Annotated in this window: 51 protein-coding genes and 1 tRNA gene (2 of these 52 running past the window's edge); 41 read left to right on the top strand and 11 right to left on the bottom strand. The window is 41.6% G+C overall.

The annotated features are described in order from the left end of the window. The 3 genes in view from G613_RS0109855 to G613_RS0109845 are tightly spaced (at most 40 nt apart) and all read left to right on the top strand, a layout consistent with a single transcriptional unit that may run on beyond the window. Positions 1-340, top strand: the 3' end of a protein-coding gene (locus G613_RS0109855; RefSeq protein ID WP_029232508.1) for an AAA family ATPase. The gene continues 611 nt to the left of window position 1, outside the view; only the last 340 of its 951 coding nucleotides appear in the window; the start codon falls outside the window, past its left edge; the stop codon is at positions 338-340. Positions 341-355: 15 nt separating this feature from the next. After that, complete coding sequence (locus G613_RS0109850) at positions 356-1486, top strand: DUF58 domain-containing protein (RefSeq protein WP_029232507.1); 1131 nt, start codon at positions 356-358, stop codon at positions 1484-1486. A 40-nt stretch (positions 1487-1526) separates the two neighbouring features. Beyond that, positions 1527-2810, top strand: coding sequence for a hypothetical protein (locus tag G613_RS0109845; RefSeq protein WP_029232506.1), 1284 nt, complete (start codon positions 1527-1529; stop codon positions 2808-2810). Positions 2811-2838: 28 nt separating this feature from the next. Here the strand turns inward: G613_RS0109845 and G613_RS0109840 are convergent, their stop codons facing one another. Beyond that, positions 2839-3903, bottom strand: coding sequence for a hypothetical protein (locus tag G613_RS0109840; RefSeq protein ID WP_029232505.1), 1065 nt, complete (start codon positions 3901-3903; stop codon positions 2839-2841). Positions 3904-4034: 131 nt separating this feature from the next. On the opposite strand from G613_RS0109840, the gene rfbG reads away from it, so the two are divergent. The 8 genes from rfbG (at position 4035) to glf (ending at position 13133) form a co-directional block, all read left to right on the top strand. Beyond that, the gene (rfbG, locus tag G613_RS0109835; RefSeq protein WP_029232504.1) at positions 4035-5099 is read left to right on the top strand and encodes a CDP-glucose 4,6-dehydratase; all 1065 of its coding nucleotides are present in this window, start codon (positions 4035-4037) and stop codon (positions 5097-5099) included. A gap of 119 nt (positions 5100-5218) precedes the next feature. Continuing rightward, positions 5219-6265: a glycosyltransferase gene (locus G613_RS0109830; protein WP_029232503.1), complete on the top strand. Its 1047-nt coding sequence runs from the start codon at positions 5219-5221 to the stop codon at positions 6263-6265. Between the two features lie 6 nt (positions 6266-6271). Further along, positions 6272-7639, top strand: a complete 1368-nt coding sequence (rfbH, locus tag G613_RS0109825; RefSeq protein WP_029232502.1) for a lipopolysaccharide biosynthesis protein RfbH — start codon at positions 6272-6274, stop codon at positions 7637-7639. A gap of 43 nt (positions 7640-7682) precedes the next feature. After that, positions 7683-8576 (top strand): NAD-dependent epimerase/dehydratase family protein, encoded by an 894-nt coding sequence (locus G613_RS0109820; protein ID WP_029232501.1) that lies wholly within the window; start codon positions 7683-7685, stop codon positions 8574-8576. A 73-nt stretch (positions 8577-8649) separates the two neighbouring features. Beyond that, positions 8650-10233: a glycosyltransferase gene (locus G613_RS0109815; protein ID WP_029232500.1), complete on the top strand. Its 1584-nt coding sequence runs from the start codon at positions 8650-8652 to the stop codon at positions 10231-10233. Positions 10234-10390: 157 nt separating this feature from the next. After that, positions 10391-11122: a zinc ribbon domain-containing protein gene (locus G613_RS0109810; protein ID WP_029232499.1), complete on the top strand. Its 732-nt coding sequence runs from the start codon at positions 10391-10393 to the stop codon at positions 11120-11122. 324 nt (positions 11123-11446) lie between these two features. Continuing rightward, entirely contained in the window at positions 11447-11782 is a 336-nt protein-coding gene (locus G613_RS0109805) for a hypothetical protein (RefSeq protein ID WP_013281692.1), read from the top strand. Positions 11783-11927: 145 nt separating this feature from the next. Then, positions 11928-13133: a UDP-galactopyranose mutase gene (gene glf, locus G613_RS0109800; protein ID WP_029232498.1), complete on the top strand. Its 1206-nt coding sequence runs from the start codon at positions 11928-11930 to the stop codon at positions 13131-13133. A gap of 142 nt (positions 13134-13275) precedes the next feature. On the opposite strand, the gene fliD is transcribed toward glf, so the two are convergent. Beyond that, the gene (gene fliD / locus G613_RS0109795) at positions 13276-14580 is read right to left on the bottom strand and encodes a flagellar filament capping protein FliD (protein ID WP_029232497.1); all 1305 of its coding nucleotides are present in this window, start codon (positions 14578-14580) and stop codon (positions 13276-13278) included. A 316-nt stretch (positions 14581-14896) separates the two neighbouring features. Here fliD and rpmG point away from each other — a divergent pair, with 316 nt between their 5' ends. From rpmG to G613_RS0109760, 6 genes are all read left to right on the top strand, one after another. Continuing rightward, positions 14897-15046, top strand: a complete 150-nt coding sequence (gene rpmG, locus G613_RS0109790) for a 50S ribosomal protein L33 (RefSeq protein ID WP_013281689.1) — start codon at positions 14897-14899, stop codon at positions 15044-15046. A gap of 36 nt (positions 15047-15082) precedes the next feature. Beyond that, on the top strand, positions 15083-15346 hold the full coding sequence (gene secE, locus G613_RS0109785; RefSeq protein WP_029232496.1) for a preprotein translocase subunit SecE: 264 nt from the start codon (positions 15083-15085) through the stop codon (positions 15344-15346). Positions 15347-15383: 37 nt separating this feature from the next. Further along, complete coding sequence (nusG, locus tag G613_RS0109780; RefSeq protein ID WP_029232495.1) at positions 15384-16025, top strand: transcription termination/antitermination protein NusG; 642 nt, start codon at positions 15384-15386, stop codon at positions 16023-16025. Positions 16026-16133: 108 nt separating this feature from the next. After that, a complete protein-coding gene (gene rplK, locus G613_RS0109775) occupies positions 16134-16559 on the top strand; it encodes a 50S ribosomal protein L11 (protein ID WP_029232494.1) in 426 nt (141 codons plus the stop codon). Between the two features lie 13 nt (positions 16560-16572). After that, positions 16573-17262: a 50S ribosomal protein L1 gene (gene rplA / locus G613_RS0109770; RefSeq protein WP_029232493.1), complete on the top strand. Its 690-nt coding sequence runs from the start codon at positions 16573-16575 to the stop codon at positions 17260-17262. A gap of 298 nt (positions 17263-17560) precedes the next feature. Continuing rightward, entirely contained in the window at positions 17561-18904 is a 1344-nt protein-coding gene (locus G613_RS0109760; RefSeq protein WP_196805053.1) for a CapA family protein, read from the top strand. Positions 18905-18938: 34 nt separating this feature from the next. Here G613_RS0109760 and bilS read toward each other — a convergent pair whose 3' ends face one another. Continuing rightward, positions 18939-19475, bottom strand: coding sequence for a flavodoxin family protein BilS (bilS, locus tag G613_RS0109755; RefSeq protein ID WP_029232491.1), 537 nt, complete (start codon positions 19473-19475; stop codon positions 18939-18941). 260 nt (positions 19476-19735) lie between these two features. Between bilS and trkA the strand changes: the two genes are divergently transcribed. The 3 genes from trkA (at position 19736) to G613_RS0109740 (ending at position 23245) form a co-directional block, all read left to right on the top strand. Further along, the gene (trkA, locus tag G613_RS0109750) at positions 19736-21097 is read left to right on the top strand and encodes a Trk system potassium transporter TrkA (RefSeq protein WP_029232490.1); all 1362 of its coding nucleotides are present in this window, start codon (positions 19736-19738) and stop codon (positions 21095-21097) included. A 3-nt stretch (positions 21098-21100) separates the two neighbouring features. Beyond that, positions 21101-22546 carry a TrkH family potassium uptake protein gene (locus tag G613_RS0109745; protein WP_029232489.1) on the top strand — a complete coding sequence of 482 codons (1446 nt, stop codon included), beginning with the start codon at positions 21101-21103 and terminating at the stop codon, positions 22544-22546. Between the two features lie 111 nt (positions 22547-22657). Beyond that, positions 22658-23245 (top strand): hypothetical protein, encoded by a 588-nt coding sequence (locus G613_RS0109740; RefSeq protein WP_029232488.1) that lies wholly within the window; start codon positions 22658-22660, stop codon positions 23243-23245. A gap of 70 nt (positions 23246-23315) precedes the next feature. Here the strand turns inward: G613_RS0109740 and G613_RS0109735 are convergent, their stop codons facing one another. Then, positions 23316-24137 (bottom strand): TraX family protein, encoded by an 822-nt coding sequence (locus G613_RS0109735; RefSeq protein WP_029232487.1) that lies wholly within the window; start codon positions 24135-24137, stop codon positions 23316-23318. A gap of 47 nt (positions 24138-24184) precedes the next feature. Next, positions 24185-25330 (bottom strand): DUF3048 domain-containing protein, encoded by a 1146-nt coding sequence (locus G613_RS0109730; RefSeq protein WP_029232486.1) that lies wholly within the window; start codon positions 25328-25330, stop codon positions 24185-24187. Between the two features lie 234 nt (positions 25331-25564). Here G613_RS0109730 and feoB point away from each other — a divergent pair, with 234 nt between their 5' ends. The 13 genes from feoB (at position 25565) to G613_RS0109665 (ending at position 41715) form a co-directional block, all read left to right on the top strand. Further along, positions 25565-27931 (top strand): ferrous iron transport protein B, encoded by a 2367-nt coding sequence (feoB, locus tag G613_RS0109725; RefSeq protein ID WP_029232485.1) that lies wholly within the window; start codon positions 25565-25567, stop codon positions 27929-27931. A gap of 98 nt (positions 27932-28029) precedes the next feature. Then, positions 28030-29634, top strand: coding sequence for an MBL fold metallo-hydrolase RNA specificity domain-containing protein (locus tag G613_RS0109720; RefSeq protein WP_029232484.1), 1605 nt, complete (start codon positions 28030-28032; stop codon positions 29632-29634). A gap of 22 nt (positions 29635-29656) precedes the next feature. Beyond that, the gene (gene thyA / locus G613_RS0109715; protein WP_029232483.1) at positions 29657-30508 is read left to right on the top strand and encodes a thymidylate synthase; all 852 of its coding nucleotides are present in this window, start codon (positions 29657-29659) and stop codon (positions 30506-30508) included. A 21-nt stretch (positions 30509-30529) separates the two neighbouring features. After that, a complete protein-coding gene (locus G613_RS0109710; protein ID WP_029232482.1) occupies positions 30530-31018 on the top strand; it encodes a dihydrofolate reductase in 489 nt (162 codons plus the stop codon). Beyond that, positions 31015-31914: a diacylglycerol/lipid kinase family protein gene (locus G613_RS0109705; protein WP_029232481.1), complete on the top strand. Its 900-nt coding sequence runs from the start codon at positions 31015-31017 to the stop codon at positions 31912-31914. Before G613_RS0109710 ends, G613_RS0109705 begins: the two co-directional genes overlap by 4 nt. Positions 31915-32013: 99 nt before the next feature. Then, complete coding sequence (locus G613_RS0109700; protein ID WP_029232480.1) at positions 32014-33264, top strand: DUF362 domain-containing protein; 1251 nt, start codon at positions 32014-32016, stop codon at positions 33262-33264. Beyond that, entirely contained in the window at positions 33257-34249 is a 993-nt protein-coding gene (locus tag G613_RS0109695) for a leucine-rich repeat protein (RefSeq protein WP_029232479.1), read from the top strand. Before G613_RS0109700 ends, G613_RS0109695 begins: the two co-directional genes overlap by 8 nt. A gap of 2 nt (positions 34250-34251) precedes the next feature. Beyond that, positions 34252-35160 (top strand): TIGR01212 family radical SAM protein, encoded by a 909-nt coding sequence (locus G613_RS0109690; protein ID WP_029232478.1) that lies wholly within the window; start codon positions 34252-34254, stop codon positions 35158-35160. Positions 35161-35214: 54 nt separating this feature from the next. Further along, positions 35215-36654: an MATE family efflux transporter gene (locus G613_RS0109685; protein ID WP_029232477.1), complete on the top strand. Its 1440-nt coding sequence runs from the start codon at positions 35215-35217 to the stop codon at positions 36652-36654. A gap of 43 nt (positions 36655-36697) precedes the next feature. Further along, positions 36698-38020, top strand: a complete 1323-nt coding sequence (locus G613_RS0109680) for a replication-associated recombination protein A (RefSeq protein ID WP_029232476.1) — start codon at positions 36698-36700, stop codon at positions 38018-38020. Positions 38021-38062: 42 nt separating this feature from the next. Next, positions 38063-39952 (top strand): DUF5722 domain-containing protein, encoded by a 1890-nt coding sequence (locus G613_RS0109675; protein ID WP_029232475.1) that lies wholly within the window; start codon positions 38063-38065, stop codon positions 39950-39952. A gap of 28 nt (positions 39953-39980) precedes the next feature. Next, positions 39981-41144, top strand: coding sequence for an NAD(P)-dependent malic enzyme (locus G613_RS0109670; protein ID WP_029232474.1), 1164 nt, complete (start codon positions 39981-39983; stop codon positions 41142-41144). Positions 41145-41196: 52 nt separating this feature from the next. Continuing rightward, on the top strand, positions 41197-41715 hold the full coding sequence (locus G613_RS0109665) for a DUF4364 family protein (protein WP_029232473.1): 519 nt from the start codon (positions 41197-41199) through the stop codon (positions 41713-41715). A gap of 105 nt (positions 41716-41820) precedes the next feature. Here G613_RS0109665 and G613_RS0109660 read toward each other — a convergent pair whose 3' ends face one another. From G613_RS0109660 to G613_RS0109650, 3 genes are all read right to left on the bottom strand, one after another. Further along, entirely contained in the window at positions 41821-42651 is an 831-nt protein-coding gene (locus tag G613_RS0109660; RefSeq protein ID WP_029232472.1) for a hypothetical protein, read from the bottom strand. Between the two features lie 30 nt (positions 42652-42681). Further along, positions 42682-45234, bottom strand: coding sequence for a zinc-ribbon domain-containing protein (locus G613_RS0109655; protein ID WP_029232471.1), 2553 nt, complete (start codon positions 45232-45234; stop codon positions 42682-42684). A 226-nt stretch (positions 45235-45460) separates the two neighbouring features. Continuing rightward, positions 45461-45533: transfer RNA gene (locus G613_RS0109650), tRNA-Thr, on the bottom strand. A gap of 154 nt (positions 45534-45687) precedes the next feature. Between G613_RS0109650 and G613_RS0109645 the strand changes: the two genes are divergently transcribed. The 8 genes from G613_RS0109645 to G613_RS0109610 all read left to right on the top strand — a co-directional run bounded on the left by G613_RS0109645 (position 45688) and on the right by G613_RS0109610 (position 55072). Next, positions 45688-46488: a transporter substrate-binding domain-containing protein gene (locus G613_RS0109645; RefSeq protein WP_029232470.1), complete on the top strand. Its 801-nt coding sequence runs from the start codon at positions 45688-45690 to the stop codon at positions 46486-46488. A 17-nt stretch (positions 46489-46505) separates the two neighbouring features. Beyond that, the gene (locus G613_RS0109640) at positions 46506-47162 is read left to right on the top strand and encodes an amino acid ABC transporter permease (RefSeq protein ID WP_029232469.1); all 657 of its coding nucleotides are present in this window, start codon (positions 46506-46508) and stop codon (positions 47160-47162) included. A gap of 10 nt (positions 47163-47172) precedes the next feature. Beyond that, the gene (locus G613_RS0109635; RefSeq protein WP_029674779.1) at positions 47173-47919 is read left to right on the top strand and encodes an amino acid ABC transporter ATP-binding protein; all 747 of its coding nucleotides are present in this window, start codon (positions 47173-47175) and stop codon (positions 47917-47919) included. Between the two features lie 142 nt (positions 47920-48061). Further along, on the top strand, positions 48062-49846 hold the full coding sequence (locus tag G613_RS0109630) for an ABC transporter ATP-binding protein (protein ID WP_029232468.1): 1785 nt from the start codon (positions 48062-48064) through the stop codon (positions 49844-49846). A gap of 60 nt (positions 49847-49906) precedes the next feature. Then, a complete protein-coding gene (locus G613_RS0109625) occupies positions 49907-51694 on the top strand; it encodes an ABC transporter ATP-binding protein (RefSeq protein WP_029232467.1) in 1788 nt (595 codons plus the stop codon). A 144-nt stretch (positions 51695-51838) separates the two neighbouring features. Beyond that, positions 51839-52501, top strand: coding sequence for a PilZ domain-containing protein (locus G613_RS0109620; RefSeq protein ID WP_029232466.1), 663 nt, complete (start codon positions 51839-51841; stop codon positions 52499-52501). Between the two features lie 205 nt (positions 52502-52706). Continuing rightward, on the top strand, positions 52707-53687 hold the full coding sequence (locus G613_RS0109615; protein WP_196805052.1) for an SH3 domain-containing protein: 981 nt from the start codon (positions 52707-52709) through the stop codon (positions 53685-53687). Between the two features lie 74 nt (positions 53688-53761). Continuing rightward, the gene (locus G613_RS0109610; RefSeq protein WP_029232464.1) at positions 53762-55072 is read left to right on the top strand and encodes a sugar phosphate nucleotidyltransferase; all 1311 of its coding nucleotides are present in this window, start codon (positions 53762-53764) and stop codon (positions 55070-55072) included. 49 nt (positions 55073-55121) lie between these two features. Here G613_RS0109610 and G613_RS0109605 read toward each other — a convergent pair whose 3' ends face one another. The 3 genes from G613_RS0109605 to G613_RS0109595 all read right to left on the bottom strand — a co-directional run. Next, positions 55122-55991 carry a carbohydrate ABC transporter permease gene (locus G613_RS0109605; protein WP_029232463.1) on the bottom strand — a complete coding sequence of 290 codons (870 nt, stop codon included), beginning with the start codon at positions 55989-55991 and terminating at the stop codon, positions 55122-55124. Further along, on the bottom strand, positions 55991-57040 hold the full coding sequence (locus G613_RS0109600) for a carbohydrate ABC transporter permease (RefSeq protein WP_029232462.1): 1050 nt from the start codon (positions 57038-57040) through the stop codon (positions 55991-55993). Before G613_RS0109600 ends, G613_RS0109605 begins: the two co-directional genes overlap by 1 nt. Before the next feature lie 83 nt (positions 57041-57123). Beyond that, positions 57124-57671, bottom strand: the final stretch of a protein-coding gene (locus G613_RS0109595; RefSeq protein WP_029232461.1) for an ABC transporter substrate-binding protein. The gene runs 781 nt beyond the window's last position; 548 of the gene's 1329 nt are visible here — the last part of the coding sequence; its start codon lies off the right edge, out of view; the stop codon is at positions 57124-57126.

Raw genomic sequence — 57671 nt, 5'->3', positions numbered from 1 at the left:
ACTTACCATGCGAAGTGAAGCCATGAAGGTTGAAGTACATCCTGATCTTATGGCATATATCACAGACATTGTGGATGCCACCAGAAACAGAACCGATGTGAACTCTGGGGTTAGTCCAAGAGGAAGCCTTGCGCTTTTATATTGTGCCAAGGTTCTGGCCTACGCTAATGACAGGGCCTATGTAACTCCGGAGGATATTAAACTGCTGGCCGTTCCTGTTCTGGCTCATAGACTTATTCTTTCCGGCGGATATGGTGCATCAAAAAATGCCAAGGCAGTAATCGAAGAGATATTAACAGAGGTTACAGTCCCAACGGAAACCGGATTTGCGAATAAATAATAAAAAGGTACAAGCATGCCCATAATTCTAATTCCGATTGTGCTTATCCTTCTGTACATGGCTGAGCGCCGCATCTTTAACAGATACTGGCAAAAGGGCCTTTCCGCAGAACTTAAGTTTGGCTCTGAGGCTGTTACAGAGGGAGATGAGGCAGCTCTTACGGAAGTAATAACCAATAGAAATTTCATACCCCTTCACATTTTGCAGGTGAACTTTCAAACTGACATCGGGCTCTTTTTTAAGGACACTACCAATGCTTCGGTTACGGACAGAGTTAATGTTATCGACGTTTTCAGCCTTCGCTTTTATGAAAAGATAACCAGAAACCTTGTCATGGATTGCAAAAAGAGAGGCTTTTACAGTATCCTGCAGACTTCCCTTGTGGCGTCGGATCTTTTTAGCTCTGATATCCACTATGCTGATCGCAAGCAAAGAACCAGTATGTATGTGTACCCAAGGCTTATGGAGATGGAAAAGATAGAAATTCCGTTCCAGCAGCTTATGGGGGAGGTGCAGTCCCAGAGGTTTATCTATGAGGATAATTTCACCTTCAGAGGAATTCGTGACTACGCGCCAACAGATCAGATGTCTGATATCAACTGGAAAGCCAGTGCCAGAACCGGAGCCATGAAGGTCAATCTCCATGACTATACTTCAAGTCCGGAGGTTGTGCTTGTCTTAAATGTGGAAGAGCCGGGAATTTTGTTCGAGACAGAGCTTATTGAGGACTGTATCAGAATTGCCAGGTCTCTTTCAGCAAAATTCATAGAGTCTAATACGCCGGTATCTCTTTTGACTAATGGCAAAGACAAGGTGACAGGCGAAGTTATAAGGCTTGAATCCGGAGCGTCAATGGATCATGCCTTAAATTTCTGCAGAGCCCTTGCAAGAATCGATTTGACTAAAGGGGTAGCAGATATAGAAACTTTGATAAAAGAGGAACTTAAAGGCGCAGGCAGCAGGCAACTTGTGTACTGTGTGATTTCCACCAGCAGACGAGATGGAATTGTCCATGCGGCCAGCGACATCTGTGACGAAAAGGGGAAACTAATGTGGCTTTGTCCTCTTACAAAGAGTATGGATCAGAGAGCTCCCCTTGAGGGCAGAATCGAATTTGTGCGGATAATTCACGATTCGTATTTATGACAAAAGAAATAAGCAGAGAAATACACTACAGGAATTATTGATGCATAAAAGAATAGAAATATTGCGAATTCTTAATAACATATTGATTGCGGTAACTGTAATGATCGTTGCTCTTAGGATCATGAATCTTAGTTCTCCCGGGGCAATAGTCATAACATGCGTAAGCCTGTCTGTGTTTGTGCTAATGTCTGAAGCTATCCAGGCTTTTATTACCAATCTGATAGCCTTTCTTGGGGCCCACGTAGCGGCCATAGCATTGTGCAGTTATAGCACTTTTAACAGCAACCAGAAGATACTCGGCGGAGTTCTTTTTGCCGGCGTGTCTATAACCAGTGTAATTCAGGCTATTCACATTCTTTTTATGATCATAATCACCGTGATAGCAATCTATGCAAGACTGGATGGTGTGGGCAGGGTTTATCCCACAATCTATGAGGGTCTTTTGTTTGTGGGATTGTATTTCCTGTGCCTTATAACCAGGCAGCAGGCTACTGTGCCAATAGTGCTTCTTGCTGAAATGGTCTGGGGCTTCATGTGCATTATCTTTTACAATGCAAGGCAGACAATCGGCGCTCTTGTAACCTTCAAGGATAGAGACTATATTCCCTACGAATCCATAAAAAAGACCAATGGATTTATGCTCAGGATTACGCTTGTTATAGCCTTTGTCTTCATGATCATTTGCGGCCTTATCGACTATGGTAAAGAAGTCATGACCCTTTTAAAGACCGGACTTAGCGCTATTTTAAGGTTTATCTTTTCGTTTTTTAATTTTGAAGCAGAGGAAGAAATAGAGGCGCCTCCTGTAACGGCAGGAGGGGGCGGATCAGGAATGCTTCTTCCCGAGCAGCAACCGGACGATTCCATATGGCACACTATGTGGCAGATTCTTTTCTGGCTTGTGGCTATTGTGGTGTCGATCGGCGTCATTATTATGATCGTTATGGTGGCAAAAGAGTTTTATAAGCTTTTTAATTCATCGAGAAAGGGAATCAAGGACAGACTGGCGGGAGACAAGATTGAATATTTAAATCCTTTGTCCGGATCTTCCGGAGATTTTTCATCCGGAAAAGGAAGCAGGATGAAACTAAGAGAGAGGTTGTCACCTGCAGGAAGAATTCGCCAGCTTTTTTTCCGTTATATAGATGGAAGTCGCAGCTTTTGTGATATCAGTAGAGCGGATACGCCACTTGAGATGGAAAGCAAGGTCAGATATGAAAAAGAGGCATCTGCCTACAGACTGTATGAAAAAGCCAGATACAGTACTAAGGAGATAACCTCTGAAGATGTGAAAAAAATGAAGGAATTATGTAGTAATCGATAGCAGTATTTACGTGGGTGTGCATGGTCTATTAGTAGACGGTCTGCACATCCACTATTTCATTATTCTTGACCTTAAAGCTCCAGATCTGATGGTCTGTGAGTCTATGCTCTGTAAGATAATAGGTGTCACCTACATTAGAGATATAGTAAGGTGTTCCGCCGCCAACAAAGTATTTGCTGTAGATGTCCTCATATTCGCCTTGAGCAAGATCTTCAAGGGAATGGGTTCTGACGATTGTGGCAGCGTCCTGATTACCTGAAAGATCGGTGGAAATTGACAGGTAGTAATAATCGTCAATCTTGGTGATCTGGACCATTCCGGCAAGTGAATCCGGAACATCATAGCTTTCTTCTATTTCCAGGGTTTCCAAATCGCAGTGGTAAATCTTGGCAGGAATGCCCTCATCGGATACGCTTGAAACAAAGTAAATATCCCCATCAATTATGGAGAAGGATCTTACATATATTCCGTCAAGGATATCCATTTTTCTGATGTCTGTTATGTAACATCTGGTGGAATCGGCGCCCTGCCTAATGCAGTATAACTCACCGGTTGTGGAACTCCATACATAAAAAGTATCGGTGGCTTTGTCGTAAACCGTGTAGTGAGGACGATTACCAATGTTGTAGATTGTCTGGGTGTTTACGAATTTGCCATCTATCTTTTCAAAAAGGACAACTCTGTTGTTCTCAGTATCATCCACCATATAGATAGTTCCGTTGCTGGCCATGGTGTGTGGCTGCGTTACATCAGAGGTCATGATATACCAGTCTGTGAGAGGAGCCTCCAGACTGTCGGAATATATAACCCTGTTGTGGTAGCAGTCAACGATAAACCAGGTGTCACCAACCTGAGTGATATAAGTTGGTACGCTGAGCTTGGTATCAAAGTTCTTGATAGGCTCGTAGCTTTGCAGAAACTCTTCTGTATTCTCACCTTCTGCAGTCATGGATGAGATAACCAGATAATCCTTGCCGTCAAAGGGCGGAACCTGTGACTGCTGCTGGGCACCTGAGCTATTACATCCGTTTAGTACAAATATGTTAAGCGTCATCAGCGCTATTATTAATCCGATCTTGGAACGATTTTTCATTTTTTACCTACCTTTAAAATTCAAACAAAGTTATTATACATCAAAAATGTGACCGTAATATGATTTGGTGAGATTTGTAGTATAATGTGTTAGCATTATAGGAGAAAATAGTGATTCTATAGAGGTATTCTATGAAACTTGATGAATTTTACAAAGGAAAAAGAGTTTTTGTTACAGGCCATACAGGGTTTAAGGGAAGCTGGCTATGCGTTATGCTCTCGGAACTTGGAGCAGAGGTTTATGGCTATTCGCTTCAGCCCGGTACAGATCCGGCTCTTTTTGACATATTGGGACTTGAGAAAAAAGTTCACAGCACCATAGGAGATATCAGAGATATTGACTGTCTTGAGAAGGCGTATGTAGCCGCAAATCCTGATGTGGTGCTTCATCTGGCTGCGCAGCCCATAGTCAGAGACTCTTACAAAAATCCAAGATATACCTATGAGACCAATGTCATGGGAACCGTTAATATTTTGGAGTGTCTTAGAAAGCATCCCGGAGCAGTGAGTTTTCTGAACGTCACAACTGACAAGGTATATGAAAATAATGATATCTTTGATCATGCCTTCAAAGAGGATGAGAAACTGGATGGTTATGATCCCTATTCCAACTCAAAGAGCTGTTCGGAGCTTGTGACTCATTCCTACAGGAAATCATTTTTTGCAGAGGACTCTGCGACTGCAATTTCTACAGCAAGAGCCGGAAACGTTATTGGAGGCGGAGATTTTGCCAACGACCGTATTATTCCTGATTGCGTCAGGGCTACTGTAGCCGGAAAGAGTATTGGCGTTAGAAACCCTTACTCCACAAGGCCCTATCAGCATGTTCTTGAGCCTCTTTTTGTTTATCTGACAATAGCAATGAAACAAACTCTGGATAAAAAATATGCTGACTACTATAACATCGGACCAAGAGATGAGGACTGCATAACCACCGGAGATTTGGCGGATGCCTTTGTTAAATACTGGGGACCGGAAGCAAAATGGGTTAACGAAGCGGAGGCAAATGCGCCTCACGAAGCAAGCTTTTTAAAACTTGACTGTTCCAAGGCAAGAGAAACCTTTGGCTGGAAGCCTGTGTGGCATGCAGATGAGGCCATTAGGGAAACCGTGGAGTGGTACAAAGCATGGAATCAGGGCCGCGACATGTACGAATACACCAGACAGCAGGTAAATACTCATCTGAGTTCTTATTAAAATAGTTGATTACTGCTAGCGTATTTATAATTATTTAATTGAAAAACTATCATTAAAACGATAACATTAATATGTATCCATATGTTTTTTTACACGTAAAACGCCCGGGAGGTGGAATTGTGGTTACAATCAGCGTATGTATGATAGTTAAAAACGAAGAGGCTTGTCTTGGAAGATGTCTGGATTCTCTTAAGGGAATAGCAGATGAGCTTATTGTGGTGGATACCGGATCCACCGATAATACCATTGCGATAGCCAAAGAAAAAGGCGCTACAGTTTACAATTTCAAGTGGACCGGGGACTTTAGCGATGCAAGAAACTATGCATTTTCGCTGGCAACCTGTGACTATATTTATTCAGCAGATGCTGATGAAGAACTGGATGAAGAAAACAGACAGCGATTCCTGAAACTTAAGGAGGACATAGACAAGCTGGGTGTGGACATCGTTCAGATGTATTACAGTAATCAGCTTGCTTACAGGACTGTATATAACTATGACAGGGAGCTTCGTCCAAAGCTCTTTAAACGAATCCGCAAGTTTGTGTGGGTTGATCCTATTCATGAGCAGGTTATGCTTGAACCTGTCATTTCGGACAGCGACATAGAGATTATCCATAGGCCCAGAGAAAATCATGCAAGCAGGGATTTGGAATCCTTCAGAAAAGCGGTGAAAGACGGTAGGAAGTTTTCAAGACGACTTCTTGGAATGTATGCAAGAGAGCTTTTTATGGCGGGATCTGATGAGGACTTTATTGCCGCTAAAGATTTCTTCATCCAGGCAACCCTTGATAACAACCGAACAATTGATGAGATAAAAGAAGCCAGTTGTGTGCTGGCACACATTGCCGTGCTTGAAAAAGATGCGGAGGCAATGCTAAAATACACCCTTAAGGATGCCACCACTGAAATGTCCAGTGAGATGTGCTATGAGCTGGGAGATTATTACTACAACAAGAAGGACCTTGATGAGGCTATAGTGTGGTATTATAATGCAGCATATGAGTGCGAGAGCATCCTTGATATCAGGAAGAGTATGGAACTTCCGAGGCTTGCCATTGCAAAGTGCTACAGAGATCTTGGCAATGAAGAGCAGGCAGCTGATTACGAGCGTGAAGCGAACGACGTGATCAATATGGAAAAAGAATTAAATGATTTGGAGAAGTAGTTTTTAATGAATAATGATTTATCAGCCCAGAATGCAGCGAGACAGGAGATATTAGATAAGGTTAAGGAGTATTACGAGAACTTTTTAAAGGCAGATACAAATTCTTTTGAAGAAGGAGATCGAATCTCCTACGCAGGAAGAGTATTTGATGAGAAAGAAGTAGTTAACCTTGTTGATTCTTCTTTGGATTTCTGGCTTACAGCAGGAAGATATACAGAGGAATTTGAAAAGAGATTCGCAGAGCTTTTGAATGTTAAATATGCAAATCTTGTAAACAGTGGTTCTTCTGCAAATCTTATTGCATTTATGGCTCTTACAGCTCCTGAGCTTAAAGAGAGACAGATTAAAAGAGGGGACGAAGTAATTACAGTAGCTTGCGGATTCCCAACCACAGTTGCACCTATTATGCAGTATGGTGCAATTCCAGTATTCGTTGATGTGACAGTACCTGAATACAACATAGATGTGGCTGACCTTGAGGCAGCTCTTTCTGAGAAGACCAAGGCAGTAATGATCGCCCATACTCTGGGTAATCCTTTTGATCTTCGAGAGGTAAAGGCTTTCTGCGAAAAGCACAATTTGTGGCTTGTAGAAGATAACTGTGACAGCCTTGGCTCTGAGTACACAATTGATGGAAAAACAAAATATACCGGAACCTGGGGCGATATCGGAACATCAAGCTTCTATCCTCCACATCATATCACTATGGGTGAGGGCGGCTGCGTTTATACTGACAATGCTCTTCTTAATAAGCTTATAAAGAGCTTTAGAGACTGGGGAAGAGACTGTGTATGTCCTCCCGGAAAAGATAACTTCTGCGGCAGAAGATTTGACGGACAGTTCGGTCAGCTCCCTGTGGGTTACGATCACAAATATGTGTACAGCCATTTGGGATACAACCTCAAGGCTACTGATATGCAGGCAGCAGTGGGCTGCGCTCAGCTTGATAAGCTTGTGGGCTTTGCAGATAGGAGACGCGCTAACTGGGACAGACTTTACAAGGACCTGGAAGATCTTTCTGATGTACTTATTCTTCCTAAGGCTTCTGAGGGAAGCAGACCTTCCTGGTTTGGATTTATTATGAGTGTTAAGGAAGACGCAGTTGATTCCAAGGGCGAAGCTATCACCAGAAACAAGATAACAAGAGCTCTTGAAGAGCATAATATTCAGACAAGACTTCTCTTTAGCGGAAATATCATAAGACATCCTGCTTTTGATGAGTATAGGGATACAGATGCTTACAGGGTAGTAGGAGATCTTAAGACTACAGACTTTATCATGAACAATAGCTTCTGGATTGGCGTTTATCCGGGACTTAATGATGCCAAGATTGACTTTATGGCCAAGGTTATCAGAGACGCCATAAGAGGATAAACAGACGTTTATATTATTTAGATGTGAATGATCGGATGACATTATGAAAATAGCGATTGTTACAGGTGCTTTCGGGTTTGCAGGTGCAAACCTCGTAGAGCACCTTTTAAGTAAGAACATAAAGGTTTATGCAGTAGGAAGAAAAAACTCTTCTCACAATGACAGGTTTAAAGGTGTACCAGAGAATAAACTGGTAAACGTATTCCTTGAAATGGAAGAGTATGACAGGCTCCCTGAATTTGTTTCCGAAAAGGCAGATTTCTTTTTCCATCTTGCCTGGGGCGGAGGAAGAGAAGACTTTGACGCGCAGCTTAAAAATGTGGATGGGTCCCTGAAAGCTCTTGAAGCAGCAGCTAAGATAAATCCGAAAATTCACTTTGTTGGAATCGGATCTCAGGCTGAGTATGGAATTAAATCCGATTGCGACCTTATAGCGGAGGATATGACCCTTGATCCGTTAACTGCCTATGGGTCCTGTAAGACAGCTGCTTATTATCTTTTGAGAAACAGAGCGGGAGCTCTTGGGATAGATTTTATCTGGGCAAGAATTTTCAGCCTTATCGGTAAGTATGAGGAGCAGGGACGAATGATTCCTGATCTTGTAGATAAGATTACGAAGGGACAGAAAATACAATTATCTTCCTGCGAGCAGTACTGGGATTACCTTGACGCTGAGGATGCTGCGGGAGCAATACTGTCCTTGGCTGAAAAAGGCATGGCTGGAGAAGTTTACAATATTGCCAACGGGAATTTCAGGCAGCTCAAGGATTTTGTACTTGAAGCGGTGGAGGTTATCGGCGGTGATACTAACCTTGCTGAATTTGGGAGCAAGGCAGAACCTTTTATTTCTCTGAGACCATCAATTCTTAAAATCCAGAGAGATACAGGCTGGGAACCACATATTTCTTTTGCGGAGACAATAAAGAAGTATCTGTAATCGATATTACGTTAGGTTTCGTGATATAATTGTTCTGTAGAATAGCAAAATAGTTGATGTCGAGGAACTTTACGTGTTTGATAAGCTGTCTGAACTGATTTCCCATGGTGAACTTCAGGATGCCTTATATGAGTTTCAGGATGAGTATTTTCACATAGATGAGAGAACTCCTTCTGAGGCTGCCAAGTTGTGCGTGCTTGAAGCGTCTATTTGGGAAGGTTTAAATGACGGTACAGCAGAACTAAGCGCTCTGTACAAGGGCCTTGGATATGACTTTAGCAACTATGAAATTTATTATATGCTTGGCCTGTATTACAGGAATATCAATGTAAATCAGGCTTATTTATGTATGGAAATGGCTCTTAATTACTGCACGTCTGATGAGGACAGGCAGGTAATTGAGAGCTCTTTTGATGTAATAAAGGCTTCGCCCGGACTCAGAGTAAGAAATACCAGTATCATGATCCTTTCCTACAACGACCTGGATATCTTGAAAATGTGTATCCAGTCGGTAAAAAAATATGCGCCATCAGGAAGCTACGAGATTGTGGTGGTGGATAATGCCTCGCCCCAGGAGGGTGTTGCCGAATATTTGAAAGAATTGGAAAATCCAGAAAGCGAAGATGAAAGCTGTTATAAACTGATTCTTAGCGAGGAGAATCTGGGCTTTCCTGCCGGCTGTAATCTTGGTGCCGCTAATTGCAATCCGGAGAATGATATCTTTTTCCTGAATAATGATGCTGTACTTATGCCTCTTTCTCTTTTTTGGCTAAAAATGGGGTTGTACGACAATCGTAGTGTCGGAGCGACCGGAGCTTTTTCCAACAGCGCATCTCTTCAGGAATTAAGCGGAGATATATTTGCTGAGTTTATTCCTGATGGAGTTATCACAGACGGAGACTATAACCTTTGGCACAAGAAGATGGAGCCTTCAGATGCTGTCAAAGTATTTGAAGACTATGCGGGCGCAGTTGTACCAACATACGTAAATCCTTATATTAAGACCTTCAGGCTTACGGGATTTGCAGTACTTGTATCCCGAGAGGCGATATGTGCCATACAGGAATCAGGCAGTGATGAGCCCGGTAGCAGACTCCGCATTTTCGATGAGATTTTCTCCCCTGGATATTTTGAAGATGATGATCTTGGAATCAGGCTTGCCTGTGCCGGCTATGAGCAGTACATCTGTAAGAACAGCCTTATCTATCACAATGGAGGCGGTGGATTCGAGGGCCATGCTGATGCCATGGAAAGAGGCCGTGAGAGATTTGAGGACAAGTGGGGCTTTGATATCTGGAGTTACAGCCTCCCTTGGGACTCAGCCTGTGATGAGGTTGTAAGACTATCCAAAGAGAAAAAAGGCATCCTTAAAGTTCTGGATTTTAGCTGCGGACTTGGAGCCAATGCTTCTTATATAAAAAGTAAGACTTCAAATGCTCGTATTTACGGAGTTTGCGCAAACTCTTTTGCTGCGGGGATTGCATCGAACATTGCAGATGAAGTTGCATTTGGGGATGCAAATACCTCAAGGCTTCCTTGGGAGGATCACTCCTTTGATGTTGTGATAGCCGAGAAGTCTTTTGTCAGCAAAGGACAGATAGGGCGCTATCTAAAGCCCGGTGGCGTTAGTATCTGCGAAGATGCGTTTCCATTTTAGAACGAATTACCGTTAGTATTTCATTTTTTCTTTATAAAAGTATCTTGGAAAATATGTTATCATTATTTGTAGGAATTGATGTAATTATTTAAGCTATTTTCAGTTGACAGCCAGTGCTTGGTGGGTAAAGAATGCCCTGACATCGAGGAGAAAACGCATGATTTGTCCGAATTGTAAGAATGTACTTCCGGATAAAATGAGTGATAAAGTGAACTTTTGCCCTATTTGCGGAGGAAAGCTCTACGTTGACGGTGAAGAGTATCTTATTGAGATTTTCTGCATGGGTCAAAGAAACTTAGACGGCGGATCAATAATGATATTTCTTGATGAGACTGTTCTTTATCAGGTTAATCCCGGAGAAAAGATATATATTAAAGTAAAATCCGGATTCCATTCCTTGAAATTCAGATACAAGATCAGAAATAAGGTAATTCAGGTTCTTATAGCCAATAATTATTCTATCCGAGTAAGCTATAACTCCTTAAGTGGGCTTATTGAGACCAGTATAAATGAAGTCGATGAAACCCAGTATGATGCGATTTTTTCTAACATCCAAATAAGCAAGCCGGATATGGTTTCTGAGAATGGTAAAAGAGGATTCGATATTATGCTTGGGGAGGACGATCCCGAGTATGAAATAGCTGCATCATCAGGTTTTAGGCAGGGTATTTTGAGGCTGTATGCTGAAAGACTTGAGTTTAGCAGTGAAAAAGACTTTAAAAATGAAATTGTTCAATATAAAGATGTTGTTGCGATAAAGAAGAAAATGGGTTCATTAGATATTGAATGCGTAGGAAATGTCCATAAAGTGTACAGTATTCCGAAAGATATCTACAACGAAGCGTTGGCATTTTTGAACAATAGAATCAGCGTTTTAAATGATGGATAAACAGTGATAGAGCAAACAGTGCGTATGTGCTGTTTGCTTTTTCGTTTATCAATATATAAATTGTACCGAAAATTAATGAGCGCAAAAACGTCATTAACGGTAAAAAGTCTTTAATTGTAACAATGAATTGTGAAAAAAGTGTGAACACTTTCGCAAATTCTTGTTATCGAGTCGATTTTCGTTAAAATGCCAAAAAACAGTCGGCAATCTTGATATATTTTTATTGGAAAATTCCCTAAAAAAGTGAATGACGAAAAACCGTCTATGTGATAGACTAGTGTAGCAAAAGGAAAGAAATAAAAGAAACATTTAGGAGGTAATGGCATGACTAAGGCAGAGATTTTAAAGAAGGAAATCTTACAGCAGTATAAGAGTGTCAGACAGTTTGCAATTGATATGTCTATTCCATACAGCACATTGGTAACAGCACTTGACAGAGGAATCGAGGGAATGGCTTACGGCACAGTAATCAAGATGTGTGATCGTCTTAACCTTAACCCAGTTGACTTCTCAACTCTTGAGCAGGGATCAGATCTTGGTAAGAAGATTGTTGAGAACCGCGTTATGCAGCAGTACGTTAAGCTTAACAAGGCTGGACGTAAGAAGATCCTTGACATGATGGGTGACTTCTCACAGCTTGACAAGTATCAGGCAGACTAATCTGTAGTATACAGATAATAAGTAAGATTACTGATAAGGGATGCGATTTATTCGCATCCCTTATTTCGTAGGAAGATAATTTCATATTATGATATAATGTTTAGGCTGAACTTAGAAACAGCAATTTATATCAAGGAGCATAAGTATGAAGTACGATTATTTGGTTGTTGGTGCAGGCCTTTTTGGTGCAGTCTTTGCCCATGAGATGGCTGTTAAAGGTAAAAAGGTTCTGGTAATCGATAAAAGAGATAATGTTGCCGGAAATATTTATACAGAGAATAAGATGGGCATAAATGTTCATCAGTATGGTGCCCATATCTTCCATACTTCCGATAAAGAAGTCTGGGATTATATAAATGAGTTTGCGGATTTTAATAATTACATAAACTCTCCGGTTGCTGTTTACAAGGATGAACTATATAACCTTCCTTTTAATATGAACACCTTCAGCAAGATGTGGAACATTAAAACTCCCGACGAAGCTAAGGCTATTATTCAGAAACAGGCAGATGAAGAGATAGATCGAATCAAAAGAGAAAAGGGAACCGATGAGTTTGAGGCATCCAACCTTGAAGAGCAGGCTCTTTCCCTTGCTGGTCGCGACATTTATGAAAAGCTTGTAAAGGGATACACTGAGAAACAGTGGGGAAGGGATTGTAAGGAACTTCCTGCATTTATCATTAAGCGTCTCCCAATGAGATTTATTTATGATAATAACTATTTCAACGACAGATATCAGGGAATTCCTATTGGTGGATATACTGCAGTAATTGAGAAACTTCTATTAATAGAGAGAAATGATTCTCTTCCTTTCGTATCAGGAAGCATTACTGTTAAGACCGGCGTAGATTACTATGACTTCATCAAGATGGAAGGAAACGTTCCTGCTCAGCCTTTTGAATCTGTAAATGGTGATAGCTTTGAGAAGATTCTTTTCACAGGTATGATTGATGAGTTCTTTGGATATAAGATTGGAACTCTTGAGTATAGATCACTAAGATTTGAGACAGAGGAACTTCCTGATGTGGATAACTACCAGGGCAATGCTGTTGTAAACTATACGGAAAGAGAAGTGCCTTATACCAGAATTATAGAGCACAAACATTTTGAGTACGGACAGGGCAAGGGCACTATTATTACCAGAGAGTACCCTGCAAACTGGAAGCATGGCGATGAACCTTATTATCCGATGAATGATCAGAAGAATAATGATCTTTATTCTAAATATGTAGAGCTTGCTAAAGAGTATCCTGATATTCTTTTTGGCGGAAGACTTGGTCAGTACAAGTATTACAACATGGATCAGGTTATAAGAGCAGCTCTTGATATGGTAAAAGAGATTTCTGAATAAAAAATAGCGGTGGGATTACGGGCCCACCGCTATTTTGTTGCCTACACTTCAGGCAACTTTATTATTTCAAATCGTACTTCTGCAGTAAGTACGACCGAAGCCATGAGGCACATTGTGTTAGTAATGTGAGCCAGGCTTTATATTAACAGTAATTATTGAACATCATTCCGGAATACTCACTTGTAATATATGGAGAAGAAGTATCCTTGTTATCCGGATTCTTATAATTAACTACCGGTCTGTCTACATATTTCATAGGATCGACAGATATATCTTTGGCTTTATCTATAAGAGCACTTGCAAATTGCTTGACCGGAGATAAGGAAATTATACTCTCGGCTCCGGATATTGCCTGGGTCAGAAGCTCGTCGTCAATCGAAAGAGTTCCATCGCCTTCTAATTTAATTCCGGTGTCCTCCATGGTAGCCATGTGCTTTTGAGCTATACCGACTACTTCGGATTTGAGTTTGTCACTCTTAAACTTAGAATCCTTATCACCGGAGGCATCTTTTATAAAATCATTATAGTTATCTATCAGTGAACTTATATGTTTCTTGAGGGCTTCATTATCTTTTTTGACACCGACACTTACTGGCTGACCGGGCACTGTCACATCCTTTAGCTGAAGTTCAAACTTTCCACCGACAGTGAATCTGTTGGAAATGGAAGCTTTCTCTTCACCATTAAGAGCAAAGTGTGCGTTGGAAGCGGGTGCCGATACCTGGTCGAGACCAAGATAGGAAACTGCTCCTGTCGCCAGTCCACTGGAAGATTCATATACTTCGAACTGACTGGTCTCTCCGGATTTAAGTCCGGTCTTGGTCGATGCAATCTGAAGTGAAGATCTTCCCTGAGAGTCTTCTATTATATTAGAAGTAAGACCTATATTTGCCTTATTGATCAGTTTGGAAATTTTATCCTGTATATCAATATTCCTATCAGTCTGATATATGCTGAACTGGAACTCGAATTCCTGGGATCCGACTCTTACATCAAAAGCGTAATCTTTGGCTGTAAGACCAAAAGAATCTTTTTGTAAAAATCTTCCTGTATTAACCTGAGCAGTAGCAAGTGAGGATACTTCAATACTAAAACCGGTATTTCCGATATCTTCTTCAGGAGTCTTTCCTATATAAGAAGCAACTACTTTATTTTCATCGGTAGTAAACCCGGAAGTGTGATCAAGTGATAACTTGTCCTCCTGGTTATTAAGACCTATAATATTACCCTGAAGTTCTCTTGCCTTTTCTTTTATCTCTATTGCGTCATTGCGCGATTTATCGTCATCGGTTAAAAGATAAAGAGGGGAATTCTTGTTGATTCTTGCAATCGACTTATACACATCCCGAAGCTCATCTTTACGGTGAGTATCAGCATGTGCAACATCTTTGGATACATAATCTTGTATGAAATGGTTGTAAGCGCCATTTAAAGAAATGCCTGCCATAATGCCCCTCCTTTCTTCCTTGATAACATGCGAATTGGTGATTCTGCCATTCCATTGGCATCTGTCGCACTTAGGGCATATCTAGCCACGTTTAGTTACTTACATAATACTAAATATATAGCAAATGTCAATGAAATAATCATAAAAATTGAACGATTTAATAAAAAGATTATAATTATGATTGGAAAACCGTTGACGGATGTAAAAGGTTATGATATATTAGACAAGCGACATAAGATTTACGTCTTTTTTTTATGCAAAAAAATATGTTTTGTGGCGCGAAGTATAGTAGATTAAAACGCCCGGAGGTGAGATAATGCGTACAAGAATTACACTGGCATGCACAGATTGCAAGAATCGTAACTATGACACAACTAAGGATAAGAAGACACATCCTGATCGTGTTGAAATGAAGAAGTATTGCCCATTCTGCAAGAAGCATACATTACATAAGGAAACAAAATAATCGTTTCTCTTTATTTATTAGGAGGTTGCTACGGGTATGGAAGAGACCAAGGTAGTATCAAGCAGTTCCAAGACTTCTGCCAAGAAGAAAGCTAAATCTAAGGACGGAGTATTCGCCAAGATCGCTAACTTCTTCACTGGGGTTAAGGCAGAGTTTGGGAAAATTATATGGCCTACAAAAGACGATATTATTAAGCAGACAACCGCAGTAGTTGTTGTTTCTGCTATTTGTTGCGCGTTGATCGCAGTATTGGACATTGTGTTTGAATATGGAGTGAACTTTATTACTTCTATATTTTAATTAAGTAGGACACATAAGTTATTAAAAAGGAGATAATATGTCAGAAGAAATGGAAAAGAATCTTGAACAAGATTCTGCCGACACAGTATCTGAAGAGGTATTATCAGATGCTTCTGAAAACCAGGAAGCAGAGACAGTAGCTGGAGACACATCAGCTAATGAGAATGCTCATTGGTATGTTGTTCACACATATTCAGGCTATGAGAACAAGGTTAAAGCTAACCTTGAGAAGACCATTGAGAACAGACATCTTGAGAATCAGATTCTTGAGGTAAGAGTTCCACTTCAGGATGTAGTTGAAGTTAAAAATGGTGCTCGTAAGAATGTACAGAGGAAGATGTTCCCAGGTTATGTTCTTGTGAACATGGATATGAACGACGAGACTTGGTATGTTGTTCGTAATACCCGTGGTGTAACTGGTTTCGTTGGACCGGGAAGTAAGCCTGTTCCTCTTACAGATGCAGAGATCAAACCTCTCGGTATTAAGACAGATACAATTTCTGTTGACTTCGGCGTTGGCGATGAGATTGCAGTTATCGCCGGTGTTTGGAAGGATACAGCAGGCGTTGTACAGAGAATGGATTTTGGTAAGCAGACAGCTACTATCAATGTTGATCTGTTTGGCCGTGAGACTCCGGTTGAGATTTCATTTGCCGAGGTCCGCAAGATCGATTCTTAATTATTTATGTTATTTAGGCGCTTTGCGCTTAGATATAAAGTTTCTATCCACTGAGTGGGAGTGTCGCTACGCGACATGTCCGACCACATATTTTCAGGAGGTGCCATTATGGCAAAGAAAGTCGAAGGATATATTAAGTTACAGATCCAGGCTGGTAAAGCAACACCAGCACCACCAGTTGGACCAGCACTTGGTCAGCATGGTGTAAACATCGTTGAATTCACAAAGCAGTTCAACGCTCAGACAGCAGATAAGGGTGACGTTATCATCCCTGTTGTTATCACTGTTTATGCAGACAGAAGTTTCACATTCATCACAAAGACTCCACCTGCAGCAGTTCTTCTTAAGAAGGCAGCTAAGATCCAGAAGGGATCAGGAGTTCCTAACAAGACTAAGGTTGCAACTGTTTCTAAGGAAGACATTAGAAAGATTGCAGAGACAAAGATGCCAGACCTTAACGCTGTTGACATCGAGGGTGCTATGAGCATGATCGCTGGTACAGCACGTAGTATGGGTATCGTAGTAGAAGACTGATGGAGGATGAGAGATGAAACACGGAAAGAAATACGTAGAAGCTGCTAAGCTTATTGATAAGACTCAGCAGTATGAAGCTGCAGAAGCTATCGCTCTTGTTAAGAAGTCAGCTACTGCAAAATTTGATGAGACTGTAGAATTACACATCAGAACAGGCTGTGATTCACGTCATGCTGATCAGCAGATCAGAGGCGCTGTTGTTCTTCCTAACGGAACAGGTAAGACTGTTAAGGTTCTTGTTTTCGCTAAGGGAACAAAGCTTGACGAGGCACAGGCAGCTGGTGCTGATTATGTTGGTGGCGAGGAGCTTATTCCTAAGATCCAGAACGACGGATGGCTTGATTTCGACGTTGTTGTTGCAACACCTGATATGATGGGCGTTGTAGGACGTCTTGGTAAGGTACTTGGACCTAAGGGTCTTATGCCAAACCCTAAGGCTGGTACAGTAACAATGGACGTTACAAAGGCTATCGCTGATATCAAGGCTGGTAAGATCGAGTACAGACTTGACAAGGCTAACATCATCCACGTTCCAGTTGGTAAGGCTTCTTTCACAGAAGAGCAGCTTGAGCAGAACTTCAACGCTCTTATGGATGCTATCACAAAGGCTAGACCTTCATCAGTTAAGGGTCAGTACCTCAAGAGCATCACTCTTGCTACAACAATGGGCCCTGGTGTAAAGGTTGTATCTAACAAGTATTGATACTAGTATATCCAGATTATTTAAGCCATCGCAGAAATGCGGTGGCTTTTTTGTTGTGTAGTGGGATTGCGATAACCACCGCCTGCGCCTTGATAATAATATGCATGGACAAAGCCTCGTAGTTCTGGACATTCTGAAAAGCCAAATCATTGGATTTGTCTTTTCTCCATAGAACTAAAATCGTTTTGTTCATGCATATTTATTATTACGGCACAGACAGGGTTATCTCAATCGTCGCTTCGCGACAAATATGCAAACCACTATTTCAGCGTTTGATTTTCATGGTATACTATCTTCTATGGGGAAAAATGATAGAAGATACGACAAAAGAAAAGAGCATAAAGGTGGCACCTATGATAGGCGTTCGGTTGATTATGTAGGGGGGATGTCTACATCGGCGCTGAAAGCCTTTTTTATAACCCTCTTTGCAATTATAGCAATTGGAATACCAATGCTACTTATAGCCAGTGGTATTAAGAAGGGGACCTTTGGAAAAAAGGATAGTAGCCCAAATGATTACTTTGCCACGAATTGGGAGGCAATTCCGGAAGCTGACAGGTTTGTAGTAACAGAAACGACAAAAGTGTCAGAAGGCGAAAACGGCGGAGAATCACAGGAAAACGTAAAGTGGGAGATCCCTGAGGAAGATAAGGATTACACTCATGTAATTGATACTATGGATGCAGATTGTGTGACGATAGGCTTTGCCGGGGATATTTTATTTGATGATAATTATGCTGTAGGAAATTCTTTTAAAAAGCATGGAAATACAGCAGTTGGTGTTATTGGCGATAGTCTGCTAAACAGAATGAAAATGGTAGACATTATGATGGTCAATAATGAATTTCCTTATTCCAGGGGAGGTTCACCAACTGAAGGTAAGACCTATACTTTTAGGGCCAGGCCTGAGACTGCGACAATTCTAAATACGATGGGTGTTGATATAGTGGGCCTTGCTAATAATCATGCCTATGACTACGGACAGCAGGCTTTTCTGGATACCATAGATACGTTAGAATCCGTAGAAGTTGAGCATGTGGGTGCCGGTAGAAATATAGAGGAAGCATCCCATCCCATTTATTACCAAACAGAAAATGGCATGAAAATTGCAATCATCTGTGCTACGCAGATAGAGAGAACCTCTAATCCTGATACAAAAGCTGCAACAGATACTTCGCCGGGAGTATTCAGATGCATGGATGATACTCTTTTACTGGAAAAAATACGGGAGGCAAAATCTAAAAACGCCTATGTTATCGTTTTTATCCATTGGGGAACCGAGAGTACTACTGAGCTTGATTATCTGCAGAGAGATCAGGCTAAAGAGATAGTAGATGCAGGGGCTAACCTCATAATTGGTGGGCATCCTCATGTACTACAAAAAATAGACTACGTAGAAAATGTTCCGGTAGTCTATAGTCTTGGAAATTATATATTTAATTCAAAAACTCTTGATACCTGTATGGTTGTTGTAACGCTTCATAAGGATGGAACCGTTAATTTACAGTTTGTACCTGCTATTCAAAGCGACTGCAAGGTAAATGAGGCGTTTGGAGATGAAGCTCTTAGGATAATCAACTATATGAATTCTATGTCTTCATATGCGACTATTGATAGTAACGGCTATATCAGCCACAGATAAACATAAAGAAAGCTACCTGGGAACCGGGTAGCTTTTATGCTGTAACAAGATTTTCGGCTTTTTTAACGCATCTATCTACGAAGTAGCGTGCTTTTTGGAAGTCTTCTCTGTTTGGGTGACTTAGCGCGCTATCATATATCTTTAGCATTGCATCGATTTTTGCATCATCACATTTTCCACGATAGCTTTCGTATTTATCCCGTATGGATTCCTGCATCCTTCCCTGGCAGAAATATGAACCGAGGAAATTATTACTCTCTGATAGCCAGGCTGTTGCATTCTGGGCTAAGCCGGAGTAATAGGAATCGGTGTTACCCATTCCACAGGTTCCAAATACAGCCACATTTCTATTATGAAGAGAAGATAAGATATCAATTATTTCAAGGCTGCAGGAGCCTCTGTTTGCCCAAAAGCCAATGAAATAATTCTCGGCATCCAGGGATCCGTTCCAGGTTCTAACATCAACAATAGCCTTGTCATCTTTCTTGGATGGTAAGGCTTTATATATTTCTTCAGCAACTTTTTTTGTGTTGCCAGTTTCACTGGCATAGATCACAAGATACTTGAGCATAGGCATTTCATTACATTAAAACTATGGAAAACCGCTACCGACAAGTACATTTTAGGTATAAAGCACCACAAATACAAGAAACATGGGATTAGATTTGTCTTAAAAATCCATTATGCTCCTATGAATAAAGTTGGCAGTCTATAAACAAAATGAGCAATAAATAAATAAGGGCGAAAGCACGGATTGTACCAATGTTGATTTAAGGTTTGGGAATGAATATAATGTAATGTGGATTTATGTGTTTATAACGGAGGATGAATATGCATATTCTGATTGTGGGCTGCGGCAATGTTGGACAGACACTTACACAGCAGCTTAGCAAAGAAGGACATAATATAACTGTAATAGAGGAAAAGAGTAGCGTTCTTCAGAATGTAGTAAATAGCTACGATGTAATGGGAATAGTTGGCAATGGAGCCAGTTATTCGATTATGAAGGATGCCGGAATTGAGACTGCTGATCTTATGATTGCGGTTACTGATTCCGATGAGCTTAATCTTCTTTGTTGTCTTATAGCTAAAAAGGCAGGTAACTGCCATACTATAGCCAGGGTTCGTAACCCAATCTACAAGAAGGAAATCAACTTTATCAAGGAAGAACTTGGTCTTTCTATGGTAATCAATCCTGAAGAGGCAGCTGCTAATGAGGCGGAGCGTCTTTTGAAATTTCCATCAGCAACTAAGATTGAGACCTTCGCAAGAGGTAGAGCTGAGCTTGTTAAATTTGTCATTGACGAGAACTCAAGACTTTGTGATAAGGCTCTTAAGGATATTCCTGCGGACCTTCGTAAGCAGGTACTTATCTCAATTGTTTCCAGAGGTAATGAAGTATTTATTCCTGATGGTAATTTTGTACTTCGCGCCGGTGATGAGGCTACAGTATTTGCATCCAGCAGAAATACTGTGAATTTCTTCAAAAAGCTTGGGCTTCCTACAGCCAAGGTGCATTCAACCATGATTATCGGAGGAGGAGAGACGGGCTTTTATCTTGCTCAGAACCTGCTTCCTCTTGGAATCAAGGTTACTATCTTTGAAAGAGATCCTGTAAGGTGCAAGGAGTTGTCAGATCTTTTACCACAGGCACTTATTATCTGCGGAGACGGAACTGATAAGGATATGCTCCTTGAGGAAAGCGTTACAAGCGTTGAATCCTTTGTTTCACTGACTAACCTTGATGAAGAGAACATCATGTTGTCTATGTATGTTAAGAGTATTAACCCTAAAGCCAAGCTTATTACTAAGGTTCACAGGGTTAATTATGGTGATATTATCGGATCTCTTAACATTGGAAGTATTATTTATCCCAAGAATATCACAGCGGACAGAATCGTTCAGTTTGTAAGAGGTATGTCAGCTTCCAAGGATAGTAATATCGAGACTTTGTACAAGCTCAATGATGACAAGGTTGAAGCTTTGGAATTTATCGTAAGAAAGGGATCTCCTGTTATTGGAATTCCTCTGGCTCAGCTTCATCTCAAGAAGGGCATTCTGATTGCATGCATCAATCACTACGGAGATATCATCTCTCCAAGTGGAGATAGCGTTATCAGAGACAGAGATACCGTAATCGTTGTTACTACGAGAACCGGATTAAAAGACATAAGTGATATATTGGAGAACTGATAAATGAATTACTCGATGATCAGATTTGTTCTGTTTAGACTTTTGAGGGTAATGGGAGCTCTTTTTACATTACCTCTCATAGTTGCGCTTATTTACAAAGAATACGACAGTGCATTGTCATTCTTTATACTGGCAGCTATCAGCTTTGCAGTAGGCGCTATCTTTACTATAAAGAAGCCTCAGAACAAGGTTATTTATGCAAAAGAGGGCTTTGCCATCACAGCAGTGGCTTGGATTGCGGTTAGTATGATGGGAGCTATTCCCTTTGTTATTACAGGAGCAATACCTAATTATATCGATGCTCTTTTTGAAACAGTGTCAGGTTTTACCACCACAGGAGGCAGCATCCTGACTACAGTTGATAATATGGAAAAGAGCGTACAGTTCTGGAGAACCTTTACCCACTGGATTGGCGGAATGGGAGTTTTGGTATTCCTTCTGGCTGTAGTGCCAATGGCTGATGGCTACAGTATGCACCTTATGAGAGCTGAGTCTCCCGGGCCTGTAGTCGGTAAGATAGTTCCCAAGGTAAAAGATACAGCGAAGATTTTGTACTTTATTTATTTTGGAATTACTGTGGCAGAGATTGTCTGCCTTATTATTTCCGGAATGCCTGTATACGACGCTATAACTATTTCTTTTTCCACGGTTGGAACGGGCGGATTTGCAATTCACGATACCGGAATGATGGGATATTCTCTTGTGAGTCAGGCAATTATTATATTGTTTATGGCTCTTTGCGGAGTAAACTTTACCGTATATTATTTTCTCCTTAACAGAAAGCCCAAGGAAGCTTTTGCAATTGATGAGGTTAAATTTTACTTTGGCACTATGATAGCTGCGGCAGGACTTATTGCCTTTAATGTGTACAGAAGTGGATGCGTGACGGACCCAAGGCTTGCTTTCCATCATTCATTGTTTTCTGTGACTTCTATTATGACTACAACCGGCTTTTGTACCCTTGATTTTGACACCTGGCCTATGATGTCCAGACTCATTCTGGTGGTTCTGTCTCTGGTAGGAGCCTGTGCAGGATCTACAGGTGGTGGATTTAAGTTTTCAAGAGCCCTTATTGTTATCAGAAATGCCAGAAATGAGCTGAATTTCATTGTTCATCCTAAGGCTGTTAAAAGAGTGTATATGGATGGACATTCAGTGGAGGGAACAACGGTTAAGTCGGTTACAGCTTATCTTGGAATATATGTTATTACTTTTATTGCCTCAACTCTGGTGGTTTCTTTGGATAATTTTGATTTCCAGACCACGGTCACCTCTGTTGTTGCAACTCTTAATAACATAGGCCCCGGTCTTGGCATGGTAGGACCTACGGGAAATTATGCGGAGTTTTCGGTACTTTCCAAACTTGTTCTTATGTTTGATATGCTTGCGGGAAGATTGGAACTTCTGCCTATTTTCATTATCCTCAAGCCTAAGACTTGGAAGAGATGAAATTCTAAAATTTTTATAAACAAATGTTAAAAAAGTCATTGAAAATTGTGTCCAAAGTGTGATAATATTTAGTAGGTTTTGTGAATTGGATTTTTATGTAGGTGATTTTTTATGAATAACACAAGGAAATGGGCTATTGCATTCCTTGTTTCTGTGCTTTTTACATGCTCTATGTTTGCAGGTAAGGCTGTTTATTCCAAGAGCCAAGGAACTGGCAATAGGGATTTGGGTGATCTGGTTCAATCCGATGTTGTCTATACCCTTAATGGATATCTTGGATTAGATGAAAACGCAGATGCAGAGGGCAACAAGGCTGATTCTTCAGGTCATGATGTTGATGGAATGGGGAGACTTACTCAGAGAGTTACAATAGTAAGTGATGGAAATGTTCTTCCTATCAGCGGCACAGTTACCAAGATGCAGGATGCGTACTACCCAGGTACTTACGAAGTTAAATTTGGCAATAAGGCTATTTTGACAACACAGGCAAGTGTGCATGTCAAAATCGATGTTGATAAGAATGAGCAGGTTTATATCCTTACAGGAGACAAGGATAAGGGTTATACACAGGTAGATGTTGTTACTGCTGATTCCGACAACTGTGTAGTTTTCGATACGAATATTATTCAGGACTATACAATTTCTAAAACTGATATTATCAGCGCTCAGGCCGCTATGGCCAGTGTGCTAACCAATTGAATGTATTGAGGGAAAAAGAGCGGTTCATCGTTTGATGAAACCGCTCTTTTGTATGTGGTATTTATTTAATTCAGACTCCGTATTTGCCCCAGATAAGGCATCTTACGATGTAGATAAGTGTCAGATGTACAGGATAGAACAGGTAAAAGAAATACTTAAAATTTCCAAGATTACGACCTCTTTTGTGGTTGTAGAGGGCCATAAGTATATAGCCCGGTAAAGAGGCGAATTCTATTCCTAATTGGCAAATAAAGATGTATCCCACAAGAATTCTTATGAACTCGTAGCGCTTTAACAGATAAAAAATCGAAATAAGAATTATTCCGTAAAAATCATAGTCGGAATTGATCTTGTAGGCTATAAGACAGCCTAAAGCTTCAATTACTGCAATAGAAATAATAGTAAATGCAATCGGTATATTCTTTTCCTTAAATATCCTGCATACGGCGTCCATGGCCCATATTACCAAAAGCCCAAGCAAGAGAGTAAAATAAACATTGCATTGGTCATTTAATAGATAACTGTTTGCCTTTAAGGCATCCAACATATTGATGTTGAAAACCTCATCCTCTGCAAAGAATAAAAGATCAAAGGAGGCCTCGGAGATAATACCAAAAAGAAGCAGACTAAGAGCGTATCTTAGCCTGCTTCTTGTGTGTATGAAGCCTTCTACAAGGAGAAAACAGAAAATAGGGAAAGCAGTTCTGCCTACTCCTCTGAGAAAAATGTATATTTTGTTTATCTCATCAATTGAGAGATTGCCAGAATAAAGTCCATTTCGCACTACAGGGTACATGATACCTGCTGTAATGTGGTCAATAAGCATTGTTATGCAGGCAACAATTTTAAGAGTGTTTCCGTTTATTTTCCTGAGTCTGTTTATGTCTGGCATTGGTCTCACACTTTATGATTTATTTTGTAATAAACTGCTGTTACTGGTTATTGAAGTGTTATGCTATCCCATGAATCGGAAGGGACAAGTGAAATGTAGGTCTTACCGGTATTGATAACAAGCTCATCGCCGTTGTCATCATAGTACTTGGTTACACCTGTCTCGCTGGTCTTGGACCATGCAATAATCTTAGCTTCGCCGTTTGTAAGGTACCAGCCAAGCTGTCCTTCACTGATACAATTGTAAATAAGGTAACCATTCTCATCAAGCTCTGTGAAGCTGCAATTCTGAAGAATTACGTTCTTGAAGCTAAGAGGAGCACTGTCCTCGGCATCTTCATGTCTGTCGCCATACTCGTAGTACTCATACTCTTTGGTATCGCTGTTGTAAACAAGCTGAGATGAGTTGTGCTTGAAAGGAAGAGTTACGATAGTGCCCGGATATGTATTGGAGTACTTCTCTGAGAGAACAAGCTCCTTGCCGTATTCAATGAAATTGAAGTGGCTGCCGGCATTTGCGTACTCATTGTAAGTAGCGGAAATGTTGAACTTCTCAATATCTGATTCAAGATCACCAGGTAAAATATACTCTGTAAATTCTCTTGCCTTACCGTTGTTTACTCTTGAGAAATAACCTGAAAGATGATCAGCTGCCCAAGGGTTAGCAAAATATGCATCGTTGTGGTAAGGACCGCCATCGTGGCAAAGGATTGCGTTCCACTCAGCTGCAAGAAGGATGTTGGTAGGACGTGTACTTCTGATACTACCAAGCTGTTCAATGCTGCCCCAATCCTTAACTACACACATGAGACGTGTGATGCGGTCGTTCTTGGTGCTGTTCATAAGCTCGTATACTACGTCAGCCTCTGAAGTTCCATAGTGTGGAAGAGCAGTAAGCTCGTTGTCTACCATAGCTGCGATAGGACGCTGGTCCTTGATCTCTTCGCTGATTGGCTCACCTGTAAGTTCACTGAAGTACATTCCTTCAGGAAGTACGTAAGGCTCATCGGCAACAACCTCTTCTGTAGCTGCTTCTGCAGCAGTATCAGTTGTTTCTGTGGTTATAGGTTCAAAAGAAACTCCACCTGAAGTCTCATCTGATGCATCTTCTGCACCGCAGGCTGCCATTGAAAGCACCATAGCTGAGCAAAGCAGGGATGCAATTACTTTTTTGCCATATGTTCTAATATGCATTGCTTGTAATCTCCTTGTTGTAATAAAAACAAAATTTACCTTTCAAAATTGCATAGTAAAGCAATTTTAAATCATAGGTAATCTATATTGTATCAAAGATGAAAGCTTTGAGCAAGTTTCATGGCCCTAGATAGCTATAACTAACATAAAAACATTTTATTTTTGCGGAAAAGAGAGTAGTATAGTATTTGATAATCATTATCAATAAACATTTTGATGTGAGAGGAAATACAAGTGACTTTAAGAGAATTAGCCATAGGTGGCAAGGCAAGAATAATAAAAGTTGGCGGGGAAGGAGCTCTTCGCCAACATTTTTTGGATATGGGTGTGATACCGGGAGCAGAGTTATCCGTTATCAAGTATGCCCCAATGGGAGATCCGCTGGAAATTGAGATCCACGGATATAGACTGACCCTTCGTCTGGCAGAAGCTGAGAGAATTGAAATAGAGACTATAGAACAATTCGCCGGACAGGAAGAAGGCAAAAAAGAAACAGAAAAGCCTGCTTCTGATAAGAAAAAGAAAACCTTCCATCCGGGACTTGGTGAGACCGGTATTTTCCACCCGAAGGGAAGTGGAAATCCTCTCCCTGAGGGAACTACACTTACATTTGCGTTGGTGGGCAATCAGAACAGCGGAAAGACAACTCTTTTTAACCAGCTGACAGGATCCAAACAGCATGTTGGAAATTTTCCTGGAGTTACTGTGGATCGTAAGGATGGCGAAATCAGAGGCTATCAGAATACTCTGATTACAGACCTCCCCGGCATTTACTCAATGTCTCCATATACCAGTGAGGAAATTGTTTCCCGTAATCATGTTCTGAACGAGAAGCCAACTGCCATTATAAATATTGTGGATGCTACAAATGTAGAGCGTAATCTTTACCTTACAATGCAGCTTCTTGAAATGGATGTGCCAACAGTAGTTGCTCTTAATATGATGGACGAGCTTACAGGAAATGGCGGCGTTGTAGATATTAACCAGATGGAAGAAATGCTTGGGACTCCTGTGGTTCCTATTGCAGCTGCCAAGAATGAGGGTGTTGATGAGCTTATAGCCCATGCGCTTCATATAGCCAAATATCAGGAGAAGCCTTTAGAGCAGGATTTTTGTTCCAAGGATGACAACGGAGGAATTGTTCATAAGTGCCTTCACGCAGTAATGAACCTTATTGCCGATAATGCGGAAAGAGCCGGCTTACCCCTGAGATTCACCGCCAGCAAGGTGGTTGAGGGTGATGAGCTTATCATTGAAAAGCTTCAGCTTGATGACAATGAGAAGGAAGCCATTGAGCATATCGTTTCTCACATGGAAAAGGAGCGAGGCCTTGATAGAAGCGCAGCCATAGCTGATATGCGATTCCAGTACATCAAAAAGGTTTCAGAGAAATGTGTAACCAAGCCAAAAGAGAGCAAGGAACAGCTACGAAGCAATAAGATAGATAAGGTGCTTACGGGAAAATTCACAGCTATTCCTATGTTTATTCTTATTATGGCTATGGTGTTTGTTTTGACATTTAATGTTATAGGACCGTGGCTTCAGGGGATTCTTGAGACTATAATCGGAAGTCTCGGGGCTGCGGTGGAAAACCTTATGGACTCTGCCGGAGTAAATGAGGTATTAAAAGGCCTTGTTATAAATGGCATATTTGAAGGCGTTGGAAGTGTCCTTAGTTTCCTTCCCATTATTGTTGTGTTGTTTTTGTTCCTGTCACTTATGGAAGACAGTGGTTATATCGCGCGAGTTGCCTTTGTTATGGACAAACTCCTTAGAAAAATAGGTTTATCCGGACGAAGCATCGTTCCACTTCTTATAGGATTTGGATGTACCGTTCCCGCTGTTATGTCCACAAGGACACTTCCCAGTGAAAGAGATAGAAAGATGACTATAGTACTGACTCCTTTTATGAGCTGTACTGCCAAGCTTCCTATCTATGCGTTCTTTGTAAATGCATTTTTTCCGGGACGAGGAGGACTGATTATCACCGGACTTTATATTACCGGCATACTTGTAGGTATTCTGAATGCATTTGTAACCAAGAAGACTGTATTTAAGGGCGAACCCGTTCCTTTTGTAATGGAGCTCCCAAATTACAGACTTCCAAGCCCTAGAAATGTAGGGCAGCTCTTATGGGAAAAGTCCAAGGATTTTATACAGAGAGCTTTTTCAGTTATCTTTATAGCTACAATTGTTGTATGGCTCCTTAGTAATTTTGATATTCATTTTAATCTTGTTTCTGATTCCAAGGAGAGCATTATGGCTCTTGTAGCAGGCGGCCTTGCACCGCTGTTTGCACCTCTTGGTCTTGGAGACTGGAGAATATGTACATCCCTTATAAGCGGATTTATTGCAAAAGAGAGCGTCGTATCTATAATGGAGGTTCTCTTTGTAGACGGTGTGGAGAATTCTCTTTCCACAGTTACAGCCATTACTATGCTGGTATTTAGCCTTTTGTACACTCCGTGCGTAGCAGCTATTGCATCCATCAAAAGAGAGCTCGGCAAGAAATGGGCCCTCACTGTAGTAGTATGGCAGTGCTCGGTCGCATGGATAATAGCCTTTATTGTGAGGATGGTCGCCCTGCTTATTACTGGTTAAAATATGTCTGTCTGCATGATATAATTATTAAAGTATCTCATGCAGACAGTTTTTCTTTTTGTATGGGGAGAAATACATCGGGAACGAGGTATTTGCGTATGAAACTGACATTTATCGGAGCCGATCATGAAGTGACGGGAAGCTGCCATTTCATCGAGGCTTGTGACAAGAATATTCTTGTAGACTATGGAATGGAGCAGGGAAAAGATTATTTTGAAAATGTTCCTCTTCCTGTGTCCGCTCCTGAAATTGATTATGTTTTTCTGACCCATGCCCATGTGGATCATTCAGGCAATCTGCCGCTTTTATATGCTAAGGGCTTTAGGGGCAAGATATTTGCCACTGACGCTACAGCCGATCTGTGCAGCATTATGCTTCGTGATTGCGCCCATATCCAGATGCAGGAAGCTGAGTGGCGTAATCGTAAGGCTAAGCGTAATAAAGATATTTCCCAGATGGAACCTGCATACACTATGGAAGATGCTGAGAAAACCATCAAGGCATTTGTTCCCTGCGGCTATGGACAGGAAATAGAGGTATGCGAAGGGGTTAAGATAAGGTTTACCGATATCGGGCACCTTCTTGGATCTGCCAGCATAGAGGTTTGGCTTACTGAGAAGAATGTTACCAAGAAGATTGTCTTTTCCGGTGATATAGGTAATAAGCAGCAGCCTCTCATTCGAGATCCGCAGATGACTTCCGAGGCAGATTACGTTGTCATGGAGTCAACCTATGGCGACAGGCTACATGCGGTTGAGAAACCTGATTACGTCAGGGATTTGGCCAGAATCCTTGATGCCACCTTCCAGAGAGGCGGAAATGTGGTTATTCCATCCTTTGCAGTTGGAAGAACCCAGGAAATGCTTTATTTTATAAGGAAGATCAAACTTGAGGGCCTGGTAAAGAGTAATCCTAATTTCCCTGTTTTTGTAGATAGCCCTTTAGCGGTGGAAGCTACTGAAATCTTCGAAGATCACCAGTACGAGTGCTACGATGAAGAGGCCATGGAGCTGGTTAAAAAGAAGGTCAATCCTGTAACCTTCCCCGGACTTAATCTGGCTATTACGACAGAGGAATCAAGGGCAATCAACGAAGATCCGGAGCCCAAGGTTATTATATCTGCTTCGGGAATGTGTGAAGCCGGACGAATCAGACACCACCTCAAGCACAATCTTTGGAGAGAGGAATGTACCATTCTGTTCGTTGGATATCAGTCCATCGGTACTACAGGAAGAGCCATTATAGATGGCGCCGAGCAGATCAAGCTCTTTGGCGAGACTATTGATATAAAGGCCCAGATATGTAAACTCGAAGGCTTGTCGGGCCACGCAGACAAGAACGGACTTATAGAGTGGCTTAATGGATTTAACAGGAAAAGACCTAAAAAAGTCTTTATTGTTCATGGAGAAGACAGTGTATGTATGTCTTTTGCCCAGGACCTTAGAAATGAATACGGCTACGATACCTATGCGCCTTACAGCGGAACTGAGTTTGATATTATCTCAGGACTGATTACCAAGGAAGGCGTTCCAATTCCGGTCAAGAAGAAGGAAGCTACGCTTGTTTCTGATGTTTATGCAAGACTTAAGGCAGCAGGCGCAAGACTCATGGGCATCATAGCAAGGAGCGAGGGCATTTCCAATAAGGATAAGGCCAAATTCGCAGATCAGATAATTGCACTTTGTGATAAGTGGAGTAAGTAAAAGTTAGAAAAAGGGGAGAAAAATGAGCAGAGCAGACGAAATCTTTATTGATATGTGCAAGGATATTCTCGAAAACGGCACATCAACCGAAGGGGAAAAGGTAAGACCACACTGGCCGGACGGAACACCGGCTTACACAATCAAGAAATTCGGTGTAGTCAACAGATATGACCTGTCCAAGGAATTTCCTATCATGACCCTTAGAAAGACCGCCCTTAAGAGCGCAACTGATGAGGTGCTTTGGATTTATCAGCAAAAGAGTAATAACATTCATGACCTTAACAGCCATATTTGGGATGAATGGGCTGACGAGACAGGATCAATCGGAAAAGCTTACGGCTATCAGATCGGTCAGAAGAGCATTTATAAGGAAGGCAAGTTCGACCAGATTGACAGAGTTATCTATGACCTTAAGAACAATCCCTTTAGCCGCCGTATCATGACAAACACCTATGTGTTCTCTGATCTTCATGAGATGAACCTTTATCCATGTGCATACTCTGTAACCTATAATGTTACCCAGAAAAAGGGAGAGGACAGACTGACACTTAATGCTATCCTCAACCAGAGATCTCAGGATGTGCTTGCAGCCAACAACTGGAATGTGGTGCAGTACGCTGTTTTGGTACATATGCTTGCACAGGTATGCGATATGAACGTAGGTGAGCTGGTTCACGTTATTGCGGATGCACACATCTATGACAGACATGTTCCGCTTATTAAGGAACTTATTGAGAGAAAGCCTCTTCCGGCACCTAAGTTCCATCTTAATCCGGACGTAAAAGATTTTTATAAGTTCACCAGAAATGACGTATCTCTTGAGGGCTACGAAGTAGCAGGTGAGCAGCTTAAGGATATTCCTATAGCTATATAATTTTTCGACAGAGGAGAAAGTATGAAAGCGATAGTTGCAGTAGACAGCAACTGGGCCATCGGAAACAAAGGACAGCTCCTGGTGAGCATTCCGGCGGACCAGAAGAACTTTAGAAATGAAACAATCGGCAAAACAATAGTATATGGAAGAAAGACCCTTGAGACTTTTCCTCAGAGAGTTGTTCTTCCTAAACGCAACAATATAATTCTTTCTACCAAGAAAGACTATAGAGTCAAGGATGCGGCAGTTGTACATTCCAAGCAGGAGCTCCTGGACCTTGTATCTGACCTTGATACGGATGAAGTATACATTATCGGTGGAGAGAGCGTTTACAGAGAGTTTCTTGATCAGTGCGACACAGCCATTGTCACATTTATTGATAAGGAATTTGAGGCAGATACCTATTTCCCTAATCTTGATAAGGATCCTGAGTGGGAAATGGTTGATGAGAGCGATGAGCAGGTTTATTTTGACCTGACCTATACTTACAGGACGTACAAAAGAAAATGAAAAAGAAAGCTCTGGTTTTAATAAATAAAACTTCCGGAACGGGCAAGGCAGGTAACGATACTCTCGATATCTCTACAAAGCTTGCAGAGAATGAGTATGAACCAATAGTCTACCCGATTATTCCGGGGACAGATCTGACATCGGAAGTACTGGTGGCAGAATATGGCAATAAAGTGGATATGATCCTGTGTAGTGGCGGCGACGGAACCCTTAATCATGTCATGAATGCCATGATGGAGCTGGAGCAAAGACCGCTTCTTTCGTATCTTCCATCCGGAAGTACCAACGATTTTGCAAAAGCTCTCGGAATTCCGGGGGTTCGATCTAAGGCCATAGACATTGCTGTAAGTGGAAATCCCACATCCTATGATGTAGGAAAAATGAATGACAAGTACTTCAATTATGTTGCTGCATTCGGGGCCTTTTCCAAGGTAAGCTACGCAACAGACCAGGATCTTAAAAACGTTCTTGGCTACGCAGCATATGTGATCAGCGCTATTGCTGAGCTTCCGCAGAACATTGCCTATAGCTGTCATATGAAGATAGAAGCAGACGGTGTCACTGAAGAGGGCGACTATATTTTTGGAGCAGTCAGCAATTCTGCTTCTGTTGCGGGAATGACTCTTTTTGCAGACACAGATATTAAGCAGGATGACGGCCAGATGGAACTTCTTCTTATCAGAGCACCCAAGAATCTTGCAGAGTTCAACGCGGTTATTTCAGCTCTTGCCACGAGAGAGCCGGATAACCCATACATCACTTACAAGCAGGTATCCGGTGTGAAGTTTGTTTCAGAGGAAGATGTGGAATGGACCTTGGACGGCGAATTTGGCGGCGCCTACAAGGAGACTGATATAGAGGTAATAGGCAAGGCAATCACGATAATGACCAAATAAAAAAAGTAATAAGCGGGCTACAGAAAGAAGCTTCTGTAGTCTGTTTTTTTATTGGAAAAAGACATTGACAATAGGCCATGGTATTGTGGAGAATGATATTTGAAGAAGTTTGCGCTTTGGGCAAAACTTCTTATAGCTAGTGATAAGGATAGTAATAGAATGTTTGATGTAGTTTCTGTAGAAAAATGCAGCTCATATAGTTACGAGGAAGTGAAAGGTGCGCTGGATAAGGCTTTGGATGAGATAGATGCTCTTTCTTTTGTAAAGCCTGGGATGAAGGTTGGAATCAAGGCCAATCTGGTTTCTGCCATGGCGCCTGAGAAATCTGCAACGACGCATCCAATGCTGATGAAGAGATTGTGTGAAAGGCTGATGGAGCTTGGGGCAAGCGTTGTGATTGGAGACAGCCCGGGAGGTCTTTATACTCCTATGTTCCTCAACAACGTCTATAAGACCTGCGGCCTGGAGGAAATGGTAAAAGAACTGGATCCAAGCGGAGAAAAAGTAACTCTTAACCAGGACTATTCCATAAGTAATGGCGAGTTCATGGAGGCTGTATCCATCAAGACTTTTATTTACACAGGCTGGCTTGATAAGGTGGATGCCATAATCAATTTCTCCAAGCTTAAGACCCACGCCATGATGGGCATGAGCTGTGCTGTGAAAAATATGTTTGGTACGATTCCCGGTGCGACCAAGCCGGAGTACCATATGAGATTTCCTGAGGAAAAGGCCTTTGCTAATATCATGGTAGACCTTAATGAGTTTTTTAAACCCGTATTGTATGTGGTTGACGCCATAGACGGCATGGAGGGAAATGGTCCTACTGCCGGTGAAAAGAGACATATCGGAGCAGTCCTTGCATCGAAAAAGCCCTACGGACTTGATATGGTCTGCGCTGAACTTATCGGAATGGGGTATTCTGATGTGGGAACTCTTGTGGCAGCAGGAGAAAGAAACCTTGGCCCAAAGAGCGTAAGCGAAGTTGAGGTTGTAGGCAGTTCTTTAGCTGAAGTTAAGGTACCGGACTTTAAGAGAGCTACAATCCATCAGAGTATTACCTTTGAAGGAAAGGGTATAAAGGGAGCTATTGCGTCCATTGGAATCAAGCTTGTGTATAATACCAAGCCTATGGTCAAGGCTTCCGAGTGTGTTGGCTGCAAGAAGTGCTATGAAACCTGCCCTGCCCATGCAATCACCATGGTGGCAGGCGGCAAGAACGGACTTCCTCAGATTGACAGAAGTAAGTGCATCAAGTGCTTCTGCTGTCAGGAATTCTGCCCAAAGGGAGCTATGAAGGTTCATTACAACTTGCTTGGCAAATTTGCGAATCGAATAAATCATGTTTAATTACGAAGTAAAACAAGACAAAAAAGACAATCATGAATATATAGAAATAACGGGCTATGAGGGAAATGTTCAAAACCTTGTAATCCCTGAGACGATAGAGGGAATCAAGGTGGAAGCTATAGGTAGTCACGCCTTTAGCGCCAGACAGGATATTGTGTCGGTTTCAATCCCATCCGGAGTCAGAACTCTTAGAAGCTACGTGTTTCACAACAGTAGGAACCTTAAAAAGATTTCCATCTACGACAGTGTCGATGATTATTACGACGGTGTGGTAAGGCAGTGCGACAGCCTGGAGGAAGTGGAAATCACAGTTAAAAGAGGCTGGTTTGAGGTTGTGAGGAACTTCCTTGCGGACAGTGACAGAGCCATCAGATTTGTGATACACGACTATTCCAAGAATGGAACAGATGCGTCAGGGAACAACTCTGAGAATGGTATAGGATATGACGCTAATCTTTCATTCCCCGGATATGTATATGATTTCAACGAGAACACCATGGCCAGAACCATTCAGTTCTCCATAGCAGGGGCAGGGTACGCCTATAGAGAGTGTGTGGACAGGAGAAGGATTGATTATCGCCAGTATGATTCTCTTTTTGCAAAGGCCAAGATAGACGGTGGACATATCTGTCAGGATATAGCTATAGGTAGGCTCCTTCATCCGGTGGAGTTAGAGGACAGATCAAAAGCTGCCTATGAGAGTTATGTAAGAGAAAACGGATACGGGATTCTAAAGAGATTTATCGATTCTTCCAAGGACAATACGGATGCACTTAATACGCTGGGCAAATTACTGGAGTATAACTGTGACAGCTTAAAGCTTATAGATGGTAATCAGGAACATGCTCAGAGCGTGTTTAGAGAGCAGGATATTGATAGAGTAGTTGAGTATGCATCCAAACAGGATAATCCGGCTATAACATCTCTTTTAATGGAAAAGACAAGATCTGCTACCGGCAGCAATGATTTTTCCTTTGGTTTTTAAATATGCCTATTAAATTATCAACTTATCTGAAAAGTGAATATGGGGAGAAGGTGTACAGATTGTCGCTTTCTTCAGGCTGCGGCTGCCCTAACAGGGATGGAACCGTAGGCACAGGAGGATGCACTTTCTGCTCAGAAGGCGGATCCGGAGAATTTGCGGCGAGATTTAGAAATGATGATGGTTTGCTGACAAGAATGCTTGATGGGCAGATTGAGGAGGCAAAATCCAAGATTAGAGCTAAGACTGATGCAAGAAAGTTTATTGCATACTTTCAGTCTTTTACCAATACCTATGGAGATGTGGATAGATTACGTGAGCTGTACACCAGGGCGATTAAGCGCGATGATATCGTGATACTTTCCATTGGTACCAGACCTGACTGTGTAGGGCCTGAGATTATTGACATGTTAAAAGAACTTAATCAGATTAAGCCAGTTTGGGTGGAACTGGGACTTCAGACCATCCATGACAGAACTGCTCGCAGCTTTAACAGAGGCTATGATCTGGACTGCTTTAAAGATGCTTACAGAAGACTTAAGGAAGCCGGATTAACGGTGATTGTTCACCTGATAATGGGACTTCCCGGTGAATCCAAAGAGGACATGCTGGAGTCGGTTAAGTTCCTTGCGGGCTTGGATCCGAAGCTTGATGGAATCAAGATCCAGAATCTGCAGATTTTAAAGAGCACGAAGATGTATGAGTCGTTTGTACAAGAACCTTTCCATATCATGTCCATGGAGGAGTACACAGATCTTGTGGCGGAGGCGCTAGCTCTTTTACCAGATAAAACTGTTGTACACCGTATGCAGGGCGATGGGCCTAGAAAGTTACTGGTGGAGCCTTTATGGAGCCTTGATAAAAAGAGAGTTCTTAATATGCTAACTGCCAAGACTAAGAGCATGCTAAGGTGACAAAGACGTCTGTAACCATGAGTTTATGGAATAGGAAACAAACTGAGGATTTTTATGAGTTTTGAAACAGGAAACAGAGAACAGGCAATAAAATATAAATTTACATTTAAAGAAGCAGTGCTAGGAGATGAGGCATTCTACAGAAGAGTAGCAATGGTGGTTCTTCCCATGATCATCCAGAATACTCTTTCCAACGTGGTGGGACTACTGGATAACATCATGGTAGGACAGGTTGGAACTCTGTCCATGTCCGCTGTAGCTATCGTTAATCAGATACTCTTTATCTTTTACCTGTGTATTTGGGGGTCTTTGGCGGGAGCCGGAATTTTCAGTACACAGTTTTTTGGAAAAGGAGATATGGAGGGCGTAAGGGCGGCTATCAGATTTAAGTTCCTTACGGCAATAACTATCTTACTGGTGGCAGGCTTTATACTGCTGATATTTGGAAGCACCCTGATATCGCTTTATATTTCTGCAGATACACCGGCCCAGGATGCGGCTGAGACACTGCGCTACGCAAATGGGTATCTTCGAATAATGATAGTTGGCCTGATTCCATTCAGTCTGACACAGGTTTACGCCAGTGCCATGAGAGAATCAGGGAAGACGACGCTTCCTATGATAGCAAGTATGGTGGCTATGGCAGTTAACTTTGTGTTCAATGCCCTGCTTATTTTTGGTCTCTTTGGACTTCCTAAGATGGGCGTTTTAGGTGCAGCTGTTGCAACAGTAATTTCAAGGTTTGTGGAACTGTTTATTGTGGTATATGGAGCCCATAAAAAGAACAGTAAGTATGAGTTCTTTAGGGGACTTTACAGTAAGTTCGTTATTCCCAGGCACTTGGCTGGACAGATGCTTATAAGGTCACTTCCTCTTCTTTGCAATGAGTTCCTTTGGAGTCTGGCCCAGGCAACTTTGCTTCAGGCGTATTCACTTAGGGGAATCGCTGTAATTGCAGCCATGAACATTAGTGGAACAATATCCCAGATTTTTAACGAGGTTTTCCTGTCCCTTGGTAATTCAACCGGTATTATCGTAGGACAGGAGCTTGGGGCAGACAGACTGGTTTCCGCAAGGCGCACAGCCTGGAGAATGGCGGCACTTTCTGTGGCATCGACTTTGGTAATGGGATCGCTCCTTGCATTGGCAGCGCCCTTTATTCCTCAGGTGTACAATACAGAGCCTGAAATCAGGCAATTGGCAACAAGATATATCTGGATCGTGGCTCTTTGCATGCCTATCAATTCCTACGCAAACGTGTCTTACTTCACTATGCGTTCGGGGGGTAAGACAGCAGTTACTTTCCTTTTTGACAGCTGCTTTTCATGGCTTGTACCTGTGCCCTGCGCTTATATTTTAAGCCGCTTCACAGGACTTCCTGCCATTACAGTATTTACAATAGTTTCACTTCTTGAAATCCTGAAATGCATTATTGGTTTCACCCTTGTAAAGAGTGGCGTCTGGGTCAGAAATATTGTAAAAAGTGAAGGGTAAAGACTTGGACATTACGGGCGATTTAGTGTAATATTTTAATGTTATGGATTTGTTTGAATATATGAGAGAAAACAATAAAGAAAAGGAATCTCCGCTTGCCGCAAGAATGCGTCCGAGAACCCTTGATGAGGTGGTTGGACAGAAGCATATCATTGCTAAGGACAAGCTTCTTTATCGTGCAATCTCCGCAGATAAACTAAGTTCAATAATTCTCTATGGTCCGCCCGGAACAGGTAAGACTACCCTGGCCAAGGTTATTGCTGGTACTACCAAGGCTGAATTTATGCAGATCAATGCCACAGTGGCCGGCAAGAAGGATATGGAAGAGGTTGTCGCTAAGGCCAAGGATAACCTTGGAATGTATGGCAAGAAGACTATTCTTTTCATAGATGAGATACATAGATTCAATAAGGGGCAGCAGGACTACCTGCTTCCGTTTGTAGAGGATGGCACAGTTATACTGATCGGGGCCACTACTGAGAATCCTTATTTTGAAGTTAACGGGGCTTTGATTTCAAGGTCTATTATTTTTGAGCTCAAGCCACTTACAGCTGATGACATCAAGGTATTGCTTAATAGGGCTGTAACTGACAAAGATAGAGGCATGGGCGCCTATAAGGCAGTACTTGAAGAGGATGCAGCAGACTTTTTGGCAGATCTTGCCGATGGTGATGCAAGACATGCCCTTAATGCTATAGAACTGGGTATTCTCACTACACAGAGAAGTGAGGACGGCCTTATCCACATAACCAAAGAGGTGGCTGAGGAATGTATCCAGAAGAAGGTCGCAAGATACGACAAGGATGGGGACAATCACTACGATACAATTTCTGCTTTTATTAAGAGCATGAGAGGGTCAGATCCTGATGCGGCGGTATATTATCTTGCCAGAATGCTTAATGCTGGAGAAGATCCTAAGTTTATAGTAAGACGAATGATGGTTTGCGCTTCTGAAGATGTGGGCAATGCAGATCCACAGGCTCTTCAGGTGGCAGTTGCCGCTTCACTTGCAGTTGAGAGACTGGGTATGCCGGAAGCTAGAATTACTCTTGCTCAGGCAGCCAGCTATATAGCAACAGCGCCCAAGTCCAATGCGGCTATTTGCGCCATTGACGATGCTATGGCCATGGTAAGAGAAACCGGAAATCTTCCGATTCCTACCCACCTTCAGGATGCTCACTATAAGTCTGCAGGCAAGCTTGGTCACGGAATAGGCTACAAGTATGCCCATGATTATCCTAATAATTATGTTGAGCAGCAGTATCTTCCTTACGAGCTTAATGGCAAGGAATTCTACAATCCATCAGGAAATGGATATGAAGTCAAGATAAAAGAGCATATGAAAAAGCTTAAAGGTCAGAAGTGACCATTTATATAAAGATATAATAAGTATTCTTACGAGGGTTTGATGAAAAAGAAAAAGATGCACACCGGGGCAAAGGCCCGTAAAAATAGACGACTGGTAATTCTTAGCAGCATAGTGGCAGGGCTTGCCACTGTTTTTGTGTTGGGAACGATTTTTTATGTGATTTTTGGCATGGATGATGACGGCGATTCTGAAAGTCTTATGGCTTCAAGTGCGACAGAAGCCTCTGCTGATGCCGCAGACTCGAATGCTTCTTCCAATGACTCAGTAACAGATCCTTTTTCCGGAGAAGCTATAGTAGCTGCCTCAACCTTAACTAGTGAAACTAATTCTTCTGAGTCTGAGTATCTGAGCCCTGATATAGTCAGTGCTATAGTGGCCGGCGGTAAGTCAGTATCCAAGGCACTTTCCTTAAGACCTGCGACTGTGGAAATGACAGCAGAGAACAGAAGCAGTTTTGCTTCAATTGACAACTGCCTCATTGTTGATTCATCCAAGGTTCAGATTGACGTAACATCTGAGGGAATACCCAAGAGTGATGACAAGTATTACTATCTTTTTGAGGAAAAGATATATGAGGATTCCATAGGGGAAGAAGCGGAGCCTCTTACCAAGATTTATAAGAGCGATGATACCTCTTTTACCGTTAATCTCAATAAGGGAGATTCTTCATCCAAGCTCTTTTCCAAGTTTACAGTGGCAGTTAAGCTTGACGGTGAGTATGTTTCAATTGCAAAACCTAAGTATATCACCAACCCGGGAGCCTGCGCCGGTTATAGCTACGGCGGTATGTCCCATAAGTCAATTAAGGGAATACTTCCTGATCCGCTTAGAATCGGTGAGCTTGCAGATTTAGGGGTAAGCTATTGCACATACAATATTCCGCTTTCCCATATTCTGAGTACTTCCGGCGGAATATCTTATACTTACGGCGGAGTGACCTATCACTTCAAGCAGGGTGCTATCGAGACCTATGATTATCTTTTCAAGAGGCTTAATAGCATGGGAATCGATGTGGCGGCTATCGTTCTTAATGATGCCAGCACTTCGGCATTTCCGGAGATTACTCATCCTGATGCAAGGCATGGTTCCTCAGCTCCTTACTATATGTTTAACGCAGTTAATGACAGCGGAGTCAAGGCTTGCGCGGCAATAGGAAGCTTTTTGGCTAACAGATATTCCGGATCAGGACACGGCAATGTCAGCATGTGGATCATAGCCAATGAGGTAAACGCAAGACGTGAGTACAACTACATGCCTTTTGTAGACGTCACTACTTATACAAATGCCTTTACTGATGCCTTCAGAGTTTTTTACAATGCAATTAAGAGTCAGAACTCTGCGGCCAAGGTGTATTGGTCGATAGATCAGAGATGGACTTACAACACCCAGAAGACCGGAGATTATGATGCCAAGGATGTTCTGGATATATTCGCAGCAAGGATTTCAGAGTATGGTAACGTTGACTGGGGCCTTGCAGCGCACCCATATTCATTCCCTAATGAGAACACACCATTCTGGAAGCCTACCAAGTATACTAATCATACGGTTTCCACACCGGTTATTTCCATGGACAATTTGGAGGTTCTCACCAACTACATGCAAAGGGATGAGATGAGAGATACTTCCGGTAATGTCAGATCCATTATCTTAAGTGAGATGGGTTATTCCTCAACTTCCGGTGAGACCATGCAGGCAGCGGCTTTTGCCTATGCTTATGCTAAGATGGAGAAAAATGGCTATATTGACGCCCTGATGCTTTCAAGACAGACCGATGCCAGCGATGAAATTGCGGCTCTTGGTTTGGCCCTTGGCCTTCAGACAACAGGCGGTCATCATAAATATATTTATAATGTTTTCAAATATATTGATACTGACAAGCGAAATGAGGTAGTATCATTTGCGTATGATATAGTTGGCACCACCTTTTAAATAACTGGTAAAAAGAGGAGAATGAAAGATGACAAACGCTGAAAAAGCCTTACAGATGCACGAAGAATGGCAGGGAAAGCTTGAGATTAAGTCCAAGGCCGAAGTTAAGTCCAAAGAGGATCTGGCAATTGCCTATACACCGGGAGTTGCCGAGCCTTGCAAGCTTATTGCACAGGATAAGAGCCTTGCTTACAAGTACACCATTAAGTCCAACACTATTGCTGTAGTTTCCGACGGTAGCGCAGTTTTAGGACTGGGCAACATTGGACCCTACGCAGCTATGCCTGTTATGGAAGGTAAAGCAGTGCTGTTTAAGGAATTCGGCGGAGTCAATGCAGTTCCAATCTGCCTTGATACTCAGGACACAGAAGAGATCATTAAGGCTGTAACCTATCTTGCTCCAGGCTTTGGCGGAATCAATCTTGAGGATATTTCAGCTCCAAGATGCTTTGAGATTGAAGAGAGGTTAAAAGAGATACTTGATATCCCTGTCTTTCATGATGACCAGCACGGTACAGCAATTGTAGTACTTGCCGGTGTTATCAACGGTCTTAAGGTTGTAGGCAAGAAAAAGGAAGACTGCAGAGTAGTGGTAAACGGTGCAGGAAGCGCCGGTATTGCCATAACCAAGCTCCTTTTAAGATATGGCTTTAAAAATGTAACTATGTGTGATAAATCCGGTATCCTCAGTAAGATATCTCCAGATCTTAACTGGATGCAGGAGAAGATGATGGATGTTACTAATCCTGATCAGCAGACAGGCAGCCTTGCTGATGCACTTAAGGGCGCAGATGTATTTGTTGGAGTTTCAGCTCCCGGTATTGTGTCCAAAGAGATGGCTCAGGGCATGAACAAGGATGCGATCATGTTCGCAATGGCTAATCCTGTTCCTGAGATCATGCCTGACCTTGCCAAGGAAGCAGGAATCAGAGTAATTGGTACAGGTAGAAGTGACTTCCCTAACCAGGTCAACAACGTTCTTGTTTTCCCCGGAATCTTCAGAGGTGCTCTTGAGTGCGGCGCAACTCAGATCACAGAAGAAATGAAGCTTGCAGCAGCCAATGCTCTTGCAGGTCTTGTACCTGATAGTGAGCTTTCTGATGTAAACATTCTTCCCGCTGCCTTCGATCCAAGAGTTGCTGATGTGATCTCTGCTGCGGTTAAAGACTGCTATCTGGCTGAGAAGAAATAATTATAGCTAATTAGATTTATATAGAATTCGTTGAGTTTTTGGAGGAAAGTTTTTGAGCTCCCAGTATCTTACCCTATACAAAATGATAGTTCTGTACATGCTTAAGCGCTGCGAAGTGCCTCTTAGCAAGTCTCAGATCTATGACTTTATTTTGGAAAAAGAATACACCACATTCCTGACGCTTCAGGAGGTCTTCAGCGAGTTGGCATCTTCAGAGCTGGTAAAAGAAAAAACTGTGGCCAACAGAACTTTTCTGGAGATTACACCTTCCGGAGAGGAAACTTTAGGCTTTTTTGGGAATAGGATAAACCCTTCTATCAGACAACAAATAGATGAGTATCTCCGAGAAAATAGCATGAAATTAAGAAATGAAACTGCTATTCAGGGAGATTACAGGAAGACAGCAGAAAATGAGTATACTGCACATCTTGTAGCTAAAGAAAATGGCCAGAATCTAGTAGATATCAGTATCCCTGTCCCTACAGAAGAAATTGCCCAGAGTATCTGTGACAGATGGCAGGAGAAGAATGCTGACATCTATCAGTATTTAATCAGCGAACTTATGATGTGAAAATATTACGTAAATAAAAGAAGTTATTCCAAAGATCATCTGATTATGAACGATGGAATAACTTCTTTTTGATATCTTGAATTGTATTTTCAGACAAAAAATAGTCTATGGCCGTACGAGACAGATACCTGTGCTTTTTACTTCCTGAAGTGTAATGCCACCATAGGCATACTGTTTGCCGTCACCGGTAGTATAAAAACGTATCTTGACATTGTGATCAGCTGAATTATTACCAATCCATCCTTCTGTCCATTCTCCGATTCCGGTATACGTATCTCTTCCGGACTCATCTATTTCTTTTCCCATATCATCCATTATATAGTCCCATTCTATAATAGGATTCATAATAAATGTATCTGCCTGCTCCGTTGAATCAATGTGTACTTTGGCAAAATGTATTTCTCTTTTGCCTTCAGTGTTAGCGGGATCATATATGACCATACACTTCCAATCCCCAAGAATAACATCAGGGTTTGATATGTATTGTGCTTCATCAGGCATTCCATTTTTTTCCACAAGATCTAAAAACCAGTCAAAGTCATCGATAGTAGCTCTGCCATTAACTCCTGTAATTCCAATGCCTGAATCACCGAGGATATCATCCATGTTTGAATCATCAGCTTCTTCATAGCCGCCTTCGAAAAGCTCCTTTTGAAGCTGTGATGCGGATTTTTCTTCTGTATAATTATCACTTTCCACCGTTTCTTCTTCATTATTATCTTCTGTTATATGAGCTTCTTGTGCTGGTAAACTTTCCTGTTGTGGATTCTCTTTAGCATAATTCTTTGAAGTGGCGGACTCTTGAATAATCTCTGATGCATTCTCAGTTTCATTAACTGACGCATATTCGCTTGAAAATTTGCCCGGTGAGATGATAATAAGTGCTAGAAGAGACACATCAACAATTATTAATATGATATTTAGAATTGTCTTCATGGTCGTTCTCCTTGACTGCTTTCTTTTACATTATTTAAAGCGATATAGTAATTCTCCATCTGACGAATCCATACTCCACGTGATCGTATCTTCGCTTATATATGTGAATGTAAGTGTTGTTAAGTGGTCATTATTTGGATTGAGTTTTCCCTTTGCTTTAATAACTTTGTTTTTAGTGTCGTAAGAATAATCTAGTGTGGCTTCAATATTCCAGTTTTGAAGATTGTTGTAAGGAACAAATTTGAAAGTGATTTTATTGAAATCAACAATATTAAGGGAAATATCACATTCTGAATTTTGATTGATGCTCCAATATCCATTTGCCCATTCGGCTCCCGTAGGTTCAGGAAACTCTAGAATAATACGATTATTTGGTAATTTCATCTTAAAGGATTGTTCTAAAACTATAGTTTCTTTATCATGATCAATCTGTACAACTTCAAGAGTTGTTCCTGCATTGACGAGCATATGAGCAAGAAATGTGACTTTTATTTCGCCCTGTCCTTTCGAGTCGAGTATGGTTTCCCATGACTTAGGATCTGTTACTTTTCCCTTTAAGCCTTTAAATCTAACAATACATCCTGCGTAGTCAGAATCCTTTCCTTCTTCTTTTGTGCCATCTATTATTTTGAGAGAAATTACCTGATTCATTTCCCGGCGTAAAGATTCATATTGTGCCATATAAGTTTCCAAAACTTCATCCTCATTCTTTTCATTCATAACCCTGAGAATATTCTTTATATAAGGCTTGAGCTCTGCTTTATAATTCCGGCTTATTTCCTCTTTTATTTCTTTGTTTAGGCCGCCTTGACCGGATACTCCCCAGGCCGCTTTTTCATCCTCTGTCATAATATTTACCAGATACGAGGAATCAAATTGGTTTGCATGCACCCAGAATTGGTTGACATATTTGTCTATTTCTTCGTCAACTTCTTTCATTCCGCCTCCGGATTTCATAATCTCTGTAAAAATCTGTCTCCATTTGGCTGCGCTTCTGTATCCTCCGTCGGTTTCTCTGCTGTCGTAATACTCGGTGTACGCTTTCATATATACTTGTTTACGCCCCTCAATGACATCAGAATAGATGGTATCAAGAGCATATGCAAATAGTGATACTCCGATAAGATAAACTCCCATGGAAGGAAGGGATATCTTGTTTCCTACAGCGCTCATCACCTTGTCAAAGGACAGTTTAACGCTTTCCCAAACAGCGGCCTTAGTATCTCCTTTTCTTCCGTGCTCCAATATTTTATATATGGAGATGGAGGTACTCATAATATTCATGCCCTTGCCTATTTTTTTGATCGTATCTGCAGGATAAGTTGACTTTAGTTTATCCTCAATTTCGGTCACAGTTACAGGACCACCATATCTTTTAGAGGTGCCCCAGCTTCCGGATTTACCCCACATGGTATTCATTATTTCACCAACTGTGCCATAAGAGTTTTTTACAATAGTCTTCCCAGCACCATCGGAAAGACTTAGTCCTTCCTCTATATCACCAACCACTTCGAGCCCGGAAGCAACAGTGCCTATATGCGTGCTCCACTCATCTAATTCATTTACCAGACTATCTGCTGCTTCCCAGCTGTCGCCTGCATTCACACTTTTTTCAAGCATTTCAACATCTTTTATGAGATCGCTATTTCCTGAGCCCATGAGTCTTTCCAGACCATCACCATGGTCCATAAATCCAAGCATCGCTTTTCGCGTCCCAGGATTGTCTATAGGAAAACCGCAGTATCCGGATAAATGTGTGGCACGTATTCGGACAACTTGTTTTGTTTCATCATATTCAAAGTTTACTGGCCAGATTGTACCTGTAGAAGCATCATAGTAACCTGCGCCAATGTCACCATCAATGGTTTTTTGAATGGGTATTTCAAGTGTCATATATGTATCATCAGAAATACCTTCTGCATGAAATTCATATAAAGTCAAAGGCACAGTGTAATCACCAACTCTATAATCTACAGTTCCGGGAACTCTAAGAATTTCCGCTTTTGTATCTTTATCAAGAAAACAGGGATCTATGGTCATGGATGCCCCATCACTACTTACAATACTGAGACTATCTTCAGTAAGTGTTCCAAAAGCCACAACCTCTGGCGTTAAGTTATCTATCACCGTATAGTTAGTGATGTCTTCCTCATCTGGCTCCCAGTCATGGCCAACAGTCCCTGCAAGAGATGTGCCCATAGATGTTTTTAGATCAAATTCGGAATAGTCAAGGTTTTCACTATCATTATGTTGAACTATATTATCAGTATTGTCTGTAACCACATCGTACTGCTTTTTATTGGAAGTATCATTCCTTTTAATAAAGTAGCCCGGACGGATAAAGCCAACCACAACTAATTCCACAGCCATTACTGAGGCCAATGTGATACTGAGCCAGCTTTTATTCTTATTGGTTTTTGTGGGAGATAAGTTTGGGGTAAAGACTTCAGATGCAGTAGTGGTTTTGGGTAGGATTGACAATTTCGTTGGATAATTTTCAGGTGTTAATGCCTTACCGCATTTAGGGCAAAACTTGGCGCTTTCGGTTAATTCTGTACCACAGTTTATACAAAACTTTCCCATCAAGACTCCTTTCATAGAACAATCTTAGAATTATTGCATTGATTTCCGAGAATGAAAACGAATATGAAATGTTCAGCAAACCTCAAAAAGCACCCAGTTTAACCGAGTGCTTATTCACAAATATCTGTCATTTATTCAATTATATATTTACGGTGAATGGCATAACAGAAAATAAGAATAAAGTATTATTAAAAGAAATTAAATATTAAAAAAGAGCAACAAAAAAAGCTGCTGACGGGAATCGGACCCGTGACCTCCGCACTACCAATGCGACGCACTACCGACTGTGCTACAACAGCTTGTTCTCTAATGAGCAACAGAGATATTATAGCAATATGGCTGCTCCTTTGTCAATGGAAATTGATTATTTTTGTTGACTTCTACGCATTAGCATGGTAAAGTAATGAATGACTAACGTGAAATATAATCAATGTTTTAGGAGGAATTTATAACATGAAGAATAGAGTATTAGCAGTTATGTCAGCAGCAGTAATGGCACTTTCACTGGTTGCATGCGGAAATGCATCAACAAGCGCAGGTACAGGTGAGTCTGATGTTGATTACATAAAGGGCAAAGGAACACTTGTTGTAGGAATCACAGATTTCGCACCTATGGATTACAAGGATGATAACGGAGAGTGGATCGGCTTTGATGCAGACCTTGCCAAAAAGGTAGCAGATTCTCTTGGAGTTAACGTTGAGTTTGTAGAGATTGATTGGGATAACAAGGTCCTGGAGCTCAATAATAAGTCTATTGACGTAGTTTGGAATGGAATGACTCTTACTCCTGAGGTTACAAACTCCATGGAGTGCACCAATGCATATCTTAACAATGCACAGGTAGTTGTAGTTCCTTCAAACATGGCTAGTTTAGTTACAGGTGTTGATGAGGCAAAGTCTTTTTCATATGCTGTTGAGACTGGTTCTGCAGGTGAGCAGGCAGCCAAGGACAACGAATTTAACTACACAGGTGTTACTTCTCAGGCTGATGCCGTAATGGAGGTCCAGGCCGGAACTTCAGAAGCTTGTATTATCGATCTTTTGATGGCAGGAGCCATGATCGGAGAGGGGACAAGCTATCCTGATCTTGCACACACAGTAGAGCTTACAACTGAAGAGTATGGCATCGGCTGCAGAAAGGGCTCTGACCTTGCAGCATACATTAATGATCAGTTAAAGAGCTACTATGCTGATGGTAGCCTTACAGAAACAGCCAAGATTTACGGCGTTCAGGACGCTGTTATTGCGCAGTAAAGAAGGAGTCTTTTTGAATGTTTTGGACTGTTACACTTTCACTTCTTGAAGGATTTCTTGCTACAATTAAACTGTTTGCGCTGACGCTTTTGTTTTCACTGCCCTTGGGACTTATCATATGCTTTGGTTCAATGAGTAAGCTCCGAGTCCTGAAGTTCGTTTTGAGATTTGTCATATGGGTTGTAAGAGGTACACCCCTTATGCTTCAGCTTCTTGTCATTTACTATGGCCCGGGCATATTCTTCGGAGTAAACATATGGGGCGGATCCGGAAATGGCAGATTTATGGCAGCTCTTATAGCGTTTGTGTTTAACTACGCCTGCTATTTCAGCGAAATATATAGAGGCGGAATTCAGTCTATTCCTGTGGGCCAGTACGAGGCAGGTCAGGTCCTTGGTATGACGAGAAGACAGATTTTTACAAAGGTTATTCTTCTTCAGCTGATCAAGCGCATCGTTCCGCCTATCTCCAACGAAGTCATAACTCTGGTAAAAGACACATCACTTGCGAGAGTTATAGCTGTTTACGAGATTATCTGGAACGGACAGGCCTTCATAAAGAGTAGCGGAATCATATGGCCACTTTTTTACACCGGTGCATTTTATCTGATCTTCAGCGGCCTTCTTACCTTGCTCTTTGGTTATATAGAAGACAGATTATCATATTTTAAATAAAGGAATTTTTATGCCGATACTGGAAGTTAACAATCTAAAAAAAGGATTTGATAATAACGAGATTCTAAAAGGGATTTCTTTTAGCATGGAAGAGGGACAGACCATCTCAGTCATAGGTTCCTCCGGAAGCGGTAAAACTACAATGCTAAGGTGTCTAAACCTCCTTGAAATGGCCGATGAGGGAACTATTACTGTCAGAGGCGAAAAGATATTTGATGCGGCGGCTAAGCCCTATAGCCCGGATGAATTAAGAAATAAACGTCTTCACTTTGGAATGGTGTTTCAACAGTTTAATCTTTTTCCACAGTACACAGCACTTGAGAATGTTACTCTGGCTCCGAGCCTTCGCGGCGACGGAAGGAGCGCATCTGAAATAGAGAATAGGGGAAAAGAGCTCCTTAATCAGATGGGACTTTCTGACAGGATGAACAACTATCCTCATCAGCTATCGGGCGGGCAGCAGCAAAGAGTTGCTATTGCAAGGGCCCTGGCTCTCAAGCCGGATATATTGTGTTTTGATGAGCCTACTTCTGCTCTTGATCCTGAGCTTACCGGGGAGGTTCTTCGTGTAATAAGAGAACTTGCCAATACCAAGATGACCATGATAATTGTCACTCATGAAATGGCCTTTGCAAGGGATGTTGCAGATGAGGTTATGTTTATGGATGGCGGAGTAGTGCTTGAAAGAGGCCCTGCCAAAGAGGTCATTACCAACCCGAAACACGAGAGAACCATACAGTTTCTATCAAGTTTTTAACAGCGCATTTACTGATAAATTAATGATTGAAAATGACAAGAAAATTGCGCAAAATCTTATTGTAATCACTAATCAGTGGTAATAGAATCAAAAGTATAGTCATTATTTTTTGATTCTGATTAGTACAGATGGAGTGATTATTATGGGAAAAAGGGATCGAAATTGGAAGTATCCAAGGACCAGATTACAGTGGCTTTGGGATAATATGGAAGGGCACAGATTTATATATGTCTGCGCTATTTTAGGCACAGTTGTCTACAACATGTTGCAGCTGACAGTGCCTTTTTTTTCTGGCAAAATCGTTGATGAATTCTTGACCGGTGAAGGGGCCAAAGAGAATATGGCCCTTCATCCGGATCAGTTCTTTAAGCTTCTGGCACTGATGGTAGGCCTTACTATCTTTAGATGCATTATTGTGTATCTGGATTGCATGGCTTATGAGAAGGTGTCTCAGGACGTTCTTTTTAAGGTACGTAATTTCCTATACAACAAAATACAGAGACAGGACATGAAGTTCTACAGTACCTACAGAACCGGAGACCTTATGACAAGAGTTACCGGCGACCTTGACGCTGTAAGACATATGGTGGCCTGGGTTGTGAGAATGGTTGTGGAAGCTTTTTCTCTTGTGACAGCTACCGCTATCTACTTCATTATCATGGACTGGAAGCTGGCTTTCAGCCTTCTTATTGTGGCGCCATTAATCTTTTTTATCATATATGTATTTAAGCTTTTGGTTGCGCCAATGCATGCGCTTCTTCGTGAAAAGCTGGCTTACATGAACACTGTTGCCCAGGAGAATATTGCAGGTAACAGAGTAGTTAAGGCCTTTGCAAGAGAAGAATACGAGATAAGCAAGTTTGATGACTGCAACCAGGATTACAGGGATACAAACAAGAAGACAGCAGGAATCTGGCTTCGCTTTTATCCTTTTGTAGAAACACTGGCAAACCTCCTGGCAGTAATTCTGCTTCTGGTAGGTGGTATGTTCCTGATAAACGGCGAGATGTCTATGGGACAATATGTTTCTTTCTCAGGCCTTATCTGGGCTATCGCAAACCCTATGAGACAGCTGGGCAACGTAATGAACGAGTTTCAGAGATTCTCCGCAGCTTCAGCCAAAGTTATGGAGATTTACTACTCAGAGCCTGAGATTGTGGATGCTCCGGATGCTGTTGACGTTCAAGGCAGATTTAAAGGCGAAGTTGAGTTTAAGAATGTTTCATTCCAGTACGCTGATGCCAAGCTCCCTGTTCTTGAGCATATTTCTTTTACCGCTAAGCCGGGACAGACAATTGCCATCATGGGAGAGACAGGCTGCGGAAAGACTTCCCTTATTCACCTGATTCCAAGATTCTATGAGCCTACTGAAGGCGAGATTCTTATAGACGGCGTAAATGTCAATAAGCTTAAACTGTCACAACTTCGTAAAAACATTGGTCTGGCTACTCAGGATGTGCTTCTGTATTCAGATACAATTGATGGAAACATCGCCTACGGAGATAGCAATATCAGTAAGGAAGAGGTTGTGAGATTTGCGAAATACTCAGCTGCTTCTGACTTTATTGCCAAGATGCCTGAAGGCTATGACACCATTGTTGGAGAAAGAGGTGTAGGCTTATCCGGAGGACAGAAGCAGAGAATATCCCTTGCAAGAGCGCTGGCAGTAAAACCTTCAATTCTTATTCTCGATGACACAACCTCAGCTGTAGATCTTGAGACGGAAAAAGAGATTCAGGATAGCTTAAGGCACCTTGATTTCCCTTGTACCAAGATCATCATTGCTCAGCGTATCTCAACTACCAAGGATGCTGATCAGATTCTTATCATGCAGCACGGCGAGATCAAAGAGCGCGGAACTCATGAAGAACTCATTAAGCTGGGTGGATATTATGCAGAGCTTGTGAAACTACAGGCCGGTGCGTAATCATTAATCAGATAAAAGTGTGATGCTGCTGTAAACAGCGATAATAATGGAGAAATAATCATGGCTAGAAGAAATACATATAAAGAAGACGAAATATTAGAAGAGCCTTTTGACATACGACACCTGCTTCGCGCCTGGGTATATATTAAGAAACATGCAGGCAAAATGGCGATTGCGCTTATCTTGTCGGCAATGGGCGGCGCCTGCGCTCTGGTTAGCCCTATGATCGTGCAAAAGGCCCTGGACGTTGCCATACCAAATGGTGATGTTAATATGCTGTACAGACTTGTAGTGGCTGTTGCATGCTTTTACGTGGTGAGCGTCATTTTTACCACAATTCGCTCTCATATTATGATCAATGTCAGTCAGAATATTATTTACCAGATAAGGTCAGATCTTTTTAAACATTTGCAAAAGCTGCCGTTCCAGTACTATGATGACAGACCACAGGGAAAGATTCTTGTAAGAGTTGTTAACTACGTAAACTCTGTTTCGGATATGCTAAGTAACGGTCTTATAAATGTAATCCTTGAAATCATAAACCTTGTGTTTATCGTAGTGTTCATGTTTGCTGTGGATGTAAGTCTTAGCCTTGTGGTTTTGGCCGGAGTCCCTTTCCTTATGTTGTTTATGTTCTGGATCAAGAACAAGCAAAGAAAGGCCTGGCAGGCGGTTTCCAACAAGAATTCAAACCTTAATGCCTACCTTCAGGAAAACATTGTAGGTGCCAGAATTACTCAGATTTTTGCAAGAGAAGATGAGAATGCTGAAATCTTCAAGACTCTCTCCGGCAATTGTCGCAAGACCTGGATGACGGCAGTTGGCTACAGTACCCTCGTTTGGCCGGGAATTGATACTATTTCTGTTCTTGTAAGAGCTGCGATTTATCTTTTCGGACTGTTTATTTTTGCAAGTGGTCATGAAACTTTGGGAACAATTGTGGCCATATCAAGCTACGCATCAAGATTCTGGCAGCCTATCATGAACCTAGGTAACATATTTAACGGATTTATCAACAACATGGCTTACCTTGAGAGAATCTTTGAGACAATGGATGAGCCTGTTACGGTTGACGATGAGCCAGACGCTATAGAAATGCCCAAGGTTGTGGGAGAGGTTACTTTTGAGAATGTTTCTTTTTCTTATGAGAAGGGAAAAGAGATTCTTCATAACGTATCCTTCAGTGTTAAGCCAGGTGAGAGTGTTGCCCTGGTAGGACCAACCGGAGCAGGAAAGAGCACCATAGTAAGCCTTATTTCAAGATTTTATAACGTAGACAGCGGAAGAATTCTTATAGATGGACAGGATATCTCCAAGGTTACTTTGCAGTCCTTACGCTCACAGATGGGTATCATGCTTCAGGACAGCTTTATTTTCTCCGGAACCATTGAAGATAATATCCGCTATGGTAAGCTTGATGCCACAGAGGCAGAGATCAGAAGAGCCAGTAAGACAGTTTGCGCCCATAGCTTTATTAAGGGTATGCATGATGGCTACAGAACAGAGGTAAAAGAGAGAGGCGCCCTCCTTTCACAGGGACAGAAGCAGCTCATTTCCTTTGCCAGAACTCTTTTATCAGATCCCGCAATTCTGGTTTTGGATGAAGCAACCTCCAGTATTGATGTTCAGACTGAAAAAGCACTTCAGCAGGGGCTTGACGCCATGCTTGCCGGAAGAACAAGCTTTATCATAGCCCACAGATTATCGACCATCACCAAGTGCGATAAGATCATGTATATCAATGACGGTGGCATCACCGAGTGCGGAAGCCATGATGAGCTTATGGCCAAGAAGGGAGATTATTATCATCTTTACACGGCCCAGATGGAAGGCCTGGAAGTAGGGTAATATTGAATTAGGAAACCGAATAATGAAATTCAGTTTCGAATGTGCGCTTGCGGAGTGAAATATTGTTTGGAAATGACGGAAAAAATTTATCAATTTTATAATTAATTCACAAATAATTCATAATCATGGTATATGATACTCCACATGAAAATATATGATATACCGCAGGCAACAAAAATAACCATTAACATGGTTCATAATAATCAAAACCAGACGGTAGAAGCTACAGTGCTTACAAGATATGGCGATGGAATACTTATTACACCGATTTCTTGTAACGGACAGCTTATCGATATTGTTTCGAATGCTAACTTCGAGTATGTTGAGGCACTTACCGATGACAAGCATGTGTTCCAGGCTGATACCATCAGCCGTGTGGATTTTGCAGGAACAGATTTCCATGTTGTAACAGGAAGGGAAATCGTTATTGCAGATAATCAGCGTAAGGCCGAGAGATATAATGTGCAGATCATGGGAACTGCCGTTATCAACAAGTCTTTCAGTATCAGTGTGGTCTTACATGACATTTCAATGAGAGGCTTTTCTCTTATGGTTGGTAAGAACTCAGGCTATAAGATTGGCGATAAGGTTAAGGTTGAATTCGCCAAGGATGAGAGCAGTGCCAGAATGGCAATGTATGGAATTGTAGTAAGAGAATTTTCTATCGGCGGCTATAATGCTGTTGGATGTGAGATAGAAAATATCAGTCCAAAAGTACTTAGCTTTATTATGGAGAAAAAGATTGAGCACGCAAAAAAGACTACTGCTATGGCTATTTTCCAGGCCGAGCAGGCAGCAGTTGTGTGACGTATTCATGCGCAAATCGAACTCTGTTTCATAAATATAGCCCATACAACCACGGTTGTATGGGCTTAACTTTTAACAAAGTTAGATATGGCCTGTGAGATTAAACATTGACAGTGTTTAGTCAAATTTGACATATTGTTTATGGCATTGTAAAATTTCACTGGTTGGGGTATAACTTTTATTCTTATAAATGATGATAGGTATTATGAACATGTATAAAGAAAAAAAGAAAAACCTGCTTATACTCATAGCTTTTTCCGCTGTTTTGTGTATTGCACTTCTGGTTGGACTTGCTGTGAGTGACAAACCGGATAATCGTACTTTGTCAGCTACAGATTTTTCAACTCAGACAGTTGTCAAGACTATTACTGAAGACACAAATAATGCTGTTGCTGAAGCTACTGTTGGTTATGAAGAGTTTCTGGACACAACAGTGGTTGAGGCCAAGGAGAATGGCGCAGAGTTTTCTCTTACGGCTTTTACTGTTACTGAGTATGAGACAATAGCCAAAATGTTTGCTAGCGATACTGTTAATGTTAGGGCAGGAGCCGGAACAGACTATGACAAGCTTGGCAAGGTTGCCTGGGGTACCGAAATGCAGGTTACAGGCGTAACAGACAATGGCTGGTTTGAGGTGTTATATAAGGATCTGATTGGCTATATCAGAGGCGATTACATGGTAGAAGAGATGCCGGGAATCCCATATTTATTTGTAGGCGATTCCAGAACTGTACAGATGCAGATGGCTGTCGGTTCTACGGATAAGGCTTACATTGCCAAGATCGGTGAGGGATACAGCTATTTCAAGAATACTGCTCTTTCCCAGATTCCAAGTTATGCCGGTCAGGGCACTGTTATGATCATCAATTTTGGTGTTAATGATCTTTCCAATGCATCCAAGTATATTAAGCTTGTCAATGATAACATTGATACCTGGGTGAACGCAGGAATTACAGTTTATTATTCTTCTGTTACTCCTGTTGGAAGCTGCAGTGTATCTAATGCTCAGATTGAAAGCTTTAATGCTGCATTGCAGAGCGGACTTGATGAAAGAGTACATTGGATAGATAGTTATTCATATCTTTTGCAGACTGGTTATAGCACTAATGATGGACTTCATTATAATAAGGAAACCTACAGAAATCTGTATTCCTATTATATGTCTGTAATTAGCCAGCAGGCTTAAATAATTACGCAGTGTACCAGCCCTGAAAGGTTCGTGCCTTTCAGGGTTGTTTCATTTTAGTAACGGAGGTCTATATGAATATAGTTCTTTTATCAGGAGGATCAGGAAAGCGCTTATGGCCACTTTCCAATGATATCAGATCCAAGCAGTTTATTAAGATTTTCAAGAAAGAAGATGGCTCTTATGAATCCATGGTTCAGAGGGTTTATCGTCAGATTAAAAAAGTAGACAAGGATGCCACGGTTACAATCGCAACCAGTAAGACACAGGTTTCAGCTATTCATAATCAGCTTGGGACAGAGGTAGGTATTTCAATTGAGCCCTGCAGAAGAGATACATTCCCTGCTATCGCTCTTGCCACAAGCTATCTTGTAGATGTTATGGGCATTAGTCCCAAAGAGTCTGTGGTTGTTTGTCCGGTTGATCCTTATGTAGAAGATGAGTATTTTGAGGCTCTTAAGGCTCTTTCTGATCAGGCGGATAAGGGTGAGGCTAATCTGGTGCTCATGGGTATTGAGCCAACTTATCCTTCCGAAAAGTACGGATATATCATTCCTGCATCCAAGGATAACGTAAGCCAGGTTTCAACCTTCAAGGAAAAGCCATCAATTGATGTGGCCAAGGATTACATCAGCCAGGGAGCTCTTTGGAACGGCGGTGTATTTGCATATAAGCTTCAGTATGTGCTTGATAAAGCCCATGAGCTTATCGACTTTACTGACTATAATGATCTTTTTGCCAAGTACGACACTCTTACCAAGATTTCTTTTGACTACGCTGTAGTAGAAAAAGAAGATAAGATACAGGTAATGCGTTTTGGTGGACAGTGGAAGGATCTTGGAACCTGGAATACACTTACAGAGGCAATGGAAGAGAACGTTGTAGGTAAGGGAATTCTCAATGAGACCTGCAAGGGCGTTCATATCGTTAATGAGATGGATGTACCGGTGCTTGCAATGGGACTTACTGATGTGGTAATCTCAGCATCTCCTGAGGGAATCCTGGTATCTGACAAGGAACAGAGCTCCTACATTAAGCCTTTTGTTGATGGAATAGAGCAGCAGATCATGTTTGCGGAAAAGAGCTGGGGCAACTTCAAGGTTATCGATGTTGAGCCTGGAAGTATGACAATCAAGGTTACTCTCAATGCAGGCCATTCCATGAACTACCACAGCCATCAGAACAGAGATGAAGTATGGGTTGTAATCTCAGGTGAAGGTAAGACAATTATCGAGGGATTAGAAGAAAAGGTTGTACCCGGTGATGTTGTTAAGATGAAAGCCGGATGCAAGCATACTGTAATCGCAGATACAGAACTTAAGCTCATTGAAGTTCAGATTGGTGACTCAATTAGCGTAGAAGATAAGATTAAACATTCACTATAATATAAAGAAAGGCTTGGACCAAGGTCCAAGCCTTTTACTATGTGAATTATTAGCCTTTTACAGCACCTTCGATCATACCTTCCATGATCTGCTTCTGTGCGATGAGGAAGATGATGATCATAGGAATAATTGCAAGAAGCGCAGCGGGAAGAATTCTATCCCAGCTCTTTACATAAGATCCTACGAATTTCTGGATAGCAATAGGAATAGTCATAACCTTACCATTCTGTCCAAGCATCATAGAAGGAAGAAGGTAGTCATTCCAGATCCACATACCATTAAGAATGGTTACTGTAGTGATAACAGGAGTAAGAAGAGGGAAGATAATCTGGAAGAATGTCTGCTCCGGTGAGCATCCATCAATAGATGCTGCCTCTTCAAGGTCATAAGGAACTCCCTTAATAAATCCATTTAAGATAAATACTGTCATTGCTCCGCCAAATCCCAGGTAGGCGAACACTAAACCTGGAACTGACTGAAGCATAGGAATACCAATAAACTTACCAACATCGCGGAAGGTAGAAATAAGTGGAAGCATAACAACCTGAAAAGGTATTATCATTGATGCGATGAAGGTAAAGTAAATAACTGTTGACCAAACCGTTTTGTTACGGCAGATAACCCAAGCTGCCATAGCGCCAAACAGTGATAAAAGTATCAGTGACAAAACAGTAATAAGTGCAGATGCGCCAAAGGAGCTAAAGAACAGGAAGTTTGGATCGTTAACAACTGCCTTAATGTTCTCAGCAAGCTGCGTGAAGCTGGCGCCGGAAAGACTTACAGGATTAGCTGTTATGTCAGAGGTTACTTTTCCTGAGTTAATAAGAAGCAGGAAAAATGGGAATAATACATATACTGCAATTATAATGGCGATGATAAATCTGATTACAACGCTGGATGTTTTTTCTTTTGTATGCATTATAATTCCACCTCCTTCTTATTAGAAATACGAACCTGAACAATTGATACTACAGCAAGAATAATGAAGAACAGAACGGCCTTGGCCTGACCAAGAGCGTAGTCGTTATTGATTACTGCTGTGGTGTAAATGTTAAGAGCAAGCATCTCGGTTCCGTTTGCGATGTATGAACCAAGGAACTGTACTGATCCTTTACCGTTTGTAAGAGCAAGGTTTACATCGAACTGCTTGAAGGCTGATGTAAGTGTAAGGAAAGTACAGATTGTAATAGTAGGTGCTATCATAGGGAGCTTGATATTGAACAATGTCTGAGTCTTGTTAGCACCATCAATGGCAGACGCTTCAAGTACATCTCCGGGGATTGTATTAAGACCTGTGATGTAAATAAGCATGATATAACCTGCGTACTGCCAGATATATACGATAATAATGGCAAGGAATGCCGTATTTGTATCCGAAAGCATTGAGTAAGTTCCGGTGAACTTAGTTACAACATTACTGAAAATGAATTGCCAGATATAACCAAGTACGATTCCTCCAATAAGGTTTGGAAGGAAGTAAGCTGCTCTAAAGAATCCGAGACCTTTGATCTTGGAAGTGCATAGAAGAGCAAGTAAAAATGCTACTAGATTAACCAAAATCATGTTAAATACAACGAACAAAAATGTGAGAAGAATTGACCACAGAAATGCAGGCTGTTTAAACATTCTGGTGTAGTTGGAAAGACCAACAACTCCTGTCATCTTGATACCGTTCCAGTCTGTAAAGGAATATCCGATACCGAGGATAAGAGGAATTATAACTGTTACCATAAAAGCAAAAAGAAGTGGAAACAGGAAAATGAAATTGATGATTGAACGATGGTGTTTAAGTGTGGGGAAAAGATATAGTCCTATAAAGAACAAAACTACACCGCCGATGAGCATTGCTCCCCTAGATGCGTTACCAGTTCCAGCAATTGACAATCCCAAACCGGCTATCGCAAGCACAATTCCTGCTATAAGGCTGATAAAAGAAACAGCCTTTCTCCCTATAGAAAATGTACTCATGTGTAATCCCCCTTTCATGGGCCTAAGAGAAAAAGTTTAAATAAGGGCAGGACATATTTGCCCCGCCCTTACATGTACTGAAATTACTGAGCGTAGTAATCTGCGATTACCTGTGCCATTGTTGAAACGAATCCATCAGCGTCAAGCTTGCCCTTTGCATAATCTGCAAATACGTTACATGTTGAGTTCTGAAGTCCGTCCTTCTTGAGCATTGTGTGCCATCCTGAGTAGTTACCAGCTGTGATGTAGCTGTTCATGCTCTTGTAGAATGGGTTAACTGCCTCGTACTGGCAATCATCAAATGGAGATACAAGACCAGCATCGTTAACAAGGATGTTCTGAGCTGAGTCGCCTGCGCACCAGTTGAAGAATGCCTTAGCGCCGTCAACGTTACCTGAAGCATATGCTACCCAATATGAAGGTGGTCCAGCGATGATTGTGTTGATACCATCTTCAAATGCATATGGAGCAAAGCCGCACTCGAAAGACACATCATCAGGAGATGTTACACACCAGTTACCCTGTGTGATAAATACATACTTGCCTTCCTTGAAGCCGGCTACCTGATTGTCATATGTGCCGTCGATAAGGAGTGCAGGATCTGAATACTGATTCATCATGCCGATGAACT

The sequence above is a fragment of the Butyrivibrio sp. VCB2006 genome (assembly GCF_000420945.1).
Classification (GTDB): Bacteria; Bacillota; Clostridia; order Lachnospirales; family Lachnospiraceae; genus Butyrivibrio.
Note: the sequence above shows the minus strand (reverse complement) of the source record. Positions and strands in the feature narration are given on the sequence as shown.

What these genes read in the sequence shown, in the direction of transcription:
- G613_RS0109850 (WP_029232507.1), top strand. Translation starts at nt 356, where the DNA reads ATGCCCATAATTCTAATTCCGATTGTGCTTATCCTTCTGTACATGGCT.
- G613_RS0109845 (WP_029232506.1), top strand. Translation starts at nt 1,527, where the DNA reads ATGCATAAAAGAATAGAAATATTGCGAATTCTTAATAACATATTGATT.
- G613_RS0109840 (WP_029232505.1), bottom strand. Translation starts at nt 3,903, where the DNA reads ATGAAAAATCGTTCCAAGATCGGATTAATAATAGCGCTGATGACGCTT.
- rfbG (WP_029232504.1), top strand. Translation starts at nt 4,035, where the DNA reads ATGAAACTTGATGAATTTTACAAAGGAAAAAGAGTTTTTGTTACAGGC.
- rfbH (WP_029232502.1), top strand. Translation starts at nt 6,272, where the DNA reads ATGAATAATGATTTATCAGCCCAGAATGCAGCGAGACAGGAGATATTA.
- G613_RS0109820 (WP_029232501.1), top strand. Translation starts at nt 7,683, where the DNA reads ATGAAAATAGCGATTGTTACAGGTGCTTTCGGGTTTGCAGGTGCAAAC.
- G613_RS0109810 (WP_029232499.1), top strand. Translation starts at nt 10,391, where the DNA reads ATGATTTGTCCGAATTGTAAGAATGTACTTCCGGATAAAATGAGTGAT.
- G613_RS0109805 (WP_013281692.1), top strand. Translation starts at nt 11,447, where the DNA reads ATGACTAAGGCAGAGATTTTAAAGAAGGAAATCTTACAGCAGTATAAG.
- glf (WP_029232498.1), top strand. Translation starts at nt 11,928, where the DNA reads ATGAAGTACGATTATTTGGTTGTTGGTGCAGGCCTTTTTGGTGCAGTC.
- fliD (WP_029232497.1), bottom strand. Translation starts at nt 14,580, where the DNA reads ATGGCAGGCATTTCTTTAAATGGCGCTTACAACCATTTCATACAAGAT.
- rpmG (WP_013281689.1), top strand. Translation starts at nt 14,897, where the DNA reads ATGCGTACAAGAATTACACTGGCATGCACAGATTGCAAGAATCGTAAC.
- secE (WP_029232496.1), top strand. Translation starts at nt 15,083, where the DNA reads ATGGAAGAGACCAAGGTAGTATCAAGCAGTTCCAAGACTTCTGCCAAG.
- nusG (WP_029232495.1), top strand. Translation starts at nt 15,384, where the DNA reads ATGTCAGAAGAAATGGAAAAGAATCTTGAACAAGATTCTGCCGACACA.
- rplK (WP_029232494.1), top strand. Translation starts at nt 16,134, where the DNA reads ATGGCAAAGAAAGTCGAAGGATATATTAAGTTACAGATCCAGGCTGGT.
- rplA (WP_029232493.1), top strand. Translation starts at nt 16,573, where the DNA reads ATGAAACACGGAAAGAAATACGTAGAAGCTGCTAAGCTTATTGATAAG.
- G613_RS0109760 (WP_196805053.1), top strand. Translation starts at nt 17,561, where the DNA reads ATGGGGAAAAATGATAGAAGATACGACAAAAGAAAAGAGCATAAAGGT.
- bilS (WP_029232491.1), bottom strand. Translation starts at nt 19,475, where the DNA reads ATGCTCAAGTATCTTGTGATCTATGCCAGTGAAACTGGCAACACAAAA.
- trkA (WP_029232490.1), top strand. Translation starts at nt 19,736, where the DNA reads ATGCATATTCTGATTGTGGGCTGCGGCAATGTTGGACAGACACTTACA.
- G613_RS0109745 (WP_029232489.1), top strand. Translation starts at nt 21,101, where the DNA reads ATGAATTACTCGATGATCAGATTTGTTCTGTTTAGACTTTTGAGGGTA.
- G613_RS0109740 (WP_029232488.1), top strand. Translation starts at nt 22,658, where the DNA reads ATGAATAACACAAGGAAATGGGCTATTGCATTCCTTGTTTCTGTGCTT.
- G613_RS0109735 (WP_029232487.1), bottom strand. Translation starts at nt 24,137, where the DNA reads ATGCCAGACATAAACAGACTCAGGAAAATAAACGGAAACACTCTTAAA.
- G613_RS0109730 (WP_029232486.1), bottom strand. Translation starts at nt 25,330, where the DNA reads ATGCATATTAGAACATATGGCAAAAAAGTAATTGCATCCCTGCTTTGC.
- G613_RS0109720 (WP_029232484.1), top strand. Translation starts at nt 28,030, where the DNA reads ATGAAACTGACATTTATCGGAGCCGATCATGAAGTGACGGGAAGCTGC.
- thyA (WP_029232483.1), top strand. Translation starts at nt 29,657, where the DNA reads ATGAGCAGAGCAGACGAAATCTTTATTGATATGTGCAAGGATATTCTC.
- G613_RS0109710 (WP_029232482.1), top strand. Translation starts at nt 30,530, where the DNA reads ATGAAAGCGATAGTTGCAGTAGACAGCAACTGGGCCATCGGAAACAAA.
- G613_RS0109705 (WP_029232481.1), top strand. Translation starts at nt 31,015, where the DNA reads ATGAAAAAGAAAGCTCTGGTTTTAATAAATAAAACTTCCGGAACGGGC.
- G613_RS0109695 (WP_029232479.1), top strand. Translation starts at nt 33,257, where the DNA reads ATGTTTAATTACGAAGTAAAACAAGACAAAAAAGACAATCATGAATAT.
- G613_RS0109690 (WP_029232478.1), top strand. Translation starts at nt 34,252, where the DNA reads ATGCCTATTAAATTATCAACTTATCTGAAAAGTGAATATGGGGAGAAG.
- G613_RS0109685 (WP_029232477.1), top strand. Translation starts at nt 35,215, where the DNA reads ATGAGTTTTGAAACAGGAAACAGAGAACAGGCAATAAAATATAAATTT.
- G613_RS0109680 (WP_029232476.1), top strand. Translation starts at nt 36,698, where the DNA reads ATGGATTTGTTTGAATATATGAGAGAAAACAATAAAGAAAAGGAATCT.
- G613_RS0109675 (WP_029232475.1), top strand. Translation starts at nt 38,063, where the DNA reads ATGAAAAAGAAAAAGATGCACACCGGGGCAAAGGCCCGTAAAAATAGA.
- G613_RS0109670 (WP_029232474.1), top strand. Translation starts at nt 39,981, where the DNA reads ATGACAAACGCTGAAAAAGCCTTACAGATGCACGAAGAATGGCAGGGA.
- G613_RS0109660 (WP_029232472.1), bottom strand. Translation starts at nt 42,651, where the DNA reads ATGAAGACAATTCTAAATATCATATTAATAATTGTTGATGTGTCTCTT.
- G613_RS0109655 (WP_029232471.1), bottom strand. Translation starts at nt 45,234, where the DNA reads ATGGGAAAGTTTTGTATAAACTGTGGTACAGAATTAACCGAAAGCGCC.
- G613_RS0109645 (WP_029232470.1), top strand. Translation starts at nt 45,688, where the DNA reads ATGAAGAATAGAGTATTAGCAGTTATGTCAGCAGCAGTAATGGCACTT.
- G613_RS0109640 (WP_029232469.1), top strand. Translation starts at nt 46,506, where the DNA reads ATGTTTTGGACTGTTACACTTTCACTTCTTGAAGGATTTCTTGCTACA.
- G613_RS0109635 (WP_029674779.1), top strand. Translation starts at nt 47,173, where the DNA reads ATGCCGATACTGGAAGTTAACAATCTAAAAAAAGGATTTGATAATAAC.
- G613_RS0109630 (WP_029232468.1), top strand. Translation starts at nt 48,062, where the DNA reads ATGGGAAAAAGGGATCGAAATTGGAAGTATCCAAGGACCAGATTACAG.
- G613_RS0109625 (WP_029232467.1), top strand. Translation starts at nt 49,907, where the DNA reads ATGGCTAGAAGAAATACATATAAAGAAGACGAAATATTAGAAGAGCCT.
- G613_RS0109620 (WP_029232466.1), top strand. Translation starts at nt 51,839, where the DNA reads ATGAAAATATATGATATACCGCAGGCAACAAAAATAACCATTAACATG.
- G613_RS0109615 (WP_196805052.1), top strand. Translation starts at nt 52,707, where the DNA reads ATGAACATGTATAAAGAAAAAAAGAAAAACCTGCTTATACTCATAGCT.
- G613_RS0109610 (WP_029232464.1), top strand. Translation starts at nt 53,762, where the DNA reads ATGAATATAGTTCTTTTATCAGGAGGATCAGGAAAGCGCTTATGGCCA.
- G613_RS0109605 (WP_029232463.1), bottom strand. Translation starts at nt 55,991, where the DNA reads ATGCATACAAAAGAAAAAACATCCAGCGTTGTAATCAGATTTATCATC.
- G613_RS0109600 (WP_029232462.1), bottom strand. Translation starts at nt 57,040, where the DNA reads ATGAGTACATTTTCTATAGGGAGAAAGGCTGTTTCTTTTATCAGCCTT.